Origin of the sequence: Mesorhizobium sp. WSM4989 (genome assembly GCF_029625795.1) — a bacterium.
Classification (GTDB): Bacteria; Pseudomonadota; Alphaproteobacteria; order Rhizobiales; family Rhizobiaceae; genus Mesorhizobium.
The window spans coordinates 1,993,025-2,050,695 of record NZ_JARTVN010000001.1; the positions used below are offsets into that span (position 1 = coordinate 1,993,025).

The following is a 57,671-nucleotide window of genomic DNA, read 5'->3' on the forward strand; positions in this document are numbered from 1 at the left end:
CATCCGCCTTGGCGGCTATGGTGCCTGGTTCGGGCGGATCGACTGAGTTGAGAACAGACAATCACTGGAGAGGAAACCATGGCCGATGTCACGCTGAACCAGGTGAAGAAATCATACGGCAACCTCAACATTCTCCACGGCATCGACCTCGACATCAAATCGGGCGAGTTCATCGTGTTCGTCGGGCCGTCGGGCTGCGGCAAGTCGACCTTGCTGAGGTCGATTGCCGGTCTCGAGGAAATCACCTCCGGCGTGCTCCAGATCGACGGCGAAGTTGTGAACGACGTGCCGCCTTCGAAGCGGGGCATCGCCATGGTGTTCCAGTCCTATGCGCTCTATCCGCATATGACCGTTTACGACAACATGGCCTTCTCGATGAAGATCGGTAAGGAAAGCAAGGCCGAGATCGACAAGCGCGTGCGCCAGGCGGCCGAGATCCTGCAGCTCACCAAGTATCTCGACCGCCTGCCCAAGGCGATGTCGGGCGGCCAGCGCCAGCGCGTCGCCATCGGCCGTGCCATTGTGCGCAATCCGAAGGTGTTCCTCTTCGACGAGCCGCTGTCGAATCTCGATGCGGCACTGCGCGTCGCCACCCGCATCGAGATCGCCAAGCTGAAAGAATCGATGCCGAACACGACGATGATCTACGTCACGCACGACCAGGTCGAGGCGATGACGCTGGCGGACCGCATCGTGGTGCTGAAGGAAGGCGTCGTCGAGCAGGTCGGCACGCCGATGGAGCTCTACAAGCGGCCGGGCAATCTCTTCGTCGCGCAGTTCATCGGATCGCCGGCCATGAACATATTGCCGGCGAAGATCGAGAAGGCCGGCAATCCGACCGTGGTCAGCCATGTCGGCGACCGCAAGGCGACGGTGCCGATCACAACGCCCGCTTCGGCGAACGGCGCGGCGGTGAGCTTCGGCGTGCGGCCCGAGGATCTCGCGATCGCGACCGGGACGGATTACCTGTTCGAAGGCAAGGTCGATTATATCGAGCAGCTCGGCGAGGTTCAGCTCGTCTATGTCGACATCGGCCGCGCCGATCTGCCGCTGGTGGCCAAACTGCCGGGAAATGTCGAGGTCAAGCGCGGCGAGACGCTGCGGCTCAATGCCGGCGCCGGGGATCTGCACATCTTCGACGCGGAGGGGCATTCCTTCACGCTGCATCGCGATGAGGCGAAGGCGGCCTGACGCGCGGTGCTGCCGTTTCGGCCAAGAGGCGCGAGACGGTCCGGCTAAAGAAAGAGCGGCGAGGTTTGCCTTCGCCGCTCTTTTTCGTCAACTGCTTGCGGCTGTTAGCGGCCGAACAGATTGCGGTCGCTGCCCTGCGGGGCCGACTTGTGCACGTCATTCGACGAGTTCAGCAGCTTGTAGACCGGCGAGTCGGTGCCCACCGACGAAGTGCGGGTCGTGTCGACGGCAGGGGCCTGCTGGCTGGCGCCAGCCGAGCCGTAATTGTCGCTGCCTGCGAAAGCTGCGCCGGAGAGGGCCAGAACGGCCGTTGCGGCAAGAACGATCTTCTTCATTTCAATACTCCTGAATTCTTAACCTGATGTCGTTTCCAAAACTGGGGTACACTTTTGGGCGACATGCCTTGGGGACGCGGCGGGTGAACCCACCGCCTGTCTCCTGTCGGCCATGGCCCCTCATGGATCATGGCCAGGTTCGGCAGTTTAGTTGTTGCCGAAGAGGTTGTGGTCCGCGCCCTGGGTGACGGGCTTCTGAGCGGCCGCTTCCGACCTGTGGGTCGAGGCCGTGCGAGAAGTGTCGACCGCTGCGGCCGGCTGATTGGCGGCGTTGGAACCGTAGTTGTCGCTACCAGCGAAGGCGCTGCCGGAAATGGCCAGAAGGGCGGCGGCAGTGAGAACAATCTTTTTCATTTTTGGTACTCCAGTATGTTTTTTCGTCCGTCTAGCGGCGTGTCTTGGGAGTGAAAATCGCGTCGTTCGGACAGCCCCGATGTGGGTGAGCCGGCTGCCGGATTCCAATCACGAAGTTGTTTCGGCTGGCCCATGAATCCCATCTTGAAATTGTACCAATCGCCCGCACGATCGGTTTTTACACTGTTGAATCAGCTGGTTATCGCATTTCACCATTTGGCTCACCAAGTGTATACGCGCGCCGATGTTCACCCCGTCCTGCACGCACCGTCAACAGAAACGAACTGTTCAGTTCGATTTTAGAATCTCCTAATAGTCACTTTTCGATACCGCTTAACCATTTTGAACCTACCGGCTTGATTCGGGAGCGTTGCGCCCACGGGTCAAAGACGTCGGCAACTCTGGGCGCAGCCTCGTCTGAGCGTCCTTCTCTCCGATCTGGAAGGATCGCGCCGGCCGGGCGCCGAGCCTGCTCGCGCGTCAGCGTCAGCACCAGATCGAAGCCGTCGCGACGATCGTCGTCGCGGAAGTCGACCTCGTTTGCGGGCAACCGAAATCTTGTCGGCGGAGCCTGCCGAAGAGGCCGGCAGGCTCCTTGGAAGTTTTCTCAGCCGGCGGCGAAAGGCACGGCGACGAATATCTGCGCGTCGCCGCGATCGACCAGCAGCAGCACCGACTTCCTGCCGGACTTGCCGGCCTCGGCGATCGCCTGGTTCGCTTGCCTTGCGTTTTTCACCGGCGTGCGGTCGACGGCGACGATGACATCGCCGGGTTCGATGCCGGCCGCGGAGGCCGCCTTGTCCGGGTTGACGCGCTCGACCACGGCGCCGCGCTGGTTGTCGGCCAGGTTGAGCTGCTCCCGGATGTCCGGCGTGAGGTCCGTAAGGCCAAGGCCGAGCGAGGGCACGCGCAGGCCCTGTTCGGCAGATGGCTTGCCGCCTTCGTCATTCGAGGCGGTCTTCTGGTCTTCGGCATTGCGGCCGACATCGGCCGAGATCTGCATCGCCTTGCCGTTGCGCCAGACATTCAGCGTTTCCTTGCTGCCGGGCGAGACGTCGGCGACGGCGCGCGACAGATCCTTGGGGTCCTTGATCTCCTGGCCGGCGAAGCCGGTGATGACGTCGCCGGTCTCGATGCCGGCCTTGGCCGCCGGCGAGCCCTCGGTGACCGCCGCGACCAGCGCGCCGCCCGGATGGTCGAGGCCGATGGCGCTAGCGACGTCCTGCGTGACCGGCTGGATCTGCACGCCAAGATAGCCGTATTCGATGTCACCGCCCTTCATAAGCTTGTCGACCACTTTTTGTGCCTGGTCCGAAGGAATGGCGAAGCCGACGCCGACGCTGCCGCCATTGGGCGAATAGATCGCCGTGTTGATGCCGATCACATTGCCCTTCACGTCGACAAGCGGGCCGCCGGAATTGCCGTGGTTGATCGGCGCGTCGATCTGGATGAAATCGTCGAACGGCCCGCTGTGCAGGTCGCGGCCGCGCGCCGAGACGATGCCGGCGGTGACCGTGGTGCCGATGCCGAACGGATTGCCGATCGCCAGCACCTGGTCGCCGGTCATCAGCTTGTCGGAATCGCCCCATTTGACGGTCGGCAGCGGCTTGCTCGCCTTGACCTTGAGCACCGCCAGATCGTTCTTTGCGTCGTGGCCGACGAGCTTGGCGGGAAGCTCGGTGCCGTCGTCGAGCGTCACCTTGATCGAGGTCGCGCCGTCGATGACATGGTTGTTGGTGACGATGGTGCCATCGGACCCGACGATGAAGCCGGAGCCCAAAGCCTCCTGCCGCGGCGCCTGCTGCGGCGGCGTCTTGGGCATCGGGATGCCCTGGTCGCCGAAGAACTGCTGGAAATACTGGTCGAAGGGCGAATTGCCGTCGAAAGGCGAGCCGTCATCCGTCGCGCCGGGCTGGGCTTTCATCACGGTCGTCACGGTCACGACTGCCGGCTTGGTGGTGGCGACAACCGGGGCGAACGAGCCGTTCGGGGCGGTAATGCCGGCGACCGGCGTCTGTGTCGTCGCGACCACGTTGCTCAGGCCGGCATTGCCGGGATTTTGCGCAAAGGAAACAACGACGGGGGAGATGATCAGCGCAGCGCCCAGCAGGGCCGCGACGCGATGTCTGCGAAGAATGCTAAATGGTGACATGGTCGTTTCTGTCCGGGCGAGAGTTGATCCGGCGCCGCGGACGGCTCTCTCCAAGGACGCGCCCGTCGGCGTGTCGACGGCCGGGATTGCCCGTCTCGCCATGCATGGCAGCCGGCCGGATCGACAGCCACGCATTTAGGGCGTGGAATGGTCCGAATTAGGGTTTTGGCGCGACCTTACAAAGATTTAATTCAGACAGCGCTCACGAAGCGCTCTCGGCGGCGTAGGTAGGAAGACGCGATCTCTCCCATCCTCGCGCGGCCGAAACTCGGGCCATGGCCGCCATGGCCGATACGTATCGGCAGTTCGAGCAGCCGCTGCATGGTGCGGCAATAGGCGGCGCGGTCCGAATCCGGCAGGTCGTCGATCAGCATGCCGTCATAGATGGCGTCGCCGGCGAAGAACAGGCCGTCGGCCTCATTGAACAGCGCGATCGAATCCGGCGAATGTCCGGGCAGATGCAGCACGCGGAATTTCCGGTCGCCGAGGTCGACGATGTCGCCCTCGTCGAGCATTCGCGTCAACGGTGCGGAAGGGATGCGATAGTCAGCCGCCTTCCAGCCGGGCGCCGGCAATTTGGATACCGCATCGTCGAGATTGTGGAACATGTTGGCGTAGGTGACGGCATCATCCATGCCATCGAACTCCCCCGCGCTGACCTTCGGCCCCATCCTGAGCGGGAATTCGTGCAGCGAGCCGACATGGTCGAGATGGATGTGGGTGGCGACGACGATCAGCGGCTTGCCGGCCGGGGTGTCGATCTCGGGCGCCAGCGGGCAGATGCCCATGCCGGTGTCGACCAGCAGGTCGGCGTCCCGGCCCTTGAAATGCCAAATATTGGCGCGCACGAAATCGTGCACGAATGGCTCGGTCAGCATCGTCGTTCTGGCATCGACAACGGATTTGCCGAACCAGTCGCCCACCACAAGGTCGCCCATCAGACGAACGGCTTTCCGACCTTGTATTTTTCCGGCACCAGCCGTTTCAGATAGGCCATGCCGGCCTCGGACAACTGGTTGACGTCCGGCTTCATGAAATTGTCCGGCATGTGGCGGGTCTTGCCGGCCACCGCCTCGAGCGGCACCTTCTTCAGCACGGTCTTGGTGCCGTCATATTGCAGCGCCACCGAGCCGCCACCCTCCTCGGCAACGGCGACCGCGAACGCGCCGGCTTCGAAGGCTTCCTTGGCGTCCACGGGGCTGATCGCCCCGACATAGCCGCGCGGCATATAGCCCAGGGCATCGACGCGCGCCCGCTTGCCCGGCAGGCCTACCGCCAAAGCGCGTTCGAGCGCCGCCGGCAGATCGCTGCCCGACAATTTGACGTTGCCGTGCTGGTCGCGCTCGAGCTTTTCCGGCGGCACCAGGCTCTCGACCAACGCCTTGCCGTCGGCGGTGCTGACGCCTTCCGAGACGGCGACGATGCAGCGCTTGTGGCGGTCGAGCTTCTTGCGGACATCATCGATGAAACGCTCGGCGGAGAAGGCGCGCTCCGGTACATAGACCAGATGCGGACCGCTATCCGGATCGAGCTGCCAGGCGGCGGCCGCGGCAGTCAGGAAGCCGGCGTGCCGGCCCATGACGATGCCGACATAAATGCCGGGCAACGCGCGGAAATCCAAATCGACCGACAGGAAAGCGCCGGCGACGAATTCGGCCGCCGAGATGAAGCCCGGCGTATGGTCGTTCTCCTCGAGATCGTTGTCGATGGTTTTCGGCGCATGCACGAAGGCCATCGCGCCGCCGGCGGCGTCGGTCAGGATCTGCTGGGTGCCCGAAGTGTCGTTGCCGCCGATATAGATGAAGGCATCGGCGCCGGCCTTCTTGAGGCCGTTGAGGATGACCTCGCAATAGGCCGCGTCTGGCTTGTCGCGGGTCGAGCCAAGGGCGGCGCTCGGGGTGCCGGCGATCAGCCGCAGCCGATCTTCGGGGATGGCTGAGAGGTCGACATAGTTGCCGTCGCGGATGCCGCGCACGCCATGGATCGAGCCGAGCACCTTGGCGCCGGGATGCCGCTTGCGGATCTCCAGCGTGGCGCCGACGACCGTCTGATTGATGACGGCGGTCGGGCCGCCGCCCTGCGCGATGACAAAGGTTCCGGCCATGATCGTTCTCTCCCGAGGCGAAGCTTTTCAGAGCACCTTCGCCTGTCTTGCGGCATCACGCAACGGGAGAAAGGAGGCGCATGATCCCGAAAAAATAGCGGCCGTGCTGACCGCCGAAAAAATCAGACGACGACGACTGGGTTCTTCTTCGATACCCTGTTGTAGAGGTCGATGATGTCTTGGTTGATCAGCCGCACGCAGCCCGACGACATCGCTTGGCCGATGGTCCACCATTCGGGCGAGCCGTGGATGCGGTAACCGGTGTCCTTGCCGTTCTGGTAGATGTAAAGCGCGCGGGCGCCCAGCGGATTGGTCAGGCCGCCGGGCTGGCCGCCCTGCCATTTCACCAGTTCCGGCTTGCGCTTGACCATCTCCGGCGGCGGCGTCCAGACCGGCCATTCCTTGCCGTACTGGATGTTGGCGCGGCCCGACCAGCGGAAGCCGTCCTTACCGATGCCGACGCCGTAGCGGATGGCGTCGCCGCCGGGCTGGACGAGATAAAGCATGCGCTCCTGCAAATGCACGACGATGGTGCCGGGCGCTTCGCCGGTCTTGTCGACGACGATCTGGCGACGGAACTCCGGCTTGACCTTCTGGTAGGGCACCGCCGGGACCTGGAAGCCGTTGTCGGTCAAGGCAGCATACATCACGTCGGGACCGGTGATGTTCTTGTCGACGCTGATCGCCGGTCGGATCGGCACCGATCCGGTGGTGGTGTCGTCGATCTGCAATTGCGGCAGGTCGAGCGTGTCGGTGGTGCTGCAGCCGGCCATGCCGAGCAGCGCCATGGCGCCCATGCCTGAAAGCATGGCGCGGCGGGAAAGCGGAACTTCGGTTTCGACGGTTTCGCCGCTCGAAGGCGGCGTCAGACTTTGCGGCAATTCGCGCATACACCAAACCCTACGCTGTCGGCGGGAAGCACGGTCCGGCCGAATGGCTGCAATTTTCGTCAGTCATGGTTGAAAAAGGGTGAAAGAACTTTGCCCGCACTTAACCCTGACAGGGCGTTATCCGGGCCAGGCGACAGGGCAGGCCGGCGCCGAAGATTTTCTCCAACGCCTCTTTACAATCTCGCATACCCCAGGATTTATCCTGTTCTTTGCGCTCAAGGAGTAGGGAAAATGTCCTTCGAAAACTGGGCTGCCTTTGCCGCTGCCTCCGCCATCCTCCTCGTCATCCCGGGCCCGACGATCCTCTTGGTCGTCTCCTATGCGCTCGGCCAGGGCTGGCGTACGGCGCTGCCGATGGCAGTCGGCGTCGCGCTCGGCGATTTCACCGCCATGACGCTTTCGATGCTCGGCATCGGCGCGTTGCTTGCGGCTTCGGCCACTGTGTTCACCGTGCTCAAGGTGATCGGCGCCGGCTACCTCATCTATCTCGGCATAAAACTGTTCCGCGCCGGCGGCGCGCTGAAGGCCGAACCGCGCACCGACGCCGTGTCGGCGGCAAGGATGATGGCGCATGCCTGGCTGGTCACGGCGCTCAACCCGAAGAGCATCACGTTCTTCGTCGCCTTCCTGCCGCAGTTTCTCGACCGGCATGCCGATTTCTGGACGCAGATGCTGATCTTCGAAGCGACCTTCCTGGCGCTCGCATTCAGCAATGCCTTCGGCTATGCGCTGATTGCTTCGCGAGCGCGCGCCATCGTGCGCAACCCAAGGGCGATCCGTATCTTCAACCGCACCGGCGGGACATTGCTTGTCGGCGCCGGCATCGCCACGGTGGCGATGCGTTCGGGGAATTGAGGAGAAGTCCGGTTCGACACAGTCGAAGCCCTCGCCGGTTGGCGGGCCGACGGTCGATGTTCTAGGATTGCATCGGTCCGACCGGACGAATAGGCATCAAAGGACGCGGCTATGGCGCTGAAGGACGCATTCGGCCTGACGCACTCGGGCGCGACCGAAGCCGGGCTTTCGTCCTACGCCAGAGCCGTCCGTGAGCTGCAGTGCTTCATCGGCGACCCGGTCGGCTCCGTCGATAGCGCGATCGCCGATGAGCCCAGCTTCGTGATGGCGCATGTGTTCAAGGGCTATCTGTTCGGCCTCGCCACCGAGCGGGAGGCGATGGCGATTGCGCAAACCTGCCATGCGGCGGCGCTGCCGCTCGCCGGCACCGCGCGCGAGCGCGCGCATGTCGCGGCGCTCGGCCATCTTGCCAGCGGCCGCTGGCATGACGCCGCCCGCATCCTCGAGGACGTCGCCATCGACAACCCGCTCGATGCGGTGGCGCTGCAGGTTGGCCACCAGATCGACTTCTTCATCGGCAATGCGCGCATGCTGCGCGACCGCATCGGGCGGGCGTTGTCGGCTTGGGAGAAGGACATGCCGGGCTACCATGCGGTTCTCGGCATGCAGGCTTTCGGGCTGGAGGAAATGGGCGACTATGCGCGCGCCGAAGCCTTCGGCCGGCAGGCCATCGAGATCGAGCCGCGCGACGGCTGGGCGCAGCACGCGGTCGCGCATGTCATGGAAATGCAAAGCCGGCAAAGGGAGGGCATCGCCTGGATGCGCGCCAATCCGGAGGCGTGGACGAAGGACAGCTTCCTCAAGATCCATAATTGGTGGCATCTGGCGCTGTTCCACTACGATCTCGGCGAGACAAACGAGGTGCTCCAGCTCTATGACGGGCCGATCTACGGCGACCGCTCGACGCTGGCGCTCAACATGGTCGACGCCTCGGCGATCCTGTGGCGACTTTATCTCCACGGCGTCGATGTCGGCGACCGCTGGGCGGCGCTTGCGGCGAACTGGGCGCCAAAGGCGGCCGCCGGCAATTACGCCTTCAACGATGCGCATGCGATGATGGCCTTTGTCGGCGCCGGGCTGCACGCGCCGGCCCAGACCCTGCTCGAAGCGCAGCGCGAAGCAATGCGCGGCGATGACGATAACGCCGCATTCACGCGCGACGTCGGCCACCCTCTAACCTTGGCGATCAAAGCATTCGGCGAGGGCAACTACGGAGAGGTGGCGCGCCTGATCCGGCCAATCCGCTGGATCGCGCACCGCTTCGGCGGCAGCCGTGCACAACGCGACGTGATCGACCTGATGCTGATCGAGGCGGCGCTGCGTGCCGGTGACAGCGCGCTGGCGCGGGCGCTGACCGCCGAGCGTCAGCTGGCGCGGCCGGACAGCCCGCTGTCGGCGCTGTTATCGCGCCGCGCGGCCGATTTGTCAGAGAATTGACCGGAGGCGGATCTTGGCTTAAGAACTGGCCAAGCCAGATTTTTTCGAGACCCGAAAAAATTAATGGCATCGGGAGGAAATCATGTATCTCGGCCTCGACCTGGGCACCTCGGGCGTCAAGGCGCTCCTGATCGATGATCGCCAGACGGTCGTCGGGTCCGGCCACGGCTCGCTGGACGTCTCGCGGCCGCATGCCGGCTGGTCCGAACAGAATCCGGCGCACTGGATCGAAGCCTGCCAGACAGCGATTGCCGAGCTCAAGACTTCCCATCCCAAGGAGCTTGTAGCGGTCAAGGGTATCGGCCTCTCCGGCCAGATGCATGGCGCGACCCTGCTCGACGCCTCGGACAAGGTGCTGCGTCCCTGCATCCTTTGGAACGACACCCGCAGCCATGTCGAGGCAGCGGCGCTCGACGCCGACCCGCGTTTCCGCAAGCTCACCGGCAACATCGTCTTCCCGGGCTTCACGGCGCCGAAGCTGGTGTGGGTGAAGGACAACGAGCCCAGTGTTTTTGCCGCTGTCGCCAAGGTGCTCCTGCCCAAGGACTATCTGCGGCTCTGGCTGACCGGCGAGCATATTTCGGAGATGTCGGATTCGGCGGGCACATCCTGGCTCGACGTCGGCAAGCGGCAGTGGTCCTCCGAACTGCTCGCCGCGACAACGCTCGACGAGAAGCATATGCCGTCGCTGGTCGAAGGCACGGCGAAGGCCGGCGGCTTGCGCGGCGAGCTTGCCTCGAAATGGGGTATTGCTTCAGGCATTCCGGTCGCCGGCGGCGCCGGCGACAATGCGGCCTCGGCCTGCGGCATGGGCACCGTGGGCGCCGGCCACGCCTTCGTGTCGCTCGGCACGTCGGGGGTGCTGTTTGCCGCCAACGCCTCCTATCTGCCCAATCCGGAAAGCGCGGTGCACACCTTCTGCCACGCGCTGCCCAACACCTGGCACCAGATGGGGGTCATCCTGTCGGCCACCGATTCGCTCAACTGGCTGTCGGAGATCACCGGCAAAGGCGCCGGCGACCTGACCGGCGAGCTCGGCGACAAGCTCAAGGCGCCGACAGGCATCGCTTTCCTGCCTTATCTCTCCGGCGAGCGCACGCCGCATAATGATGCGGCCATTCGTGGTTCCTTCACCGGCCTCGCGCATCAATCGAGCCGCGCCGTGCTGACCCAGGCCGTGCTCGAAGGCGTGGCGTTTGCCTTCCGCGACAGCCTCGAGGCGCTGAAAACGGCGGGCACGACCCTGACCAGGGTGACGGCGATCGGCGGCGGCTCTCGCTCGCGCTACTGGCTGAAGGCGATCGCCACCGCGTTGCAGCTGCCGGTCGACATCCCGGCCGACGGCGATTTCGGCGCCGCCTTCGGCGCGGCGCGTCTCGGGCTGATCGCCGCGACCGGCGCCGATCCGCTTGCCGTTTGCACCGCGCCGGCGACCGATGCGACGATCGAACCGGATGCCGGGCTTGGTGGGGCGTATGCAGATGCTTATCAACGCTATCGTGCGCTCTATCCGGCGATCAGGGCGGTAACCGCGTGAGTATGCGCGAGGCACCCCCCTCTGCCCTGCCGGGCATCTCCCCCTCAAGGGGGGAGATTGGCAGCTTGGGCGCCTCGCTCCCTTTTGCAGCGTTGGAGATTGGGGAAATCCTAGATGAAAGCCGATCTCCCCGCTTGCGGGGGAGATGGCCGGCAGGCCACAGGGGGGTGCCTCGCGCCTCCCTTACCCAGTTAGCCTCACTGCGCCGGCACCTTGTCGAGGAAGCCGGTGACGCTCTTCAGGCGGCCGTTCTCGATGACGCAAATATCGGTGCCTTCGATGACGGATTCTGCGCCTTCGGGGCCCAGATTCCACGAAAAGCGGATGCGGTCGGCAAAACCGTCCGGCTCACCCTTCAGGGAGAAGCGGAAGCCGGCGAATTGCTGCTGCACGCCGTCGATCAGCGCGGCGAGGCCGTCGTGGCCGTCGCCTTGCATGATCGGGTCGCGATAGCTGACGTCGCTGGTGAAGGCGGCCTCGAGCAGGGCCTTGCGGTGCGCCGCATCGCTCTCGTTCCAGGCGGTGATGTAGTTGCGGGCGATCGTGTTGAGGTCGGTCATGGTCTTCATCCTTCATTGGATCGTTTCGACATGACCCTTTTGGACCCACGGAAGCGCCAAACCAATTACGCCTGAGGTAATCGGCGAAAGCAGTTGGAGAGGAAGGAAACCATGAGCAGCGGATTTTTCGGCAACATCAAGACCATCAAGTATGAAGGGCCGGATTCGACCAATCCACTGGCCTACCGATATTACAACCCGGACGAAGTGGTGGGTGGCAAGCGGCTGGAGGACCATCTGCGCTTCGCCGTCGCCTATTGGCATTCCTTCGCCTGGCAGGGCGGCGACCCGTTCGGCGGCCAAACCTTGGACCGCCCCTGGTTCGCCAGGCCCGGCGGCATCGACACGATGGAACTGGCGAAACTGAAGGCCGACGTCGCCTTCGAGCTGTTCTCGCTGCTCGGCGTCCCCTATTTCTGCTTCCACGACGCCGACGTTCGCCCGGAAGGCAAGGATTTCTCCGAAAGCGCGGCGCGCCTCGACGAGATCGCCGACTATTTTTCGGCCAAGATGAACCAGACCGGCGTCAAGCTGCTCTGGGGCACGGCGAACCTTTTCTCGCATCGCCGCTTCATGGCGGGCGCCGCCACCAATCCCGATCCGGACGTGTTCGCCTATGCGGCGGCGACGGTGAAGAAATGCATCGACGTGACCAAGAAGCTGAAGGGCGAGAACTATGTGCTGTGGGGCGGGCGCGAAGGCTACGAGACGCTGCTCAACACCGACCTTGCGCGAGAGCAGGAGCAGGCCGGCCGCTTCCTCAACCTCGTCGTGGATTACAAGCACAAAATAGGTTTCGAGGGCACGATCCTGATCGAGCCGAAACCGCAGGAGCCGACCAAGCACCAGTACGACTACGATGTCGCCACCGTTCACGGCTTCCTGAAGCGCTTCGGGCTGGAGAAGGAGGTGAAGGTCAACATCGAGCAGGGCCATGCGATCCTTGCCGGCCACTCCTTCGAGCATGAGCTGGCCTTGGCCAACGCGCTCGGCATTTTCGGTTCGATCGACATGAACCGAAACGACTATCAGTCCGGCTGGGACACCGACCAGTTCCCCAACAATGTGCCGGAGATGGCTTTGGCCTATTACCAGATCCTGCAGGGTGGCGGCTTCAAGACCGGCGGCACCAATTTCGACGCCAAGCTGCGCCGCCAGTCGCTCGACCCGGAGGATCTGCTGATCGGCCATATCGGCGGCATGGACGCCTGCGCGCGCGGGCTCAAGGCGGCGGCCAGGATGATCGGAGACAAGGCGCTGTCGGGTCCGCTTAACGAACGCTATGCCGGCTGGAACACGGCCGAAGGCAAGGCGATGCTTTCCGGCAAGCGTACGCTGGAGGAGATCGCCGAACGCGTGGTGACGGAGAAGATCGAGCCGCAGCCGCGCTCCGGCCGGCAGGAGCTCCTTGAAAACATCGTCAACCGCTACGTCTGAGGCTTTCCTGCGGCGCCCGAATCGAGCGCCGCAGAGCTGAAATTGCATTCCATGCGGGGCGAACCTACACGACAAGGTTTTGCCCCGCGCTGCCTCTCAATCGCCGCGCTCTTGCCTTCAAACAGCCGTCACGAATCGCGTATATTGTCGACATGCGGCGGGAAGGAAAGAAGGAGGCGAAACGTATGCAGCACGAACGCGAAATCGACGCCCTGCTCTCTTCCGGCGAGGCTGGTTCGATCATCGATCGGCTGATGGCGCTGCCGCATCCGAAGGATGGCGCCGGCGAAGCAAATGAATGGGATCGCGCGGTCGCCGCGCGGTTGGAAACGGCGCTGGCCAAGAGCATGCGCTCGCGCATTGTGCGCGAAGGCCGCGACGCCGCCTGATTCTTCGGCCCCTGTGTCCGTGGGCCTATTTTCGGCAGTTTGACGAACGGAGACTGTTTCTCCATCCTGCACCGATGATACGCGCGGTGCTGCTCGATCTCGCGGGTGTCGTCTATGATGGCGACACCCCGATCGCAGGCGCTGTGGCTGCGGTCGAGCGTTTGCGCAAGGCCGGACTGCCGCTCCGCTTCGTCAGCAACACGACACGTTCGCAGCGCCATAAAATCATCGCGCAGCTCGCCGCGCTGGGCGTCGAAGTCAGGGATGAAGAATTGCTGACGCCGGCGCGCGCCGCAGTCGAATGGCTGCGAAGGCATGGCCGCCAACCTCACCTGCTCGTCCATCCCAACCTCGAAGCCGAGTTTACCGGCCTGGAAGGCGGCAAGAGCCCCGCTGTCGTCGTCGGCGACGCCGGCGAGGCCTTCGACTATGCCGGCCTAAACCGAGCGTTCCGCGAACTTGTTGCCGGAGCCGATTTTCTGGCTCTCGCCGCCAATCGCAGCTTCAAGGATGCCGACGGTGAGCTCAGCCTCGATGCCGGCGCCTTCGTGGCAGCGCTCGAATTCGCCAGCGGCCGAAGCCCTATCGTGCTCGGCAAGCCGTCGCCGGACTTCTTCCTCGCGGCGCTTGGCGATTTGAACTGCTCGGCAGCCGATGCAGTCATGGTCGGCGACGATGCGGAGAGCGACGTCGCCGGCGCGCTCAGCGCCGGGCTTGGCGCGGGGCTGCTGGTGCGGACCGGCAAGTACCGCCCAGGCGACGAAACGCGCTTCGATCCGCCTCCCACGGCGCTGGTCGACGACCTTGCGGCCGCTACCGACTGGATCCTCAAAGCGCGCCGCACAGAAGCGGATTCAGGCGACGCGCTTTGAATCCCTTGTTTTGATCTATGCCGCTTCCCAAAACCGCTGCGCGCTTTTGGCCGATCTGCATCAGCCGCGCCGCAGCCGGACCGGCGCTTCGCCGAACGCGTGGGAAAACGCCCTGGAAAACGCCGCGGCTGATGAAAAACCCGTACGCCCGGCGATGTCGGCCATGGCGATGCGCGTATCGACCACCAGACGTCGGGCGGCGGCGAGCCGCAGCCGCAGATAATAGGCGCCCGGCGTCTCGCCGATCGACCTGCGGAAGATGCTCTCGAGTGTTCGCGCCGTGACGCCGGCGCGCTTGGCCACGGCATCGATGGTCAGCGGCTCATCGACATGCGCTTCCATCAGCCGGATCGCCTGCGCCAGGCGCGGATCGTAGCCGTCGAGCCGGCCGAGCGAGACCAGCGGCTGGGCGTCGGTCGCCGCGCGCGTCTGATCGTAGATGAAGACGCTCGCCACATCGAGCGCGGCCGCCATGCCGAGCCGGGTGCGGACCAGATGCAGCATCAGGTCGAAGGTGGGCGAGGCACCGCCCGAGGTGAAGACCGGCCCGTCGATGACATAGCGGTCGGGGCGCACATCAACGCCCGGAAAGGCGGCGGAGAAATCCTCCATGTCTTCCCAATGCGTGGTGGCGCTGCGGCCTTCGAGCAGGCCGGCGCGCGCCACCAGCCAGGTGCCGGCCTCGACGCCGCCGCAGGCGCGGGCCGCACGCGCCGCGCGGCGCAACCCGGCAAGCAACGCCGACGTCGCATAGTTCTGCGTGCCGAAGCCGGCGACGACGACCAGCATGTCGGTCGCTTCGGCGGCATCGAAGCGGCCGCTGACGGCGACCGGCAAGCCGCAGGTCGTCACCGGCGCCTCTCCGGTGAGCGAGACCAGCTTGAAGTCGAACAAAGTCTCGCCAGAGATGCGGTTGGCGGCGCGCAGCGGGTCGACCGCCGAGGCCACGCACATGATCGACGAGCCCGAGAACACCAGAAACGTCACTTTGAGCGTTTCCCGCTCGGCGCGAAAGATCGTCGGTTTTTCGCTTTTAGTCATGGCGCCTTCGTAAAACGCAAAACAGTTTCCGGCAAGTCGGTCATGCTTGGCCAGCTTCGGCGCAGGTCGTCATAGCAAAGCCGGTTTCCGGCTTCATCAATGGCTGATCGAATTTGGGAGGAAAGACGATGCCGCTCGCGATGAACCGTGAGGTTTTCATCACCTGTGCCGTGACCGGTTCGGGCGGGACGCAGGACCGCAGCCCGAACGTGCCGCGCTCGCCCAGGCAGATCGCCGATTCGGCGATCGAGGCCGCCAAGGCGGGTGCTGCGATCGTCCATTGCCATGTGCGCGACCCCGAGACCGGCAAGCCCAGGCGCGACGTCCATCTCTACCGCGAGGTCACCGAGCGCATCCGCGAGGCGAACGTGGATGTGGTGCTGAACCTCACCGCCGGCATGGGCGGCGACATGGTGTTCGGCTCGCCGGAAGCGCCGCTGCCGCTCAACGAGAAGGGCACCGACATGGGCGGCGCCACCAACCGCATGGAGCATGTGCGCCAGTGCCTGCCGGAGATCTGCACGCTTGATTGCGGCACGATGAACTTCGCCGAAGCCGACTATGTGATGACCAACACGCCCGGCATGCTGCGCGCCATGGGCGGCATGATGACGGCGCTCGGCGTGAAGCCCGAGATCGAGGCTTTCGATACCGGGCATCTGTGGTTCGCCAAGCAGCTGGTCGAGGAACAGGTGCTGAAGCCGGATGCGCTGGTGCAGCTGTGCATGGGTGTGCCTTGGGGCGCGCCGGACGACCTCAACACCTTCATGGCGATGGTCAACAACGTGCCGTCGACCTGGAACTGGTCGGCCTTCTCGATCGGCCGCAACCAGATGGCCTATGTCGCGGCGGCGGTGCTGGCCGGCGGCAATGTCCGTGTCGGCCTGGAAGACAATCTGTGGCTGGACAAGGGCGTGCTGGCGACCAATGCGCAGCTCGTCGAGCGCGCGGTGAGCATCGTCTCCAATCTCGGTGCGCGCGTGCTCGGACCGGAGGAAGTGCGCAAGAAGCTCAACCTCACCAAGCGGGCGCCGATCGCGGCATGAGCATGATCCCGCAAAGTGGGAACCGGTTTTTGCTTCGCTGACCTGCGGTTCGGAAAAGATCATGCTCAAACAACATTGAAAAGCGGGAGGTCGAGATGGCTACCGTCAAATTCACCGCGATGAAGGACGGCGACAAGGAAGACTATGAATTCCTGACCGCCCACGAGATCGACTATGCCGCCAGGACGGGGGATCGGCTGCTTTCCGCGCTGGTGCAGCTGGACGAAGGTTTGTCCGGCTACAAGATCACCCGGCTCGGCCATTCGCTGCAGGCGGCGACGCGCGCCTGGCGCGACGGCGCCGACACTGACTGGATCGTCTCCGCGCTGCTGCACGACATCGGCGACATATACGCGCCCTACAATCATGACGAATATGCCGCCACCATCCTGAAGCCGTTCGTGCGCGAGCAATGCACCTGGGTTGTCGAAAAGCACGGCGACTTCCAGCGCCTCTATTACGCGCATCATTTGGGCGGCAACCAGTATGCCCGCGACCGCTTCGCCGGCCATCTCTATTTCGACGATTGCGCCCGGTTCTGCGAGCGCTGGGACCAGTCGAGCTTCGATCCCGACTACGAGACGCTGCCGATCGAGTTCTTCCGGCCCCTCGTGCTCGAAGTCTTCGCGCGCAAAGCTTACGACCCGGCCGTGATCCGCGCCGGCGAGCGCGTGCCGCTTTCCGATCCCGAAACAGCCAAGACCAGAACCGGAGCCTGACCATGAGCATCATCAACAAGGCGGCCGCCATCGGCGGCGGCGTCATCGGCGCCGGCTGGGTGGCGCGCCTGCTCTTGAACGGCATCGATGTTTCGATCTTCGATCCCGATCCCGAGGCGTCGCGCAAAGTCGGCGAGGTGATGAAGGGCGCACGCCGCGCCTACAAGCAGATGCTGCCCGGCGGCCTGCCCAAAGAAGGCAAGCTCACCTTCGCCAAGACGATCGGCGACGCAGTGGCGGATGCCGACTTCATCCAGGAGAGCGTGCCGGAGCGGCTCGACCTCAAGCACAAAGTGCTGGCCGAGATCGACGCCCATGCGCCGGCCAACTCCATAATCGGCTCCTCGACCTCCGGCATCAAGCCGACCGATATGCAGGTGGCGATGAAGAAGCACCCGGAGCGGCTGGTCGTCGGGCACCCGTTCAACCCGGTCTATCTTCTGCCTCTGGTCGAGATCGTCGGCGGCCAGCAGACTTTTCCCGAGGCGATCGAGGTCGCCAAGGAGATCTACGCCTCGATCGGCATGAAGCCGGTGGTGGTGCGCAAGGAAATCGAAGCCTTCGTCGGCGATCGCCTCCTGGAGGCCGCGTGGCGCGAGGCGCTGTGGCTGGTCAAGGACGGCATCTGCACCGTCGAGGAACTCGACGACATCATGCGCTATTCCTTCGGCCTGCGCTGGGCTCAAATGGGAATGTTCCAGGTCTACCGCGTCGCCGGCGGCGAAGCCGGCATGCGCCACTTCATGGCGCAGTTCGGACCTTGCCTGAAATGGCCGTGGACCAAGCTGATGGACGTGCCGGAGTTCAACGACGAGCTGGTCGACCTGATCGCCACGCAATCGGACGAGCAGGCAAACGGCCTGTCGATCCGCGAGCTGGAAAAGATCCGCGACGACAATCTGGTCGCCATTATGGAAGCGCTGTCGAAGCAGAACAAAGGCAAGGGCTGGGGCGCCGGCGCGCTTCACAAGGACTATACCAGGCAGCTGGCCAAGCTGGCGGCGAAGCCGGCCGCCAAGGCAGGCGACAAGGCAAAAGCCGCCAAGCCGGCGAAGAAGATGGCGAAGCCCGCAAAGGCCGAGAAGCCCACGAAGGCCGACAAGGCGAAAACAAGCAAGAAGAAGGGCTGAGGCGATGCATTTCGGTCTTTCAGAAGAACAAAAACTGATCGTCGAGACGACGCGTGCCTTCGTCGAGAACGAGCTTTACCCGCATGAGCGCGAGGTGGAACGCACCGGCGAACTGCGCCGCGAGCTGATCGACGAATTGAAGGCAAAGGCGATCGCGGCCGGGCTCTACGCCGCCAACATGCCGGCCGATGTCGGCGGCGCGGGCCTCGATACGGTGAGCTGGCTGCTGTACGAGAAGGAGCTTGGCCGCGCCAATTACGCGCTGCACTGGACCTGCGTGGCGCGTCCCTCGAACATCCTGCTCGCCGGAACGCCGGAGCAGCGTGACAAATATCTCTTCCCTTGCATCCGCGGCGAGAAGTGGGACTGCCTGGCGATGACCGAGCCCGGCGCCGGCTCCGACCTGCGCGGCATGAAGGCGACCGCGGTTCAGGACGGCTCGGACTGGGTGCTCAACGGCACCAAGCACTTCATCAGCCACGCCGACATCGCCGACTTTGCCATCGTATTCATGGCTTCGGGCGAAGAGGATTCGCCGCGCGGCAAGCGCAAGAAGATCACCGCCTTCTTCGTCGACAAGGGCACCAAAGGGTTCACGGTGCGCGACGGCTACCGCAACGTCTCGCATCGCGGCTACACCAACTCGATCCTCGAATTCGACGACTGCCGGCTGCCGGCTTCCCAGGTGCTCGGCGAAGTGCACAAGGGCTTCGAGGTGGCGAATTCATGGCTCGGCGCCACGCGCCTGCAGGTCGGCGCCACCTGCCTCGGCCGCGCAGAGCGCGCGCTTTCGCATGCCATCGAATATGCCGCGCAGCGCCAGCAGTTCGGCCAGCAGATCGGCAAATTCCAGGGTGTGTCGTTCAAGCTCGCCGATATGGCGACGGAATTGAAGGCCGCCGACCTGATGGTGTTCGAAGCCGGCTGGAAGTACGATCGGGGCACCGTCACCGATCAGGACATGGCGATGGCCAAGCTGAAGGCTACCGAGATGCTGGCTTTCGTCGCCGACGAGGCGATCCAGATCCATGGCGGCATGGGGCTGATGGACGACCTGCCGCTGGAGCGCATCTGGCGCGACGCGCGCGTCGAGCGCATCTGGGAAGGCACTTCGGAGATTCAGCGACATATTATTTCGCGGGCGTTGCTGCGCCCGTTCGGGGCTTAGAGCATGATCCGCCAAAACCGGGATCCGGTTTTGGCAACGATCGTGCTCAAATGAAAAGATGACCATGCATAAACTCGAACGTCTCCTGCGCCCGAAATCGATCGCCGTGTTCGGCGGGGCGCAGGCCGCCGCCGTCGTCGCGCAATCGATCAAGATGGGCTTTGCCGGCGAAATCTGGCCGGTGCACCCGACTAAAGACGAGGTCGCAGGCCGCAAGGCCTACCGTTCCGTCGCCGACTTGCCCGGCGCGCCGGACGCCGCCTTTGTCGGGGTCAACCGGCATCTCACCATCGAAGTGGTCAAGGCATTGGCCGAGCGCGGCGCCGGCGGCGCCGTCTGCTTTGCCGCCGGCTTCCTCGAGACCGAGGCCTATGACGAGGACGGCGAGCGGCTGCAGGCCGAGCTGGTCGCCGCCGCGGGTGAGATGCCGATCATCGGCCCGAACTGCTATGGCCTGATCAACTATGCCGACGGCGCGCTTTTGTGGCCCGATCAGCATGGCGGGATCAGACTGGCCGAGGGCGGCAAGGGCGTCGCCATCATCACTCAGTCGTCCAACATCGCCATCAACATGACGATGCAGAAGCGCGGTCTGCCGATCGCGTTCCTGATGACGGCCGGCAACCAGGCGCAGACCGGCCTTTCAGAAATGGCGCTCGGTCTGATCGAGGACGAGCGCGTCACGTCGCTTGGCCTGCATATCGAGGCCTTCGATTCCGTGGCCGGCTTCGAGCGATTGGCGGCGAGAGCCCGCGAGCTGAAGAAGCCGATCATCGCCATGAAGGTCGGCCGCTCGGAACAGGCGCGGCAGGCGACGGTTTCCCATACCGCGTCGCTTGCCGGTTCGGATGCCGCCTCGGGCGCGTTCCTGAAGCGGCTGGGCATCGCGCGCGTCGATTCCATACCGGCCTTCATCGAGGCGTTGAAGCTCTTGCACATCACCGGGCCGCTGCCCGGCTACAGACTGTCGTCGATGAGCTGCTCGGGCGGCGAAGCCTCCGTGATGGCCGACAGCGCGGAAGGACGCTGGGTGCATTTCCCGACGCTAAGCGCCGAGCATCGCGCGCATGTCAAATCGACGCTCGGGCCGCTGGTCGCGGTCGCCAATCCGCTCGACTACCACACCTTCATCTGGAACAACGAGCCGGCGATGACGGCCACCTTCACTGCCATGGTGTCGGGCGGCTTCGACCTCAACATGCTGGTGCTCGACTTCCCGCGCCCCGACCGCTGCTCGGACACCGACTGGTGGGCGACGCTGCGTGCCTTCGAGGCGGCGCTGAAGACCAACAGGGCGCAGGGCGCGATCGTCTCCTCGCTGCCGGAAAACCTGCCGGAGGAATATACCGCCGGGCTGATGGCGCGCGGCATGGTGCCCTTGTTCGGCATTTCGGAAGCGATGGACGCCGCCCAGGCCGCCGCCTTCATCGGCTGGGCCTGGCGCGAGCCGCAGGCGCAGCCGGTCGACACCACGGCGGCGGGCGCTTCCGACGGCGACCACGTCACGCCGGACGAAGCCGAGGCCAAAGCGCGTCTGATCGAGGCCGGGCTGCCGGTGCCGAAGGGCGAGCGCGCCTCGAACGCGGTCGAGGCGGTGATTGCGTCCATGGCGCTCGGTTTCCCGGTGGCGCTGAAGACGCTCGGCGTGACGCACAAGTCGGAGGTCGGCGCGGTGCGGCTGAACCTCAAGGACGCCGAATCCGTCAGCAATGCCGCGCATGACCTGTTGCCGCTCGGCACCGGGCTTTATGCCGAGCGCATGGTGCGCGACGGCGTCGCCGAACTGATCGTCGGCTTCACCCGCGACCCGATGTTCGGCGCGGTGATGACGCTCGGCACCGGCGGCGTGCTGGTCGAGCTGCTGCGCGACAGCGTGACCCTGATGCTGCCGGCGACGCGCGACGACATCGAGGCGGCGCTGCGTGGCTTGAAGCTCTATCCGCTGCTGGAGGGCTATCGCGGCAGGCCCAAGGCAGACGTCCAGGCCGCCATCGACGCCATCGCCGGCATTGCCGACTTCGTGCAGAAGAATGAAGGCGAGATCGAAGAGCTCGACATCAACCCGCTGATCGTCTGCGCCGAAGGCAAGGGCGCCTGGATCGCCGACGCGCTGCTGGTGCTTGGAGAAAAGAAGAATGGCTGACGTCATCACCACTCGCCGCGAAGGCACGATCCTGGAAGTCACGCTCGACCGGCCCAAGGCCAATGCCATCGACCTCAAGACCTCACGGCTGATGGGCGAGACGTTCAAGGCGTTCCGCGACGATCCCGGCTTGCGCGTCGCCATCGTCAAGACGGCCGGAGACAAGTTCTTCTGCGCCGGCTGGGACCTGAAGGCGGCTGCGGCCGGCGACGCGGTCGACGGCGACTACGGCGTCGGCGGCTTTGCCGGGCTGCAGGAACTGCGCGACTTGAACAAGCCGGTGATCGCCTGCGTCAACGGCATGGCGGTGGGCGGCGGCTTCGAGCTGGCGCTGTCCTGCGACCTGATCTACGCCTCTGACCATTCTTCCTTCGCGCTGCCCGAGATCCGCGCCGGCACGCTGGCCGACGCCGCGACGATCAAGCTGCCGAAACGCATTCCCTACCATATCGCCATGGACCTTCTCCTCACCGGCCGTTGGATGGATGTGGCGGAAGCGCATCGCTGGGGCCTGGTCAACGAGGTGCTGCCCAAGGAGAAGCTGGAGGACCGCGTCTGGGAAATCGCGCGGCTTTTGGCCAGCGGCCCGCCGCTGGTCTTCGCCGCGATCAAGGAGACGGCGCGCGTGGCCGAGGCGCTGACCTTCCAGGAGGCCATGAACAAGGTGACGCGCAGGCAACTGCCGACGGTCGATATCCTCTACGGCTCGGAGGACAATATGGAAGGCTTCCGCGCCTTTGCGGAGAAGCGCGATCCGGTGTGGAAGGGTAGATAGGCCGCAGACGATGGCGTTCCGTCACACCCCCCGCTGCCCTGCCGGGCATCTCCCCCGCAAGGGGGGAGATCGGATGTCACGGTCGCTTTCGCCAATTGCCAGCGTCGCAGGTGGATCGCCGGCGCCCAAGCTGCCAATCTCTCCCCCTGCGGGGGAGATGTCCGGCAGGACAGAGGGGGGTGCTCAGGCTCGACCTTCGCGATCGGCCCAAGCGCTATGACCGACTACAAGACCCTCATCGACGCCGAGACCTGGGCTTTCATCGAGAAGACCAATTCCTATTACCCGCCCGACACGATCGACTACACGATCGCAGAGCAGCGGGCGATCTACGACCGGATGTGCCGCGAGTTCTTCGCCGGCTATCCGCAAGGCGTGACGGTCGAAACGACCGCCATCGCCACGCCGACCGCCAGCATCCCGATCCGCATCTATAGCAACGCGGAATCGAACAGCGCCGCAATGGTGCTCTATGTTCATGGCGGCGGATTCATCCTCGGCGGGCTGGACAGCCATGACGATGTCTGCGCCGAGCTGTGCGCCCGCACCGGCTACGAGGTGGTTTCGGTCGATTACCGGCTGGCGCCGGAACATCTGCATCCGGCCGCCTTCGACGACGTGCTAAGCGCCTTTGAATGGGCCGCCAAGACCTATGATTGCCCTGTCCTGCTTTGCGGCGACAGCGCCGGCGGAAACCTCTGCGCCGCCGTTGCCCACGCAACGCGCGGTCACGTCAAGAAGCCGGCCGGCCAGGTGCTGATCTATCCCAGCCTCGGGGGCGACCGCTCGCGCGGCTCCTATGTGGCGCATGCTGACGCGCCGATGCTGACCCTGCGCGATATCGAATTCTACCTGAACATTCGCACCGGCGGCGTGGACCGGACCGGCGACATCACGCTGTCGCCGCTCGCCGACGCCGATTTCGCCTATCTCCCGGCGACGGTGCTGATCACTGCCCAATGCGACCCGCTGTCCTCAGACGGCGAGGCCTATCGCGACCGCGTCGTCGCGGCCGGCGGGTATGCCTACTGGTTCGAAGAACAGGGGCTGGTGCACAGCTATTTGAGAGCCCGGCATACGGTCGGTCGTGCTCGCGCGAGCTTCACCCGCATCGTCGAGGCGGTCTCCGTGCTCGGCAGAGGCGAGTGGATCTGGTGATTTTGCCAAAGCGCGTCGCGTCGAGAATTCAAGCGCCGCGCTTCGGGGCTGATGCCAAAATCGCTGCTCTCTTTTCGGCGACTTGCATGAGACGGGCAAAGACAGCTCTACCAGCCGGACGCCTAGAGCATTTCACCGTTTCACGGAAACGACGAAATGCTCGGGCTTGTTTGTTCTGACGCAATTCCGGACGGAAAACCGCTCACACTTTTTCTCGAATTGCTCTAGCGCATTGAACCTTTCCGCATCAGCCTGCGACTGACGGCCAGGCGCCGCATGGCGCGGGCCGGAAAGCGAGCCCGTATGATCAGAAATCCAGAGCCGCGGTGGTCCGAGGAAGCAACAGGAGCTCGGCGCGATCATCGGCTTCGGGATGGAGACGACGCGCTCGGCTTTCGGCTGATTCCGTTGACCCTGCCAGGCACCCGGCGTATCGTGAACAGGCGGAAAACAGACAATTCTATCAGGGACGAACGAGCCGGAACGCTGCGACTTACCTTGTTTTGCGCGGCGAAATCGGAGGGTTCTTCCGATGACTTCGGGGGGAGCTCAATGTCTCGCGACCGCGGCTCGTTCGTGGCTTTTCGCGGCGGCGGTTTGCGCCGCGCGATCGTGACCACCAGCGGAATGCTTGCCCTGGCACTGGCCGCCGGCTTTTGCCTCGGCGGTGCGGCAAAGGCTCAGGAAGCCCAGATCATCTATCCGGGCTCGATGGCGGTGACCGGCTTCCCCGGCACGATCATCCCGGATTTCGGCTCTCCCGATTCCGAAAAGGGCGGCCTGCCGCCCGGCGTCGACCCGGTCGACGAAACCTTCATCGACACTTCGCAGGCCTCGTTGCGCATTTTCAACGTCTCGCAACTCGGCGGCCCAGCTTCGGGCCAGCTCGTCTACACGCCGCCGCCCTTCGAGGTGACAGCCGGCCAGATCGGCGAGGTCTTCGGCCTCACCTATGACGACGGCGTGCGCGATGGCGTGCCGTCGGGCATTCCGAACCTCTATACGGCGGCGACCTCGCTGCACGGCATCGAGATCGTCACGCCGGACGCCGACGAGGACGGGCGGCCTGAGCGACAGCGCCGCGGCGCCGCCGGCGCTGTCTTCATGAATGGCCAGTTCGGCACCGAAAATGGCGGCGGACCGGGCACCATCTGGAAGATCGACGGTATCTCGGGCGCCGTCTCGAAATTCGCCGACATCGACACCAACAGCGGGCCCGGCATCGGCAACCTCGCCTTCGATCCGACCCATCGTGAGTTCTTCGCCTCGGATCTCGATACCGGGCTCATCCACCGCGTCGATATCGAGGGCAATCTGATCGACAGCATCGACCATGGCGTTGCCGGGCGTCCCGCGCATGGGCTCGCCCCGGTCGCCGACGACGGCGCCGTGATGGACATCCACGACACGGCCTTCGATTCGGAAGACCTCCGAACCTGGGGCTATACGCAGGATGCGCGCCGCGTCTGGGCCGTCGCCTACCATGGCGGGCGGCTCTACTATTCCGTAGGCGAGAAAGCCGAAATCTGGTCGGTCGGCATTGCAAGCGACGGGGGTTTTGGCCGCGATCCGCGCTGGGAACTGACGGTCAAGGCCGACCAAGATTATGCCGTCACCGATATCGCCTTCGACAATCAGGGTTTCATGTATCTTGCCCAGCGCGGCCCGGTCGAGAACCGCTACGATTACAGCCGCTTCGCCGATACCGGCAAAGGCGAGGTGATCCGCTACCAGCGCGAGGATCCGGACGATCCGGCAACGGAATCGGTCTGGGCCGAGGTGCCGCAGGAATATGCGGTCGGCTTCCCGCAGGGCAACCGGCAGTCGGCAGGCGGCGTCGACCTGCAATACCGCTACGACCCCGAAGGCAATCTTGACACCTCGGTCTGCACCCACACGGTCGTGAACACCGGCGACAAATTGCGCGACAATCCGGAGCTTGCCGAGCGCCTCGCCGCCGGCGGGCCGCTTGCCGTGCATGGCGTCCAGCTCACGCCAAGCAAGCTGGTCAAGCCGGTAAACGTGCCGCCCTTCGGCTCCTGGGTCGTCGACTTCGACGGCTATTTCGAAGACCCTGACGTCCAGGGCCATGTCGGCGACGTCAGGGTCTGGCGCCCCTGCGAGGGCCGCGCCGGCTATTATGAGGAAATCCCCGGCGGCTTCCTGCCTCCCGTCTATCCGCCGGACTTCCCTCCGCCCGGCAACCTGCCCCCATGCCTCGATGTCGAGGACGTGCAGTATTTCTGCACACCCCGCGGCCTCCGGGCCGACCTCTATCTCGATGACCACGCCGGCTTTGGCGGCGATTCGATCAAGGCTTTGTCCAAGACACCGGGCGTCGGGGTGACCTCACCCATGTCGCATGCGCCGGGCAAGCCCTACACGATCGGCATCATCGGCCATAATCCGGGCGACACCGTCAATGTCGGGCTCTGCTTCTACCGGAAGTCCGACCGGGACAAAGGCGGCTACTATCCTTGCTGCAAGGTGACGCTGCCGCTGAGGACGCCGGCCGTCGAGTGCGAAGCGCCGAGGAGGGACAGATGAGCGGTCTCGTCCTTTCCCGCCCTGCCCCGCGCAAAGCCGTCATGGGCACGATCATGAAACCCCTGTCATACGCCAGGCGCGGCGCGCGCTGGCTGATGGCGGCCGGTGTCGCGGTCGCCATGCTGCCGGCAGTGCCGGCGCTTGCGCAGGACAAGGCACCGGCCGGCCAGATCGCCAACCCGGAAATCACGGCTGGATCGCGCGGCATCAATCCGGAGCTCGGGCGGATCATACCCTTCTTCACCAAGAAGGGTGGCCTAAGGGGCTGCGATAGCGTCGAATACGTCTTGAGCTTCGGCATCCATGGCGACCCGCAGGACTTCGACCGGCCAAGCGTGGCGGCCCTTCTGAAGGCGACAAGGCTCGACTTCAAGGACCAGTTGCCGCACGGCTTGCAGATCGTGAGCGTCGACCTCGTCGGCGACGGCACGGGCGCTTCCGGCGGACCGCTGCCCGCTGCTTCGATCAGCACATCGGCCGGCCCAAATGATACGGCAAGCGTTTCCAATTTCCGGATCAGCGCTTCGAACCTCGACGGCGTCGGCGCTGCCGACGAACGCGTGATCACTTTCCGGATCACGGCCAAGATAGACCATGCCGCCTTCGCCGCGCCGGCAACGGTCGATAACCAGGGTGAGATGAAGGTGGCCTTCAGGGGCGGCCCGGCAACCACGATCCCCTCGCAGGATCCGGACAAGCCCGACGACGCCGATTTCCTCACCGGCGTGAAAACCTCGATCACGATCGACCTGAGCAAGTGCAACCCGCCGCCTCCGCCTCCCAGCAAGGAATGCTTCAAGGTCGAACGCGGCACGGTCGACTGCGTGCCCGGCGGCGGCGCCTTCATCTATCACATGCCGGTCGGTCCGGAGATGGCCGGCAAATGGGTGCAGCTGTCGACGACGACACCCGGCATCACCATCGCCACCGACACCCAGCAGGTACCTGCCGGCGGCGGCGTGTTGAACTGGAAGATCATCGGCGCCTCGCCGGGCGAGGCCATCCATCTCGTCGTCACCGGCATCGACACCTATGCCGGGCCGAAGGAAGGCTGGGGACTTTGCTGCACGCAGGAGATCGACATCGACATTCCGCGTGATCTCAGGTGCCCGCCCCAAAAGCAGCCCGACCCCAAGGTGGAGAAGTGGGCAGAAGTGCCGCGCTGCACGATGTCCGGCGGCTGCGACTTCACCATCACGGTCACCAATGTCGGCGATGCGCCCTATAACGGCAAGATCGTGCTCGACGAGGTGACATTGCCGGCCGGGTCGGCGCTGTCGTCGGGACCGAACCCACCCTGGGTCTGCGCGCCCGGGACGACGCCGATGACCTGCACCCATCCGGCAACCACGCTCAACCCGGGCGCCTCCGCCGTCCTCAAGCTCGGCTTCAAGCCGGCCGGCGGCTGGCAGGGCAGCGTGCTGCGCAATTGCGCCGCCTATGACTACCAGGCGAGCGGCAAGCCGCTGTTCGGCAGCCAGCAGAACGATCGCGGCTGCGCCTCGATCCCGGTCTGCCGCCGTGGCGATCGCGATCCGCAATGCCAGCCTGCGGTCGAGAAGAAGGTCGACCTGCTGCTGAAGAAGCGCGCCCGCATGCCGGTCTGCACGCCGGACGGCATCTGCAGCTTCGTGATCGATATCATCAACAACGGCACCAGCACCTATCACGGGCCGCTGACCGTGATCGACACCTATCCGGGCGACGCGCCGACCTCCTCGGCCTTCGGGCCCAGCCCGCCATGGACCTGCTTGCCGAACGGCCCCGGCCAGTTCCGCTGCGACAATGCCGGCATCTCGCTGCCGCCGGGCGCCTCGACGCCCATCGTGGTCAAGGCGGTCATGCCGGCAAACTACCGGCCGGACACGGTCGAGAATTGCGCCGAGGTGAAGGCCATTGCCGGCGAGGTTGACCTCGCGAACAACAAGGCGTGCGCGACCGAGCGCATCCGCCGTCCGAATGGCGCCAAGCCCGGCCTGCGCATCACCAAGGCATGCGAGAGCTCGCTGGCCGGTGCGTCTTCGGTATCCTGCCGCATCACCGTGACCAATGCCGGCACTGCTGCCCCCACCGGTCCGGTGCGGGTCAACGATGCCGCCACGCTGGTGTCGGGCGGCGCGCCGGTCGCTGTCCGGACCGTGACCCCGGACGGCGCCGACTGGAACTGCGGGCCAGTGCCCGCCAACATGCTGTCTTGCCAGATTGCCGGCGCCGTCATGACGCCCGGAACCAGCCGGCACTTCGACGTGACGGTCGGCGGCAATGACGCGTTCGAGAACTGCGCGCGCGGCTCTTTTGGGCCGGCGCCCCGCGACGACATCGTCTATCCGATCGGCCAGGCTTGCGCGAAGGGCGGTGGGGCCTCCACGATCCGCGTCGAGAAGACCGGCGACAGCGAATGCCAGCCAGGCGCGCCCTGCTCGTTCGAGATCACTATCACGAATGAGGGGCCGAATGCCTTCTCCGGTCCGGTCCGCATCGGCGATGCGGTCGGCATCGACGGTCTCGGCAGGCTGGAGGGTGTCAAGATCACCGCGATCGACCCGCCTTTCGGCTGCTCGCCGGAGCCGGCGACGCTGCCGGCGTCCTGCATCGCCAATCTGACGCTGGGCGCCGGCGAAAGCCATACGCATCATGTCACAGTGGTCCTTCCCGACGACGCGCGCCTTGCCACTCTGCGGGGTACGGTCAGCGGACAGAACTGCGTCGGGGTGCTCTCGCCAAACACGCCGGTGCAGGGCGGCGGCGATCTACTGTCGCGCGCCCCAGCCAACGCGCAAGGCGACCGCGGCAGGGCCTATGCATGCCACCCCTTCACAATCAAGCGTGAGGTCAAGAACCAGTGTTCGGGCGGCATGGTGCTCAACTCGGCCGGCCGCTGCGCCTGCCCGGACGGCACCACATTCCGCAACGGTCAGTGCTCGTCCGGCGGCACTAAGCTTCTGCCGCTGCCAGTGCCGCAGCGCTGCGTCCTACTCAAGGGCCAGATCCGGACCGAGGACGGACGCTGCGTCTGCCCGCGCGGCACCGAGCTGGAAAACGGCAGATGCGTTCAGAGCGAGCAGCCGCAGGAGCCGCAGTGCACGCTGCGTCCCGGCCAGTACCGCGACCAGGACGGCAATTGCGTATGCCGGCGCGGCGAGCTGGTGAACGGCGTCTGCCGGGTCGCTCCGCCGAAATGCACTATCCGCGGCGCCGTGCCGACACCGGATGGCTGCGCCTGTCCCAAGGACACGCATGTCGACCGCGCCGCCAAGGCTTGCGTGCCCGACAGGCAGCAGCCGCCCAGCCAGTGCCGCATTCGTGGCCAGGTGCGCAATGCCGATGGCGATTGCGTCTGCCCGAGGGGGACGGCGTTGAAGGGCAAAGCCTGCGTGCCGGTCAGGAAGCCGCAAGCATGCTCCATCCGCGGCCAGTTCCTCAACAAACGCGGCGTCTGCGTGTGTCCACGCGGCACCGAAGTGATCGAAGGTAGATGCGGCAGGTTCGAAGACGCTGTATGCGCGCCGGGCTCGGAGATGATCGATGGCATGTGCCAGCCGATCATCAGGCGGCGCTGCCCAGTCGGAACGGCCGGCCGGTATCCGGATTGCTTCCCGATCCGCAGGCGGCCAGGCTTGGAGATCGATCCGGACCTGCTGCTCAATCCGAATATCCTGCAGCAGTTGGTGCCAAGAAGCCAACCAAGGCTGCAGCGGAACCCGGCGACCGACAACCTTCAGTAGGGCAGCCCATCACTACCGCGCCCGCGAACCCGCCGGAAAAATCCAGCGGGTTCTCTCCTTCCCGCATCGCAGCTCGCGTTTTGCGTGCCCGTCGAGCGAAGCGGAAAACACGCTTCCCCTTGGCCGGACGATGGTCTAGGCAGACCCGCGTGCCAGCGCGCAGCACAGAGCGCCGATGAGGATGCCGGGAGAAGCCTTTCATGAGCAAGAAGACCCTGATTGCACCATCGGTGCTGGCGTCGGACTTTTCGAAGCTCGGCGATGAGGTCGAAGCGGTCGCGGCGGCCGGAGCCGATTGGATCCATCTCGACGTGATGGACGGCCATTTCGTGCCCAACATCACTTTCGGCCCACCGGTGATCAAGGCGATCCGCAACCGGACAAAAACCTTCTTCGACTGCCATCTGATGATCGCGCCTGCCGACCCCTACCTGGCGGCCTTTGCCGAGGCCGGCTGCGACGGCATAACGGTGCATGCCGAGGCCGGCCCGCATCTCGACCGTTCGGTGCAAACCATCAAAGGTCTCGGCAAGAAGGCCGGTGTCTCGCTCAACCCGGCGACGCCGGAAACGGCGATCGAATATGTGCTCGACCGGCTCGACCTCATCCTGATCATGACCGTCAATCCCGGCTTCGGCGGCCAGGCTTTCATCCCGGCGATCGTCGACAAGGTGCGAAAGGTCAAGGCGCTGATCGGCGAGCGCCCGATCCGCATCGAGGTCGACGGCGGCATCTCGCCAGAAACGGCGCCGCTGGTGACGGCCGCCGGCGCCGGCGTGCTGGTGGCCGGCGCGGCCATTTTCAAAGGCGGCACAGTGGAAACCTATCGGGCAAATATCGAAGCGATCCGCTCAGCCGCCGACAAGGCCGTTAAAGACGTCGACAGTGCGTTCCTAGCAAAGCCGCCTCGCTAACTAAGGGCTGTTCAGTATACCGAGTTATGTCAAGTCTCCCACTGACGTCAGCCTTTTTTCAAGTGGATTTTACTTTATTCGATAATTGACCCCGCCTTGTCTTAAAATACGGATATCGCCATCATACGTTTTTAGGCGGCAGTGCTCGGCTGTAAGATACATCGTATGAAATTGCTTGGCCGAGGGACCCTGCAAAACAGGGGCCGGCAACAGGAGTCAAATTGCCATACGGGAACGCCGATACGGGCGAAGGCAAGGGTGCCAAGAGCACGCTGGCCAGTTCGGTCTACCATCAGCTCCGCGAGGACTTGCTGCGGGGAGCTTTGGAAGCCGAGGGCAAGCTGCGCGTCGAATGGGTCGTTTCCCGGTATGGCGCCGGCGCCTCGCCGGTGCGCGAGGCGCTGAACCGTCTGGCCGCCGAGGGATTGCTCGGCCGCCACGACCAGCGCGGCTTCTTCGTGATGCCGGTCAACGCGGCCGAGCTGGAGGAGCTCACCCGCACGCGGTGCTGGCTGGAAGAACGCGCATTACGCGAATCCATTGCGCACCGAACGGCGGAATGGGAAGAACAGCTGGTGCTCGCCCTGCACCGCCTGGCGCGCGCCGAACGCCGCCGGCCCGATGACCCGGCAACCAACAATCCGGAATGGGAGAAGCTGCACCGCGCCTTTCATCGCGCGCTGATCTGCGCCTGCCGCTCGCATTGGCTGATCGGCTTTTGCGACCAGCTTTCCGACCAGGCCTCCCGCTACCGGCTGATCTCGCAGCGCGGCCCCGGCTCCGAACGCGACGACTTCGGCGAGCACCGGACGATTGCCGAGCGGACCATGGACGGCGACGCCGACGGCGCGGTCGATGCCTTGCTCAGTCACTACCGCCTGACGGCGGAGATGTGCATGGCGCAGCTCAGCCCAGGCGACGGTCCGCGGGCTCGCGCAGGCAAGGCCGCGCGCGGTCGCAAATAGCTGCCCATCGCTGACAAATCTGATATTCGCTCTGGCCGAGCTTTCGACGCCAGGGGACGACATGACCAATCACCTGTTCGACGCGTTTCGCGCCAGCATGCCGGCGCCTGGCCAAGTGCTGATGGAGACGGGTGACGGGCGTTCGATTTCCTATGCCGACATGCTGGCGTGGTCCGCGCGGTTTGCGCACGCGCTGGTCGCCGCTGGTGTGCTGCCCGGCGATCGCGTCGCGGTGCAGGTGGAGAAGACCCCTGAAGCTTTGCTCCTCTATCTCGCCTGTCTGCGCGCCGGCGCCGTCTTCCTGCCGCTCAACACCGCCTATACGCTGCCGGAGCTCGACTATTTCTTCCGCGACGCGGAGCCGCGGCTGGTCGTGTGCGATCCGGAAAAGGTGAAGGATGTGCAACCGCTTGCCGCATCGGCGGGGGCGGCGACGCTGACGCTAGGCCGCGACGGACAGGGCACGCTTGCGGACCGTGCGGCGCTGCAGCCGGCGGATTTTGCGGATCTGGAGCGCGGCCCCGACGATCTTGCCGCCATCCTTTACACGTCTGGCACGACGGGCCGCTCCAAGGGCGCCATGCTCAGCCACGAGAACCTCGCCTCCAACGCGCGCGTGCTGGTGGATTACTGGCGCTTCAGCGGCGATGATGTGCTCATCCACGCGCTGCCGATCTTCCACACGCACGGCCTGATCGTCGCGACCAACGTCATCCTGATGGCCGGCGCAAAAATGCTGTTCGAGCGGAAGTTCGACCCGGCCCGTGTGATTTCGCTTCTGCCGCGCGCGACCGCGCTGATGGGCGTGCCGACCTTCTATGTGCGGCTCCTGCAGCAGCAGGGCCTGACGAAGGATGCGGCCAGCCGCATGCGGCTGTTCATCTCCGGTTCGGCGCCGTTGCTTAGCGAGACGCATAATGCCTGGCGCGAGCGCACCGGCCACGCCATCCTCGAACGCTACGGCATGACCGAAACCAACATGAACACATCCAACCCCTATGACGGCGAACGGCGCGCGGGCACGGTCGGCTTTCCGCTGCCGGGTGTCACGCTGCGCGTCGCCGACCCCGAAAGCGGCAAGCCGCTAGCCCAGGGCGAGATCGGCATGATCGAGGTGAAGGGCCCGAACGTCTTTGCCGGCTATTGGCGGATGCCAGAGAGAACCAAGGCCGAATTCCGCGACGACGGCTTCTTCATCACCGGCGACCTCGGCCTGATCGATACCGGCGGCTATGTCCACATCGTCGGCCGCAGCAAGGACCTGATCATCTCGGGCGGCTACAACGTCTATCCCAAGGAGATCGAGAGCGAGATCGACGCGCTTACCGGCGTTGCCGAAAGCGCGGTGATTGGGGTTGCGCATCCCGACTTCGGCGAAGGCGTCACGGCGGTCGTGGTGCGCAAGCCGGGCTCGGCAATCAGCGCAGCCGATATCGCCGACGCCATTGCCGGGCGGCTGGCCAAATACAAGCACCCGAAGCAGGTGATCTTCGTCGACGAATTGCCGCGCAACACGATGGGCAAGGTACAGAAGAACGTTTTGCGAGAGGCGTACAAGGATATCTACCAATCCAGATCGCAGAGCTAGACTAGTGCAAACGCCCGGCAGCTTCGTCATTTTAGGGCGGAGCACGGAGCGAAGCGACGCGCGCAGACCCTAGCATCCATGCCTTAACGCCAAAGCGTTGCAACGATTACGGAATTCTGCACCGTTGCGCCCCATCGCAGAGGTCACGGCATGGATCCTCGGGTCAAGCCCGAGGATGACGAAGGAAGAGGCCTACGCCGCAAACACCTTCTCGCCGCCGATCCAGACGTTCTTGACGTCCAGGTCTTCCGACAGCCCGACAATGTCCGCTGCGGTGCCGTTGGCGAAGCGGCCGAGGCGATGCGCCTGGCCGATCGCTTCGGCGGGATAGAGCGAGGCCATGCGGAGCGCCTCGTCGAGATCGAGCCCGACCACGCGATGGACAAAGCGCACGGCGGAAATCATGTCTAGATCGGCGCCGGCCAGCGTGCCGTCGGCAAGCCTGAGACTCCCGTCCTTGCGGTAGATGGTACGGCCGTTGAGGGTGAAGGATGTCATGTCGGTGCCGATCGTCGCCATGGCGTCGGTGACCAAAAGGATCCTGCCCGGGCCTTTCTTGGCATTGAGTGCAAGCGTCATGGTGCCGGGATGGACATGGATTCCGTCCGCGATGATGCCAGCGTAGAAGCTGCCGGTGTCGATCGCCGCTCCGGCCAGTCCCGGCTCGCGATTGCCGATCTGGCTCATGGCGTTGAAGAGATGGGTGACGACCGTGGCGCCGGCCTCGGCGAAGGCCGTTGCCGTGGCATAGCCGGTGTCGGAGTGGCCGAGGCTGACAACAATGCCGGCCGCGGCCAGCGCCGTGACCCGGGCCGGCTGGACCGATTCCGGTGCGACCGTGGTGAGCAGCACCGACAAGCCCTGACGCGCCGCGACCAGCGCAGCCTGGTCAGCGTCCGTCATTGGCCGGATAAGAGCCGGATCATGCGCGCCCTTGCGCGCGACGGACAGATGCGGGCCTTCGAGATGCAGCCCAAGAAAAGCCGGCACCTTCTTCCGGGCGGCCTCGGCGCCGGCGGCGACCGCCGCGGCGGTGATCGCCGGCGTGTCGGTGATCAGCGTCGGCAGGAGCGCCGTGGTGCCGAAGGGCGCGTGCGCCCGGCAGATGGTCTCGATCGAGGCGACATCGGGATGGTCGTTGAGCATAACGCCTCCACCGCCATTGACCTGGATGTCGACGAAGCCGGGAACCAAGAGGCCGCCACCGGTCTCGACACGGGAGACGCCTGACGGCACGGCGCCGGTGGGCAGAATGGCCTCGACCATGCCGTCCTTGACGACGAGGGCCGTATCGTCGTGCCAGTCGGCGCCGTCGAAGATGCGAGCGCCGGTGAGGGCGAAACGGTCGCTCATACGGTTTCCGTCACCTTGCGCAAATTGCGTGGCGCATCCGGATCGAGGCCCCGATGGCGAGCGAAGGCCTCTACGAAGCCATAGAAGGACACGATCAGCGGCAGCGGATCGGTTAACGGATGGCCGGTTGCGACATACGGCAGCAGCCTGGCTGCCTTCGCCTTGTCGGAGGTGACGAAAGCGGCCGCGCCTTTGGCCGTCAAGCTATCGGCGGCCTCGGCCACCGAAGGCTCCGACGCGTCGCGGGCAGCAAGCGCCAGGACCGGGAAGCCCGGCCCGACCAGCGCCAGCGGCCCATGCATGACCTCGGCGGCGCTGTAAGCCTCTGCATGCATGGCGCAAGTTTCCTTGAATTTCAGCGCCGCCTCGCTGGCGATCGCGAAGGATGGGCCGCGGCCGAGGATGAACAGCGAGCGCGGGGACTCGAGCGCCGCGGCGAGCGCCATCCAGTCGTAGGCGATCGCCTTCTCGAAATGCTCCGGCAGGCGGGCGAGCGCAGCAAGCAGCGCCTCATCGCCAGTGCTGTGCGCCATCAGCGCCAGGGCGGCGACGGCCGAGTTGACGAAGGTCTTGGTGGCCGCGACGCTGCGCTCCGGGCCGGCGAGAATGTCGATGGCGTAATCCGAGGCGCGCGCCAGTGGCGAGTCGGCGGTGTTGGTGATGGCGACGGTGAGCGCGCCGCCGGCTCTCGCGGTTTCGGCCATAGCGACGATGTCGGGACTCTTGCCCGACTGCGAGATCGCCAGGCAAGCCGAGCCGCGCAGCCTCAGCTTCGCGCCATAGATGGAAGCGATCGACGGGCCGACGGAAGCGACGGCGAGGCCGGCCGTCAGCTCCACGGCATATTTCATGAAGGTGGCGGCATGGTCGGACGAGCCGCGCGCCACGGTGACGACGAAATGCGGATCGCGCTCGCGAAGGCCGCGGCCGGCCTCGGCCAGCACGTTGGCCGAGCCGTCCAGCAGGCGGGCGGTGGCCTGCGGGATCTCCTCGATCTCGCGCCGCATGTGGGTGGCGGTTGCGCTCATGGCCGGCTCTCCTCTCCCGGCCCGGTCAGCCGGAGTTCCGCGACGAAGTCATAGGCGTCGCCCCTGTAGATCGAGCGCGTGAACTCGATCACCTTGCCGCTCGCCAGATAGGAAATACGCTCGATGTGCAGGCCGGCAACCCCCGGCGGCACTTCGAGAAGGCGCGCGTCGCCGTCGCCGAGATTGGCGGCCGAAATGCGCTGCACGGCCCGCACCGGGCGGTTGCCGGTCAGTTCCAGCGCCGCGTAGAGCGAGGAGCCGATCGCTTCGGGGTCGGGAAGCACGCTCGCCGAAATCGCGGCGCGCTCGATCGCCAGCGGCGTGTCATTGGCGATGCGCAGGCGCGCCACGCGCGCCACCAGCTCGCTCGACGACAGGCCGAGCACCATCATCTCGTCCGGCGAGGGCGCATAGAGCCCGCGATCGAGCCAGGCCGAGCGCACGACCATGCCGCGGCGCGCCATATCCTCGGTGAAGGAGGTGAGCCGCGACAGCGACTGCTCGACACGTTCCATGCGCGGGGCGACAAAGGTGCCGGAGCCATGACGCTGGACGAGGATGCCGCCTTTGACCAGATCCTGCACGGCCTTGCGCACAGTGACGCGCGAAATGTCGGCCTTGCTGGCTATATCGCGCTCCGACGGCAGCGCGTCACCCGGCCCGATCAGGCCGCGATTGACCGCTTCCTCGATGCTTTTTCTCAGCTGCAGGTAAAGCGGCGCGCCGCTCTGCGAGGATTCTTTCAGCATAGCGAAGATCTGGTCGGCGGCGCTCATCGCGGCGCCTCCGGCAGCATAGCGAAGATCTGGTCGGCGGCGCTCATCGCGGGGTCCCCGGCAGCATGGCGAAAATCCGGTCGGCGGCGCTCATCGGGCGCCTCCGGATTTGCCCGCGAAGATGCGCGCGGCCATCTGCACCGCGCCGCCGAGCGCATCGTCAAGCGGGGCCTTCAGCAGCGCCTGATAGCGCGCCGACAGCCGCGGCGCGTAGAGCGGCGCCAGGCCGCCGAGCAGGCATAGCGGCGCATCGTCGGCGAGTTCGAGGGCGCCGAGCGAAGCCTCGACATCGGCAACCGCCTTATCGAGGATCCAATTGGCGACGAGATCGCCCTTGTCGGCATGCTCGAAGACCTTTGGCGCGAAACCGCCGAAGTCGCCGGGCCTGGCGTTGGTGGTGAACTCGACCACGTCCTCGGGATTGTTGCGGAAGACGGCAAGCATGGCATCCGTCAGCGGCGAGCCGGGGCGGATGCCGTCATAGGCAAGGAGCGTCTGCTCGAGCAGGTCGCGGCCGATACGGGCGCCGCTGCCCTGGTCGCCGACCTGGAAACCCCAGCCGCCGATGGCGCGCGACTTGCCCGCTTTGCGCGCCATATAGGCGGTACCGGTGCCGAGGATCGCCATGGCGCCGTCGCCGGAGCCGACGGCGCCTTCGAGCGCGATCTCGGCATCGGTCTCGACGCGGCTTTTGCTGAACGGCAGGATCGCTTCCAGCTGCTGCCTGTAGGTGCCGACATTGGCTCCGGCGAGGCCGAGAATGGCAGGCGTCTCAGGGATCAGCTGCGGATCTTCACCGGCGGCCACGAAAGCTTGCCTTGCTGCCTCGACGATGTTTGCGCGCGCCCCGGTAAGGTCGGTGCGGATATTGGCCGCGCCGCTCTTGGCGCGGCCAACGACAGCGCCGTCGGCGGTCGCAAGGGCCGCCCTGCAGCTTGTGCCGCCGCCATCGATGCCAAGCACGAATTTCACGCGATTTTCTCCTCGTCGCGGATAATACCAATAAAATACCAATAGCCAAGGGTTAATTTCGGTTTAAAAAAGATTAAGGCGTATTTGATTGAAAAGACATGGAAATTTGTTCCCAACGCGCTCCGGAGCATGAAAACGCAATGAGAGATGTGGACAAGTGGTATTTTTTTGGTATTGTTCGATCAGTTGGAGGAAAGCGGATGGCCGAGACGCGCACGGAAGCGCTTCATCAGAACGCCGCGGGGCTGGATGTCCAGGCCCCGGATGCCATCCTTTCGTTCCTCGCCAATGCGCAAATCGAGGCCGCCAGGGCCGTGCACGGCGCCATTCCGGCCATTGCCGAGGCCGCCGAGCTTGTCGCCAGACAATTGAAGGGTGGAGGCAGGCTCGCCTACGCTGCAGCCGGCAGTTCCGGCCTGATGGCTGTCGCCGATGCGCTGGAACTTCCCGGCACATTCGGTATCGCGCGGGACCGCATCGCCATCCTGATCGCCGGCGGCGACGAGGCGTTCCGCACGCTTGCCGGCGGACCGGAAGACGATATCGAGGAAGCCGCGGCAGCCGTGGCGAATGCCAATATCGGCAAGGGCGACTGCCTGATCGCCATCTCGGCCAGCGGCTCGACGCCCTATGCCGTCCAGGCGATCGGCGACGCGCGGCGCCGGGGCGCGGCGACGATCGCGATCGCCAACAACAAGGGCGCGACGCTGTTCGGCGAGGCCGACGTCGCCATCCTGCTCGAGACGCCACCGGAGCTGATTGCCGGCTCGACGCGCATGGGCGCGGGAACAGCACAGAAGATCGCGCTCAACATGCTGTCGACGCTCGCTGCCGTCCATCTCGGCCATGTGCATGACGGCTACATGGTCAACCTTGCCGCCGACAACATCAAGCTGCGCGACCGCGCGGTGCGCATGGTGGCCGCCATCAGCGGACGCAGCCGCGAAGATGCGGCGCGCCTGCTCGAAGAGAGCGGTGGCGGCGTCAAGACTGCCATTCTGCTCGCCGCGGGTGCTGCCAATGCCGATGCGGCCGAGAAGATACTGGAAAAAACCGGCCAGAAGCTCAGGCCGGCGCTTTCCGCGATCGAGGGGAGCAAGGCGCGCTAGCCGCTGTTCTCATCAAAACCGAACCTGAAAAAGGTCAACAGGGAGACTGGACATGACGACCAAACTACTGACGGCACTTCTCATCGGCACGAGCATTCTCGGCACCACCGTGATGGCCCTCGCCGAAGACGTCACGCTCAACATCGAGAGCTGGCGCGGCGACGACCTGACCATCTGGAAGGACAAGCTGATCCCGGCCTTCGAAGCCAAGAACCCGGGCATCAAGGTGGTGTTCGCGCCCTCGGCGCCGACCGAGTATGACGCGGCACTCGGCGCCAAGCTCTCTGCCGGCTCGGCGGGCGACCTGATCACTTGCCGCCCCTTCGACAAGTCGCTTGAGCTGTTCAAGAAGGGCAACCTCGCCGACCTCTCGTCGCTGCCCGGCATGGACAACTTCTCTCCGGTCGCCAAGGCCGCCTGGCAGACCGACGACGGAAAGTCGAGCTTCTGCGTGCCGATGGCTTCGGTCATCCACGGCTTCATCTACAACAAGGACGCCTTCGACAAGCTCGGCCTCAAGGTGCCGACGACGAATGAAGAGTTCTACGCCGTGCTCGACAAGATCAAGGCGGACGGCACCTATATCCCGATGGCGATGGGCACGAAGGACCTCTGGGAAGCCGCGACCATGGGCTACCAGAACATCGGCCCGAACTACTGGAAGGGCGAGGAAGGCCGTCAGGCGCTGATCAAAGGCGAGCAGAAGCTGACCGATCCGCAGTGGGTCGAACCCTACAAGGAACTGGCCAAGTGGAAGCCCTATCTCGGCGACGGCTTTGAGGCGCAGACCTATCCGGACAGCCAGAACCTGTTCACGCTCGGCCGCGCCGCCATCTACCCGGCTGGCTCCTGGGAGATCGGCCTGTTCAACACCCAGGCGCAGTTTAAGATGGGCGCCTTCCCGCCGCCCGTGCAGAAGGCCGGCGACACCTGCTACATCTCCGACCATACCGATATCGGCATGGGCCTGAACGCTGCCTCGAAGCACCCGGAAGAAGCCAAGAAGTTCCTGTCCTGGGTCGCTTCGCCGGACTTCGCCAACATCTACGCCAATGCGTTGCCGGGCTTCTTCAGCCTGAACAACACGCCGGTGAAGATGGAGGACCCGCTGGCGCAGGAATTCGTCTCCTGGCGCGGCAAGTGTAAGTCGACGATCCGCTCGACCTACCAGATCCTGTCGCGCGGCACGCCAAACCTCGAGAACGAGACCTGGGTCGAATCGGCCAATGTGATCAACGGCACCGACACGCCGGAAGCCGCGGCCAAGAAGCTGCAGGACGGCCTCGACAGCTGGTACAAGCCGGCGAAGTAAGGCTTTAGCCATTCGAACCGGCCGGGCGCCGCCCGGCCGGCCTTCGGACAGATCTAGATAGCGATTGTCGGCGCCGCCTCTCGGTCTTACCCTCACCCTTGCGGGAAGACGAAGCCGCACTGTCGCTGGCCTTGTCCCTCGCATCATGGGGACAGTCAGGCCGCCGTGCATCGAGGCATCAGCCAAGCACCATCGACCTGGAACCGAGAGACGGCGGGGACCGAACTCATGGCCGCACAAACACGACCCAAGAAACCGATCCGCTGGCATATCGGCGTCTTCCTGGCGCCGGCGGTGCTGGTCTACACGGCAGTCATGATCCTGCCGCTGTTCGGGACCCTGCAGCTTTCTCTGTTCCGCAACATCAACCAGGCGCAAGTGTTCGTCGGGTTCGACAATTTCCACACGCTGTTCGGCGATCCCAACTGGTCGGTGAATTTCTGGAACGCGCTGCGGAACAATGTCTGGTTCTTCATCATCCACATGCTGGTGCAGAATCCGATCGGCATCCTCTTGGCGGCGCTTCTCTCCAGCCCGAGACTGCGGTTTGCCGCCTTCTATCGCACCGCGATCTTCGTGCCGACGATCCTGTCCTTCGTCATCGTCGGCTTCGCCTGGAAGCTGATCCTGTCGCCGATCTGGGGCGTGGCGCCGCACCTGCTCGACTTCGTTGGGCTGAAGAGCCTGTTCACGCCGTGGCTCGGCAAAGAGCAATATGCGCTCACCGCGCTCAGCCTCGTCTCGGTCTGGCAGTTCGTCGGCATCCCGATGATGCTGATCTATGCAGCGCTTCTGTCGATCCCGGACGAGGTGATCGAGGCCGCCGAATGCGACGGCGTCACCGGTATGGCGCAGTTCTGGAAGATCAAGCTGCCGCTGATCCTGCCTTCGATCGGCATCATCTCGATCCTGACCTTCGTGGGCAATTTCAACGCTTTCGACCTGATCTACACCGCGCAAGGGGCGCTCGCCGGTCCGAATTATTCGACCGACATTCTCGGCACCTTCCTCTACCGCGCCTTCTTCGGTTTTCAGCTGCAGGTCGGCGATCCCAACATGGGTGCCGCGATCGCCACGATCATGTTCCTGATCATCCTCGCCGGCGTCTGCGTCTACCTGTTCCTCGTCCAGACGCGCCTGCGTCGCTATCAGTTCTGAGGCGCGCCATGAGCACCGCAACACATTCGCTTCCCCGGACCATCGGCGCCCATGCCGTCCTTTTGACCTACACGGTGATCGCGCTGTTCCCGGTGATCCTGGTCATCATGAACTCGTTCAAGTCGCGCGCCGGTATTTTTGGCGCGCCGCTGACGCCGCCGACGCCCAAAACTTTCGACCTGATCGGCTACACCACCGTGTTCGGCCAGGGCGACTTTCTGCATTATTTCCAGAACAGCCTCGTCGTAACGGTCGCCTCGCTGTTCTTCGTGCTTCTGTTCGGCGCCATGGCCGCTTTCGCACTGTCGGAATACCGCTTCCGCGGCAACACGATGATGGGGCTCTATCTCGCGCTCGGCATCATGATCCCGATCCGCCTCGGCACCGTCGCCATCCTGCAGCTGATGGTGGCGAGCGGGCTGGTCAACACGCTGACGGCGCTGATCCTGGTCTACACGGCGCAAGGCCTGCCGCTCGCCATCTTCATTCTGTCGGAGTTCATGAAGCAGGTGTCCGACGACCTGAAGAACGCCGGCAGGATCGACGGGCTGTCGGAGTACACGATCTTCTTCCGGCTGGTGCTGCCGCTGGTGCGCCCGTCCATGGCAACGGTCGCCGTCTTCACCATGATCCCGATCTGGAACGACCTGTGGTTCCCGCTGATCCTGGCGCCGTCGGAAGAGACCAAGACGGTGACGCTCGGCGCGCAGCTCTTCCTCGGCCAGTTCGTCACCAACTGGAACGCGATCCTGGCGGCGCTCTCGCTGGCGATCCTGCCGGTGCTGATCCTCTACGTCATCTTCTCGCGGCAGCTGATCCGCGGCATCACGTCAGGAGCCGTCAAGTGAGTGCAGAACAGCCTCTTCGCGTCGTCGTCGCCGGCCTTGGCAATATGGGCCGCAGCCATGCGCTGGCCTATCACACCAATCCGGGCTTCGAGATCGCCGCGCTCGTCAACCGTTCCGAGGTGCCGCTGCCGGATGGGCTCCCGGGCTATCGCATCAGGCGCTCCTTCGAGGACGTGTTGCGCGACGAGAAACCGGACGTCGCCGCCATCGCTACTTATTCCGACAGCCACGCCGACTATGCGGTGCGGGCGTTCGAGGCCGGCTGCCATGTCTTCGTCGAGAAGCCGCTGGCGACCACGGTGGCGGACGCCAGGCGCGTCGTCGATGCCGCCAAAGCCAACGGCAGGAAGCTGGTGATCGGCTATATCCTGCGCCACCATCCGTCCTGGATGCGGCTGATCGCCGAGGCGCGCAAGCTCGGCGGGCCATACGTATTCCGCATGAACCTCAACCAGCAGTCCTCCGGCCACAGCTGGGAAACGCACAAGCAGTTGATGCAGACCACCTCGCCGATCGTCGATTGCGGCGTGCATTATCTCGACGTGATGCTGCAGATCACCGACGCCAGACCGGTCGAGGTGCGCGGCATGGGCGTGCGGCTCAGCGATGAAGTGGCGCCCTCGATGTATAATTACGGCCAACTGCAGGTGCTGTTCGAAGACGGCTCGGTCGGCTGGTACGAGGCCGGCTGGGGACCGATGGTTTCGGAGACCGCCTTCTTCGTGAAGGACGTGATGTCGCCCAAAGGCTCTGTGTCGATCGTCATGAAGGAGGGCGTGAAGTCCGACGACATCGACACGCACACCAAGACCTCGACCATCCGCCTGCACAGCGCCGCGACCGGGCCGGACGGAAAGTTCATCAAAGAGGACGAACTGCTGTCGATGGAAGGCGAGCCGGGGCACCAGGAACTCTGCGACCTCGAACAGGCCTTCCTGCTCAAGGCCATCCGCGAGGACATCGACCTGACCCGCCACATGGAGGACGCGGTGAAGTCGCTCGCCGTCTGCCTCGCCGCCGACCAGAGCGTGCGCACCGGCGCGCCAATCAAACTCTAGAACAAGGACGAAGCCGTGGGCTCGCTGAACATCGAGAACGTGAAGAAGGCATTCGGGCCGGTCGAGGTACTGAAGGGCATCGACCTCGAGGTCAATGACGGCGAATTCGTCGTCTTCGTCGGCCCGTCCGGCTGCGGAAAGTCGACGCTGCTGCGCGTGATCGCAGGGCTAGAGGATTCGACCTCCGGGCGCGTGGTGATCGACGGCGACGACGTCTCCGTCACGCCGCCCGCAAAACGCGGCATCGCCATGGTGTTCCAGACCTACGCGCTCTATCCGCATCTGACGGTGAAGAACAATATGGGGCTCGGCCTGAAACAGGCCGGCACGCCTTCGGCCGAGATCGAGCGCCGCATCAAGATCGCTTCCGCGATGCTGTCGCTCGAGCCCTATCTCGAGCGGCGGCCGGCGGAGCTGTCGGGCGGGCAGCGCCAGCGCGTCGCGATCGGCCGCGCCGTGGTGCGCGAGCCGAAGCTGTTCCTGTTCGACGAGCCGCTGTCCAATCTCGACGCGGCGCTGCGCGTCAACACCAGGCTGGAGATCGCGCAGCTGCACCGGCGGCTAAAGGCAACGATGATCTACGTCACGCACGACCAGGTCGAAGCGATGACGCTGGCCGACAAGATCGTCGTGCTCAATGCCGGCCGCATCGAGCAGATCGGCAGCCCGATGGAGCTCTACAATGCGCCGGCCAATGAATTCGTCGCCGGCTTCATCGGCTCGCCGAAGATGAATTTCATCGACGGCGCCAAGCTTGGCGAGACGGCGAAGACCGTCGGCGTGCGCCCGGAACATCTGACCGTCGATGCAAAATCCGGCGCCTGGAAAGGCACGGTGGTGCATGCCGAGCATCTCGGCGCCGACACCAATCTCTATCTCGACTGCGAGAAGGCCGGGCTGCTCACCGTGCGGATCTTCGGCGTCTACAATGCCGAACCGGGCGCGACGCTCTATGCAACGCCGGATCCGGCGAAGACGTATCGGTTCGGGGCAGATGGAAGGGTGTTGAAGTAGCGCCGGCCTCCCCTTCTCCCCTTGCGGGAGAAGGTGGATCGGGGCGCAGCGCCGAGACGGATGAGGGGTGCTCCAGCGGAGTGCGACGCTTACTTCTGCAACGCAGAGATCGTTCCAACACCCCTCATCCGGCCGCTTCGCGGCCACCTTCTCCCACAAGGGGAGAAGGCGAGGTCTGCGCTTACTCGTCCGCCTTGAAGGTCTGCTTCTGCTGGCCCATGCCCTCGATGCCGAGCTCGACGACGTCGCCGGCCTTCAGGAACACCGGCGGCTTCATGCCCAGCCCGACGCCGGGCGGCGTTCCGGTGGAGATGATGTCGCCGGGATGCAGCGACATGAACTGGCTGAGATAGGAAACCAGATACTTCACGCCGTAGACCATCGTCTTGGTCGAGCCGTTCTGCATGGTCTTGCCGTTGACCGTCAGCCACATTTTGAGGTTCTGCGGGTCGGCGATCTCGTCCGTGGTCACCAGCCAGGGGCCGATCGGGCCAAAAGTGTCGCAGGACTTGCCCTTGGTCCACTGGCCTTGGCGCTCGGCCTGGAAGGCTCGCTCGGAAACGTCGTGCGCGACGCAATAGCCGGCAACATAATCCAGCGCGTCGTCCTCGCTGACATACTTCGCCGTCTTGCCGATGACGACGCCGAGCTCGACCTCCCAGTCGGTCTTGACCGAGCCGCGCGGGATGAGCACGTCGTCATCCGGCCCGACGATAGCCGAACTCGCCTTCATGAAGATGATCGGCTCCGGCGGCACGGTGGCGCCGGTCTCGGCAGCGTGGTCGGAATAGTTGAGGCCGATGCAGATGAATTTCCCCGTGCCGGCCACGCAGGCTCCGATGCGTGGGCTACCGGAAACAGCCGGCAGCGATTTCGGATCGAGCTTCGACAGCATCTCCAGCGAAGCCGGATGCAGCGCCGTGCCGGCGATGTCGGCGACATAGGCCGAAAGGTCGCGGATCGTGCCATCCTGATCGAGCAGGCCGGGACGCTCGCTTCCCATCTCGCCATAGCGCAGCAACTTCATCTTTTCTCTCCACCTTGCGGCCAAAGACCGATTTGCAAAACTTTCCGCCACGACCTCATGCGAAAATCGGGCGGACCCTAGCCATCAGCCTGGTACCCCGCAAGCGCGGACTCCACGCAGTAGGTCGGCAGGCTGGATTTTTCAGACTTTTCGATGCTTCCGACGAACGCGTAGCCCCGATCCGATCTTCCTGTTCGCCCACTAGCACTGCGAACCGCCCCCAATTTTCGAAACGGGCGTCAGATCGACCAGCCGCCATCAATATTGTAGGCCTGCCCCGAAGTGTAGGTGGCGCCCGCCAGATAGACGGCGAGATCGGCGATTTCTTCCGGCGTGCCCAGCCTTCCCATCGGCTGGCGGGCGATGAAGGCGGCGCGCGCCGCCTCATAATCGCCCTGCGCATGCATGCGGTCCTGCAGCGACGGGCTCTCGACCGTGCCCGGACAGATGGCGTTGCAGCGGATGCCCTTAGCCACATAGTCGGCGGCGACCGCCTTGGTCAGGCCGACGACCGCGGCCTTGGTCAGACCGTAGACGAAACGGTTCGGCACGCCCTTCTGCGAACTCGCCAGCGATGCCATGTTGATGATCGAGCCGTCGCCGCGCTCCAGCATGCCGGGCAGCACGGCGCGGATGGTGCGGATCATAGAGCGGACATTGAGATTCAGGGCGAAGTCGAGATCGGCATCCGTCATTTCGAGGATCGAGCCCGAATGGACGAAGCCGGCGCAATTGAACAGAACATCGACCGGGCCGATCTCGGCGAAGGCCGATGTCACGGCTGCGTCATCGAGCACGTCGAGTTTGCGGGTTTTTATGCCGGAAGTCTTGCCGAGTTGGGCCAAAAGCTGCTCGTTGATGTCGGTGGCATGAACGGTGGCGCCGGCCTTGGTGAAAGCCAGCGCGCTCGCCCGCCCAATGCCTTGCGCCGCCGCGGTGATGACGACCACTTTGCCTGCCAGATCCGCCATGCTTCCCTCCGGTGTCGCAAGCTTTCTTAGTGGCGGCCAGACGGGATGCAATGTGCCAGGCGAGCCTGACCGCTATTCCGCAGGCCAATTGTTTTTTCTGGTTAAAGAACACATGCCGATGCGTCAAGCCTGGAAGCCTGCGGCAAACGCGCCGAATTTGCGGCGCGAGTGTCGTCAAACCAGACCCGGTCTGGAACGCGCTTAGTCGCCGTAAGGCACCCAGACGTTCTTGACCTCGATGGCGCGGCGCAGGACGGCCTCGCCAGCCGCCTCGCTCGATGTCCAGTCGAGGCTGCGGCCATTGCCGGTCCAGACGCGCTTGAGGTTGCCGATGGAATCGGCCTCCGCCTTGGCGCAGGTGTCGGCATCGGCAAACACCCAGAGCCCATCGACGTCGTCGTGCTTGGCCAGAACGCCGCAGAGCTCGGCGCTGCGGCCGGTGACGATATTGATGGCGCCGGCCGGAATGTCGGAATATTCGATGACCTGGTAGAGATCCGTGGCTAAAAGCGGGTGACGCTCGGACGGCACGGCCACCACGGTGTTGCCCATGGCGAGCGCCGGCGCCACCAGCGAGACGAAGTTGAGGAGCGGCTGATTGTCCGGCGCAACGATGCCGACGACGCCCACGGGCTCGTGCAGCGCAAGCGTCACGGCGCGGGCCGGCGGCTGGTGGACGCGGCCCTCGAACTTGTCGGTGAGGCCGGCATAGAGGAACAGCCGCTCGATGGACTGCTCTACCTCCTCGCGCGCTGCCTTCGCCGTCACGCCGGTGAGTTGGACAAGGCGTGCAGCGAACTCATCGGCACGGCCCGAAAGGTTTTCCGCGAAGTAGTAGAGCACCTGGCTGCGGTTGAAGGCCGTCGCGTCCGGCCAGGCCTTGCAGGCGCGCGCGGCGGCGACCGCGTCGCGGATATCCTTGCGGTTGCCAAGGCCGACTTCGCCGGCAAGCTTGCCCTTGGCGGTGGCGACGGCCAGCGAGTAGTTGCCGTCCGGACGCACCTGCTTGCCACCGATGAACAGCTTTGCCGTGCGGTCGATGGCCATACCGTCAGCCTGCTCGACGACCTGCGCCGAGCCGACTGCGGCCGGCTTGATGGCGGGGCCGACCGGCAGCTTGGCGGCAAGATATTCGAACATCCCTTCCCGTCCGCCTTCGCGACCGAAGCCGCTTTCGCGATAGCCGCCGAAGCCGCAGGCCGCATCGAACATGTTGGTGCCGTTGACCCAGACGACGCCCGCCTTCAATTGCGGCGCGACATGCAAAGCGAGATTGACGTTCTCGCTCCACACCGAAGCGGCAAGACCGTAACGCGTGTTGTTGGCCAGCTCGACCGCCTCCTCGGTGTTGCGGAAGCTCATTGTCGCCAGCACTGGCCCGAACACCTCCTCCTGCGCCAGGATATTAGCCGGCGAAACAGAGGTGGCGAGCGTCGGCAAGTGATAGTAGCCCGTCGTCGGCAAGGCAGCGTCCGGCTGCCAGCAAGTGGCGCCCTGCCTGGCGCCCTCGGCGATCAGGCCCTTGACGCGGTCGAGCTGCGTGCGGTCGACCAGCGGTCCGATGTCGGTGTTCTTGTCGAGCGGGCTGCCGACGCGCAGGCGGCTCATCCTGACCTTGACCTTGGCGATGAAGGCCTCCGCGATGCCTTCCTGCACCAGGAGCCGCGAGCCGGCGCAGCAGACCTGGCCCTGGTTGAACCAAATGCCGTCGACCAGTCCCTCGACGGCGCTGTCGAGGTCGGCATCCTCGAAAACGACGAAGGCCGATTTGCCGCCGAGCTCCAGCGACGGCCTCTTGCCCGATCCGGCGGTTGCCTTGCGGATGATCTTGCCGACCTCGGAGGAACCGGTGAAGGCGATCTTCTGCACGCCCGGATGGTTGACGATGGCGGCACCCGCCTCCGGTCCGCCCTGAACGATGTTGACCACGCCTTTCGGCACGCCGGCGCGCTCGCAGATCTCGGCGAACAGTATGGCGGTGAGCGGAGTGAATTCGGCCGGCTTCAGCACCACGGTACAGCCGGCCGCAAGCGCGGGCGCGATCTTCCAGGCCAGCATCAGCAGCGGGAAGTTCCACGGAATGACCTGGCCGACGACGCCGACCGGCTTGTGGTCGGGAAAATCCTTCTCGAGCGTCTGCGCCCAGCCGGCATGATGGATGAAGTGTCGGATGGCCAACGGCACGTCGATGTCGCGGCTCTCGCGGATCGGCTTGCCGTTGTCGATCGATTCCAACACCGCGAACAGGCGCTGATGACGCTGCATGGCGCGGCCGATGGCATAGAGCACTTTGGCTCTGGCGTAGCCCGAGGATGCCGACCATTTCGGCAGCGCCTTTGCGGCCGCCGCGACCGCGGCGTCGATGTCGCCGGCGCCGGCATCCGAGATCTTCGCCAGCAGCTTGCCGGAGGACGGCTCGCTGGTATCGAAAGTCTTGCCGCTTGCCGCCGCCTTCCAGGCGCCGTCGATGAACAGCGCCCTGGAAAAATCGCGGCCGGCGAGCCAGGCGTCGGCCTCGTTGCGGGCTTCCGGCGCCGGGCCGTACTCCATGGCGCGATAACGTTCTAGGATGTTCATGGGGTCGCTCCTTTACCCTTCCCTGTGTGGGGAGGGTCGATCGGCGAAGCCGATCGGGGTGGGGGTAAATGGCTAATGGTTTGGTGCATGGATCAGGCAGATTTGTTTTTCGACCCCCACCCCGCCGCTTCGCGGCGACCCTCCCCGCAAGGGGGAGGGGGGTGGCTCACGCCATCGCGTGGCGATGGTTGGCCGAATAGTGGCCGGTCAAATGATGTTCGAGCTGGCGCTCGATGTCGGTGAGCAGGCTGGAGGCGCCGAAGCGGAACAGCTGCGGCTCGAGCCAGGGCCGGCCAAGCTCTTCCTTCATCAGCACCAGCCAGTCGAGCGAGACCTTCGCGGTGGAAATGCCGCCCGCCGGCTTGAAGCCGATCAGATAGCCGGTCTCCTCGAAATAGGCGCGGATGGCGCGCACCATGGCGAGGCCGACGGGAAGCGTGGCGTTGACGCTTTCCTTGCCGGTCGAGGTTTTTATGAAATCGGCGCCCGCCATCATCGCCACCATCGAGGCCAGCATGACGTTGCGCAACGTGGCGAGATCGCCCGTGCCTAGGATGACCTTGAGATGGGCGTCGCCGCAGGCGCCGCGCATGGCGACGATCTCGTTGAACAGTTCGCGCCATTTGGCGCCGTAAACCAGCCCGCGCGGGATGACGACGTCGATCTCGTCGGCCCCGTCCTTCACCGAGGCCTCGATCTCCTGCAGGCGGGTCGAGAGCGGCGCAAGGCCGTGCGGGAACGCTGTGGAGACGGCCGCGACATGGATGCCTGTGCCACGCACCGCATCCACGGCCGTGGCCACGAAGGGATGGTAAACACAAACCGCCGCGGGGCGGATCGTTTCGTCGGCGATGCCGAGGCCCTCGACGATATCCCGGCGCAGCGGATTGATCGCTTTGGCGCAGAGCCGGCGCACACGCTCGTCGGTGTCGTTGGAATTCAGCGTGGTCAGGTCCATGCAGGCAATCGCGCGCAGCAGCCAGGCGGCCTGGTTGTCGGCCTTGATCGAGCGCCGCTTGGTGAGGGTGGCGACGCGGCGCTCCAGCGCCGAGCGGTTGACGCTGCGCACGGATTCGAGGAAGCCGAGGTCCAGCTTCATGCCAGGATTGCGGGCAATGCCGTGCTCCAGCGGCATCGGCGTGTTGGCGGCGGCACGCGCCGGCAGCGGCATAATCTTGGACGCGCCTGCGCCGGCCTCGCGGATGGTGCTGCTCATCTCCTGCCCTTTCATTCAGCGACGTGCACTGAAGATAGCCCGCGAAGTTGTCCTTCACGAGTCCTTCAGTGGCTCATAGCGGAAAAAGGCGGCAAAAGCAGTAGGTTTTTGACCGCATGGTCAAAACACTGGGAGGTGCCTCAGCCGACGAAGGCGCGCTCGACGACGAGGCTGGCGGGATGGCTGAGCGAGCCCTCCTGGAAGCCGAGGCTTTCGGCGAGCTCCTTGACGTCCTTCAGCATGTGCATCGAGCCGCAGATCATGATGCGGTCGGTCTCCGGATTGAGCTTGTCGATGCCGAGGTCGGAGTAAAACTTGCCCGAGCCGATCAGAGCCGTGATCCGGCCCATGCGCGCCGACTCCTCGCGGGTCGTCGAATTGTAGAGCGTGACACGCCCGCCGGTCAGCTCGCCGATCAGCGGATCGGTCTCGAGCGCAGCCACCAGTTCCTGGCCGTAGGTGAGCTCGGCGTTGTCGCGGCAGGTGTGGGTGAGGATCACCTGATCGAACTTCTCATAGGTGTCGGGGTCGCGCAGCAGGCTGGCGAAAGGCGCGATGCCGGTGCCGGTCGAGATCATGAACACGCGCTTTGCAGGCGTCAGCGCGTCGAGCACCAGCGTGCCGGTCGACTTCTGGCGCATGATGACGGTATCGCCGACCTCAATCTTCTGCAGCTCGGAGGTCAGAGGACCGTCCGGGACCTTGATCGAGAAGAATTCGAGCTCGTCGTCCCAGGCGGGGCTGGCAACGGAATAGGCGCGGAAGATCGGCTTCTCGGCATTGGGCAGACCGATCATGACGAACTCGCCGGAGCGGAAGCGCAGCGACTGCGGGCGGGTGATGCGGAACGAGAACAGGCGGTCGGTGTAATGCTTCACCGATACCACGGTCTCGGCATAGACATTGGCCGGGATCGGGAACTGCAGCGGCTTTGCGCCGGCGAGGTTCAACGCGGATGTCGTGTTCATCAACCCAACTTTCCGGCGCGGACGCGAGGCGCTGGCGCCAAACTTTCTCGTGCGCGCCCGAACGGTCAGGTTCCGACGTGCTCTCTGCACACTGCCAAGCGGTAAGCTCTTGTGTCCGGAATTTATTAGTATACAAATGATCTTCAGGTCAAGATGGCAGCGTAAAACGGCTTTCCAAACCGAGGCATATCCGTAGTCCTGGCATTTCGGGTTTCGGCAATGAATGAGAAATTTTCGGCGTCGGCGGGAAGCGTGGTTGCCGGCATCGATGTTGGAGGAACCTTCACCGATCTGCTTCTGATCGACGGCAAGGCCGGCGGCAAGGTGCAGATCGCCAAGACCCCGACGACGGTGGAAAATCAGGCCTTCGGCGTGGTCGCCGCACTTGGCGCGACCGGCTTTCCGGTCGAGGGCATCGACCTCATCGTGCACGGCACGACGACCACCACAAATGCCGTGCTGGAGCGCCGGCTGGCCAGGACCGGCATGATCACGACGCGCGGCTTCCGCGACGTGATCGAGCTTGGACGGCGCACGCGGCCGCAAGCCTATGGCATGACGGGCACCTTCGTGCCAGTCATTCCGCGCGATCTGCGGCTCGAAGTTTCGGAGCGCGTCGAGGCGTCCGGCGCGGTTCGCCTGCCGCTCGACGCGGCCGAAATGCGCGATGCCGTGAAAAAGCTGCTCGACGCCGGCTGCGAGTCGCTCGTCATCCATTTCCTGCATTCCTACGCCAACCCCTCGCACGAGCGGCGCGCGGCCGAAATCGCGGCGGAGCTCTGGCCGAACGGCCACATCACGACCGGCCATGCGCTGCTTTCGGAGGCGCGCGAATTCGAACGCGGCGTGACGGCGGCGGTCAACGCCTCGGTGCAGCCGATCCTGGAGCGCTATGTCGAGCGGCTGCGCAAGGAGCTCGCGGCGAAAGGCTATGCGCGCGACTTCCTGATCATGAACGGCAATGGCGGCATGATCTCGGCCCGCTTCGTCACGCAGGAATCGGCAAAGACCGTCATGTCCGGTCCGGCTTCCGGCGTCATCGCCGCCGCTTACACGGGAAAGCGCGCCGGCTTCGCCAACCTGGTGACCTACGATATGGGCGGCACCTCGACCGACGTGGCGCTGATCCGCAACGCCGAGCCCGCGGTCTCGAACGAGATCGAGATCGAATATGCGATGCCGATCCATGTGCCGATGGTGGCGGTGCACACCGTCGGCGCCGGCGGCGGCTCGATCGCGCGCGTCGACGCCGCCGGCCTGATCCAGATCGGTCCGGAAAGCGCCGGTGCCAATCCCGGCCCGATCTGCTACGGGCGCGGCGGCACGGAACCCACCATCACGGATGCCAATCTGGTGCTCGGGCGGCTGGCGCCGAAGAAGCTGCTTGCGGTCGACAATCCGGTCACTGTCGAGCGCGTCACCGCAATCTTCGAAGACAGAATCGGCAGGCACACGGGCCTTTCCGGCGTCGAGGCGGCCGGTGCCATCTTGAGGCTCGGCAACATGAAGATGGCGGGCGCCATCCGCATGGTTTCGGTGTCGCGCGGCCACGACCCTCGCGATTTCGCGCTGTTCGCCTTCGGCGGCGCCGGGCCGCTGCACGCGACGGCGCTGGCCCGCGAACTCGGCCTGCCGAAAGTAGTGGTGCCGGCACGCCCGGGTATCACCAACGCGCTCGGCTGCGTCGTCGCCGACCTCAGGCACGACTTCGTCAATACGGTCAACCAGCCGGTAGCGAGCCTCGACGAAGCAAAGCTTCGCGAGTTGTTGGAACGGCACCGAAACGAAGGCGAGGCGCTGATCGGCAAGGAAGCGGTGAAGCCCGATGCAATCCGCGTCACCCACTCCGCCGACATGCAATTCGTCGGCCAGACGCACATCATCAACGTGCCGCTGCCCTCATCCTCGGTTTCACGGGCGACGCTGCAGCAGCTGTTCGAAAAAGCCTATTTCGCGCGTTTCAAGGTTGAACTGCCGGAGATCCGCGCCAATCTCGTCAACCTCAACACCTCGGTGACGGGCGTGCGGCCGCAGATCGACCTGTCTAAGCTGATCGACCCGGCAGGACGCGCGGCGACGCTGGAGGAGGCGCGGCGCGAGATCCGGCCGGTCTGGTACAGCGGGCGCTGGCACGACACGCCGGTCTATGCGCGCGAAAGGCTGCCGCTCGACGCAACAATCGAAGGGCCGGCGATCCTCGAGCAGATGGACGCCACCACTGTGCTTGAGCCCGGCGATCATGCGCGTTCGGACGCCGACGGCAACATCATCATCGACATCGGCGAGGCCTGACAATGGCAGTCGAAGGGGCAAAGCTCGACACGATCACGCTTTCGGTGCTGCAGGCCGCCTTGCAGCAAGTTTGCGACGAGATGGATTTGACGTTTTCCCGCGCCGCTTTCTCGCCGGTGATCGCCGAGGCCAATGACCGCTCCGACGGCATCTATTCCGCCGCCGACGGCTCGCTCATCGCGCAAGGCAGCCAGGGCCTGCCGGTATTCGTCGGCGTCATGCAGTATTCGACCAAGACGGTGATCGAGATGATCGCCGACGGGCGCTGCCTGGCCCCCGAGCCCGGCGACATCTACATCGTCAACGACCCCTATCTCGGCGGCACGCATCTGATGGACGTGCGCTTCGTCATGCCGGTCTACCGCGACGGCAAAATCTTCTGCTGGCTGTCCAACACCGGCCATTGGCCGGATATCGGCGGCGCGGTGCCTGGCGGCTTCTCGGCCTCGGCCACCGCCGTCGAACAGGAAGGTCTGCGGCTGCCGCCGGTGAAGCTGTTCAAGAAGGGCCTGCTCGATCCCGAGATCTACGCCATCATCTGCTCCAACATCCGCGTCGCCGACCAGCGCATCGGCGACATCCGTGCGCAGGCTGCGGCACTGCTGATCGGCCAGGACAGGCTCAATGAAATCCTCGATCGTTACGGCGACGAAACCGTCGTCGAGGCGATCGCCGAACTGCGCCGCCGCGCCGCCGACCAGATGCGCGCCTCGATCGCCGTTATCCCGGACGGCGTCTACCGCTCGCAGGCTTTTGTCGATTCCGACGGCGTGGTGAACGAGCCGCTGACCATCAATCTCGCCGTCGAGAAGAAGGGCGACAGCCTGACCTTCGATTTCGCCGGCTCGTCAAAGCCCTGCGCAGGCCCGATGAACAGCGTGCTGGCGACGACGCTATCGTCGGTCTATCTCGCCATGCGCCACATCTTCCCCGAAGTGCCGATCAGCGCCGGCGCGTTCGAGCCGCTCAATGTCAAGCGGCCGGAAGATACCTTCCTCGACGCCAAATATCCGCGGCCGGTCTCGGGCTGCGCGGCGGAGGTTTCGCAACGTATTGCGGAGGCCGTGTTCGCGGCGATGGTGCAGGCATTGCCGGAGAAAGTCACGGCGGCGCCCGCCGGTTCCAGCGGCAATTTCGCGCTCGGCGGCAACGACCCGGCACGCGGCCGCGACTATGTCATGTACCAGATTTCGGGCGGCGGCTATGGCGGCAATGCGGGCCATGACGGCTTGAGCAATGGCTGCTCGACGATCGGCATTTCGAAGTCGCCGCCGGTCGAGATCATGGAGCAGGCGTTCCCGGTGCTCTACCGCCATTACGCGCTGCGCGAAGGCTCCGGCGGCGCCGGCAAACATCGCGGCGGCTTCGGGCTCGCCTATGAAGTCGAGATCCTGCGCGGCGAGGCGCGCGCGTCCTTCGTCATGGACCATGGCCGTTTCGGGCCGCAAGGCGCGCTTGGCGGCAGGGACGGCGCGCCGAACAGCGTGACCGTGTTTCGGGGCGGCGAAGCGCATGTGCCGCCGCATCTGTCGAAGGAGCAGGATATCCCGCTCAAGGCCGGCGACCGCGTGCGCGTCGGCACGCCCGGCGGCGGCGGCTATGGCGATCCGCGCGAGCGCGATCCGAAGCAGGTCGCCGAAGATGTCCGGCTCGGCTACTACACGGCCGAGCAGGCGCGGGAGATGTTCGGGGCCGATCCGGAGGTTTGATCAGGCCAACTTCGCCAGCAGCCGCAAGAAGGTCGCAGCCTCCTTGGCCGTGAGCGGCGCCAGCGTTTCCTCGGTGATGGTGCGGGCAAGCGGGATCAGCCGCTCGATCGCCTCGCGGCCTTCAGCCGTCAGATTGACCAGCAGCCGCCTCTTGTCCACCTCGTGCTTGGAAAGCTCGACCAGCCCGCGCGCCTTCAGCCGGTCGATGACGCCCTTTACGGTCGCGGCATCCATGGCGATCAGCGTGCCGAGCTGGTTCTGCGAGGTCTCGCCGATGTCGTAGAGCTTGGCGAGAGCGGCGAATTGCGGCGGCGTCAGATCGCCGATGTGGGAGGCGAAGATCGCCACATGGCGCTGATGCGCCCTGCGCAGGATGAAGCCGACCTGGTCCTGCAGATGGTAGTTGTTCTCGTCCAGCTCTTCGGCCTCGACCAGCCGCAGCAGATTGTCCTCGCCGCTCATCTCAAGCCGTCCCAAGCCTTGATGTCTCCGGCCGCAAGGCCGCCCATGCGGTTGTGGACGCGCGGGCCGCAGGTCATGGCGAGGCAGAACAAGATCTCGTCGGGACGCGGGCCGTCGCTGATGCCGACTTCCATCGCGTCGAAATGGCTGCGCACATAGGCAGCGTTGATGTGGCCGAGCGGGACATCGAGCCGTGCGCCGAAGGCGCCGACCTTCTTCGCCGACGGCACGATCGCCTTGGCGTCGCCGAGCCGCTCGCGCATGGCGTAGCCGCCGGGCACGTGCCAGAGCGCGCCGTGCTCCAGTTCGCCGGCACTGCCGACGATGGCGCCCTTGCCGTAACCGTCGATCTTTTTCACATCGCCGCCAAGCGCGGCGATCAGCCTGTCGGAAAGCAACAGCCCGAGCGGCTTCAGGTCCTCCATCGCGCCCTGCAGGTCCTCGACATAGCGACCGGCAAACGGGTTCTTGACCACGGCGAGAGCCGCGGCGCGCAGGCGCGGCTCCTTCGCCGCTGGGCCGCCGTCGTGGAAGATCTCTTCGGTCAGCACCGCGACCTTGCGGATCGGGAATTCAGGCATGGGCAGTTTCCTTCGCTTTATGCTTGTTGGGCGCGGCGAGCGCCACGGAGCCACTGATGCGGGTTTGGCCGGCAAGGAACAGCGCCGACGCGGCGATCAGGCCGCGCCGGCGAAAATTTTCGGCGACGGCAAGGCCGTTATCCAGCGCCCGGGCCACCTCGCCGGGCGCTAGCCCGCCGACGCCCTGCGTCACCAGCCGTTCGCCGAGATCGCTGTCGGGCGAAAGATCCCGCGCCGGCACGCGATGAACCGCCGGATGCCCAGGCAGGTCGACCGCGTTGGCAATCAGCGTCGCCGCGGCATCCGCCTCGGCGCCGGTCCGCGCCAGCACGGTGACCGCGTCGGCGATGCCCAGCGAAAAGGAGCGGCCGCGCCAGCCACTGGTGGCGACGCCGCGCACGCCGTCTTCGGCGCGGATCGTGATGCGGTCGGCCATGCCGTGCCCGGTGCCGGCGATCGCCAGCGTTATCGTGCCGCCCTTGCCGAGATGAATGGCGCTGTCGCCGCCATTGTTGACGTAGGCGCGCTCGAGCAGGCGTCCGGCGAGAAGCGCGGCCAGAACTTCGTCGGCTACCGAACCCGCAACGGCGGCCATCGGCGTGATGAAGCTTTCCGCGAGCGGTGCGACCGCGGCCTCCATGCGCCGCGCGGTCGGACCTGCAAAAACGCTCGGCGTCAAAGACGCCGGACGGCGCAATTCGGGAAGCTCCTCGACCAGTTCGGTCAGGATCGTCTGGAAGCGCGCGACGGCCTGCGCGCAGGCGGCGCGGCGTTCAGCTGCATCGCCAAAGGCCTCGACGATGAGGTCGATCGGCCCGTGATTGAGATGAAGCCGCCTGCCGTCGGCGAGCCAATGCGCCTGCGGACCGTTCATCAGTCGGCCCCATTGGCCGGGGTGCGGCGCAATTGCGCCAACGGCGGCCAGGGATTGCCGGCCGGCGCGCCGGCATTGCTGCGCGGATTAAGGTACTCGCCGCCTTTGGCGAGGATATCCTCGACGCTGCGGATTTCGTCCTCGTAACCGCCGAGCCGGACGTAGTCGTCGCGGCGCATGGTGAATTCGATCGGCGCGACCAGCGCCGGCGTCGGCACATAGCCGAATGCGCCTTCCGGCACGCGGGTGACATCGACCATCAGGGTGATGCCGCCGCCCGGCCAGACATAGACCGGCGCGCCGCCGACCGTGACATAGGTCTTCAGGCCCTGAACCGAGCGGGTGAGATTGACCGGGTTTTCGGTGACGCCGGCGCGCAGCGAGCCGCCGGCGCCGCCGATGAAGAGCACGGTGCACAGGGCCGGCTCGCAATTGTCCTCGATCAGGCCGACGGATTTCTGCAGCCGCTCCGGGAACGGTTTCTCGACCGGTTTCAACTGATCGTCCAGCTCGTAGTAAGCGAACTGTTCGCCCGTGGTCGAGACCATCAGCAGCGACAGGCCGGGTCGAGCACCCTTCTTGGCGTTCCAATCGCCCAGGATCGACAGCGGATCGGAGATCGTCGTGCCGCCCCAGCCGAGACCGGGCTCCGAAACCTTGAAGTAGCGGCCGGGCGTCGAGCGGCGGCCGATGATCTTTATCCCGGTATCCTCCCAGCCCAATACCTTGCCGGCCTGATGTTCCGACACGACGCCGGTGATATGGTCGTCAACCACCACAACCTCGTCGACCAGCCCGCGCCATTGCGTGGCGAACATGCCGATGGTGGCCGAGCCGCAGCCGACGCGCATGCGATGCTCGATCTTGCCGTCGATGACCGGCGCCTTGCCAGCCTCGACAATGACCGTCGCACCGCCGTCGATGGTGAGCTCGACCGGCTTCCTGTTGCAGAGGTTGAGAAGCGCGTCGCAAGTCGCGCGGCCTTCAGCCTTGGAGCCGCCGGTCAAGTGATGCACGCCGCCAAGCGACAGCATCTGCGAGCCATACTCGCCAGTGGTGACGTGGCCGATCGCCTCGCCTTCCGAGCGCACGGTCGCCGTCTCGTCGCCGATGTGGCGGTCCGTATCGATCTTCACCTTGACGCCGCAATAGGAGAAGATGCCCTCGGTGACGACGGTGACGAGATCGACGCCCTCGACCTCCTGGCTGACGATTAAAGGTGCGGGCTTGTAATCCGGGTAGGTGGTGCCGGCCCCGATCGCGGTGACGAAGCGGCGGCCGGTGTTGACCAGCTCGCCACCCCACTCCTCGCCCTCGGCGACGAATGGCACGAC

Annotated in this window: 50 protein-coding genes (2 of these 50 running past the window's edge); 28 read left to right on the top strand and 22 right to left on the bottom strand. The window is 65.0% G+C overall.

Annotated features, from left to right (window positions below; genetic code table 11):
- Both P9217_RS09565 and ugpC read left to right on the top strand, forming a co-directional pair.
- On the top strand, positions 1-46 hold the 3' portion of the coding sequence (locus tag P9217_RS09565) for an alpha-glucosidase (RefSeq protein WP_278086131.1). It extends 1,619 nt beyond the left edge of the window; the window shows 46 of its 1,665 coding nt (coding positions 1,620-1,665); its start codon lies beyond the left edge, outside the window; the stop codon is at positions 44-46.
- A gap of 32 nt (positions 47-78) precedes the next feature.
- Positions 79-1,191: a sn-glycerol-3-phosphate ABC transporter ATP-binding protein UgpC gene (ugpC, locus tag P9217_RS09570; RefSeq protein ID WP_066996021.1), complete on the top strand. Its 1,113-nt coding sequence runs from the start codon at positions 79-81 to the stop codon at positions 1,189-1,191.
- A 104-nt stretch (positions 1,192-1,295) separates the two neighbouring features.
- On the opposite strand, the gene P9217_RS09575 is transcribed toward ugpC, so the two are convergent.
- The 7 genes from P9217_RS09575 to P9217_RS09605 all read right to left on the bottom strand — a co-directional run bounded on the left by P9217_RS09575 (position 1,296) and on the right by P9217_RS09605 (position 7,026).
- Complete coding sequence (locus P9217_RS09575; protein WP_066996024.1) at positions 1,296-1,526, bottom strand: DUF680 domain-containing protein; 231 nt, start codon at positions 1,524-1,526, stop codon at positions 1,296-1,298.
- Positions 1,527-1,673: 147 nt separating this feature from the next.
- Entirely contained in the window at positions 1,674-1,880 is a 207-nt protein-coding gene (locus tag P9217_RS09580) for a DUF680 domain-containing protein (protein ID WP_066996029.1), read from the bottom strand.
- A gap of 316 nt (positions 1,881-2,196) precedes the next feature.
- Complete coding sequence (locus P9217_RS09585) at positions 2,197-2,430, bottom strand: hypothetical protein (protein ID WP_278086130.1); 234 nt, start codon at positions 2,428-2,430, stop codon at positions 2,197-2,199.
- A 57-nt stretch (positions 2,431-2,487) separates the two neighbouring features.
- On the bottom strand, positions 2,488-4,032 hold the full coding sequence (locus P9217_RS09590; protein WP_278086129.1) for a DegQ family serine endoprotease: 1,545 nt from the start codon (positions 4,030-4,032) through the stop codon (positions 2,488-2,490).
- Between the two features lie 191 nt (positions 4,033-4,223).
- Positions 4,224-4,970: an MBL fold metallo-hydrolase gene (locus tag P9217_RS09595; RefSeq protein ID WP_067324083.1), complete on the bottom strand. Its 747-nt coding sequence runs from the start codon at positions 4,968-4,970 to the stop codon at positions 4,224-4,226.
- Positions 4,970-6,136 (bottom strand): diphosphate--fructose-6-phosphate 1-phosphotransferase, encoded by a 1,167-nt coding sequence (locus P9217_RS09600; protein ID WP_278086128.1) that lies wholly within the window; start codon positions 6,134-6,136, stop codon positions 4,970-4,972. The genes P9217_RS09595 and P9217_RS09600 overlap by 1 nt, the downstream gene beginning before the upstream one ends.
- A gap of 122 nt (positions 6,137-6,258) precedes the next feature.
- On the bottom strand, positions 6,259-7,026 hold the full coding sequence (locus P9217_RS09605; protein WP_095776964.1) for a L,D-transpeptidase: 768 nt from the start codon (positions 7,024-7,026) through the stop codon (positions 6,259-6,261).
- A 231-nt stretch (positions 7,027-7,257) separates the two neighbouring features.
- Here P9217_RS09605 and P9217_RS09610 point away from each other — a divergent pair, with 231 nt between their 5' ends.
- The 3 genes from P9217_RS09610 (at position 7,258) to xylB (ending at position 10,855) form a co-directional block, all read left to right on the top strand.
- The gene (locus P9217_RS09610) at positions 7,258-7,881 is read left to right on the top strand and encodes a LysE family translocator (RefSeq protein WP_066996047.1); all 624 of its coding nucleotides are present in this window, start codon (positions 7,258-7,260) and stop codon (positions 7,879-7,881) included.
- 111 nt (positions 7,882-7,992) lie between these two features.
- Entirely contained in the window at positions 7,993-9,318 is a 1,326-nt protein-coding gene (locus P9217_RS09615; protein ID WP_278086127.1) for a tetratricopeptide repeat protein, read from the top strand.
- Between the two features lie 82 nt (positions 9,319-9,400).
- Positions 9,401-10,855 (top strand): xylulokinase, encoded by a 1,455-nt coding sequence (gene xylB, locus P9217_RS09620; protein ID WP_278086126.1) that lies wholly within the window; start codon positions 9,401-9,403, stop codon positions 10,853-10,855.
- 197 nt (positions 10,856-11,052) lie between these two features.
- Here the strand turns inward: xylB and P9217_RS09625 are convergent, their stop codons facing one another.
- Complete coding sequence (locus P9217_RS09625; RefSeq protein WP_278086125.1) at positions 11,053-11,415, bottom strand: nuclear transport factor 2 family protein; 363 nt, start codon at positions 11,413-11,415, stop codon at positions 11,053-11,055.
- Positions 11,416-11,526: 111 nt separating this feature from the next.
- Here P9217_RS09625 and xylA point away from each other — a divergent pair, with 111 nt between their 5' ends.
- The 3 genes from xylA to P9217_RS09640 all read left to right on the top strand — a co-directional run bounded on the left by xylA (position 11,527) and on the right by P9217_RS09640 (position 14,113).
- The gene (gene xylA, locus P9217_RS09630) at positions 11,527-12,852 is read left to right on the top strand and encodes a xylose isomerase (RefSeq protein ID WP_278086124.1); all 1,326 of its coding nucleotides are present in this window, start codon (positions 11,527-11,529) and stop codon (positions 12,850-12,852) included.
- 185 nt (positions 12,853-13,037) lie between these two features.
- Positions 13,038-13,241 (top strand): hypothetical protein, encoded by a 204-nt coding sequence (locus P9217_RS09635; RefSeq protein WP_066996194.1) that lies wholly within the window; start codon positions 13,038-13,040, stop codon positions 13,239-13,241.
- Between the two features lie 74 nt (positions 13,242-13,315).
- On the top strand, positions 13,316-14,113 hold the full coding sequence (locus P9217_RS09640) for a TIGR01458 family HAD-type hydrolase (protein ID WP_278086123.1): 798 nt from the start codon (positions 13,316-13,318) through the stop codon (positions 14,111-14,113).
- A 60-nt stretch (positions 14,114-14,173) separates the two neighbouring features.
- Here P9217_RS09640 and P9217_RS09645 read toward each other — a convergent pair whose 3' ends face one another.
- Positions 14,174-15,154, bottom strand: coding sequence for a GlxA family transcriptional regulator (locus P9217_RS09645; RefSeq protein ID WP_278086122.1), 981 nt, complete (start codon positions 15,152-15,154; stop codon positions 14,174-14,176).
- 128 nt (positions 15,155-15,282) lie between these two features.
- Between P9217_RS09645 and P9217_RS09650 the strand changes: the two genes are divergently transcribed.
- From P9217_RS09650 to P9217_RS09705, 12 genes are all read left to right on the top strand, one after another.
- Complete coding sequence (locus P9217_RS09650) at positions 15,283-16,200, top strand: 3-keto-5-aminohexanoate cleavage protein (RefSeq protein WP_278086121.1); 918 nt, start codon at positions 15,283-15,285, stop codon at positions 16,198-16,200.
- Positions 16,201-16,295: 95 nt separating this feature from the next.
- Positions 16,296-16,919 carry an HD domain-containing protein gene (locus P9217_RS09655; protein ID WP_127242081.1) on the top strand — a complete coding sequence of 208 codons (624 nt, stop codon included), beginning with the start codon at positions 16,296-16,298 and terminating at the stop codon, positions 16,917-16,919.
- A 2-nt stretch (positions 16,920-16,921) separates the two neighbouring features.
- Positions 16,922-18,049, top strand: a complete 1,128-nt coding sequence (locus P9217_RS09660) for a carnitine 3-dehydrogenase (RefSeq protein WP_127242082.1) — start codon at positions 16,922-16,924, stop codon at positions 18,047-18,049.
- Between the two features lie 4 nt (positions 18,050-18,053).
- Positions 18,054-19,217 carry an acyl-CoA dehydrogenase gene (locus P9217_RS09665; protein ID WP_127243544.1) on the top strand — a complete coding sequence of 388 codons (1,164 nt, stop codon included), beginning with the start codon at positions 18,054-18,056 and terminating at the stop codon, positions 19,215-19,217.
- A 64-nt stretch (positions 19,218-19,281) separates the two neighbouring features.
- Positions 19,282-21,360, top strand: a complete 2,079-nt coding sequence (locus P9217_RS09670) for an acetate--CoA ligase family protein (RefSeq protein ID WP_066996197.1) — start codon at positions 19,282-19,284, stop codon at positions 21,358-21,360.
- A complete protein-coding gene (locus P9217_RS09675) occupies positions 21,353-22,135 on the top strand; it encodes a carnitinyl-CoA dehydratase (RefSeq protein WP_066996079.1) in 783 nt (260 codons plus the stop codon). Before P9217_RS09670 ends, P9217_RS09675 begins: the two co-directional genes overlap by 8 nt.
- Before the next feature lie 216 nt (positions 22,136-22,351).
- Positions 22,352-23,293: an alpha/beta hydrolase gene (locus P9217_RS09680; RefSeq protein ID WP_067324058.1), complete on the top strand. Its 942-nt coding sequence runs from the start codon at positions 22,352-22,354 to the stop codon at positions 23,291-23,293.
- A gap of 552 nt (positions 23,294-23,845) precedes the next feature.
- Positions 23,846-25,840 (top strand): hypothetical protein, encoded by a 1,995-nt coding sequence (locus P9217_RS09685; RefSeq protein ID WP_278086120.1) that lies wholly within the window; start codon positions 23,846-23,848, stop codon positions 25,838-25,840.
- The gene (locus P9217_RS09690; protein WP_278086119.1) at positions 25,837-29,565 is read left to right on the top strand and encodes a hypothetical protein; all 3,729 of its coding nucleotides are present in this window, start codon (positions 25,837-25,839) and stop codon (positions 29,563-29,565) included. Before P9217_RS09685 ends, P9217_RS09690 begins: the two co-directional genes overlap by 4 nt.
- A 200-nt stretch (positions 29,566-29,765) precedes the next feature.
- Positions 29,766-30,479, top strand: coding sequence for a ribulose-phosphate 3-epimerase (gene rpe / locus P9217_RS09695; RefSeq protein WP_278086118.1), 714 nt, complete (start codon positions 29,766-29,768; stop codon positions 30,477-30,479).
- Between the two features lie 221 nt (positions 30,480-30,700).
- Positions 30,701-31,444: a GntR family transcriptional regulator gene (locus P9217_RS09700; RefSeq protein ID WP_278086117.1), complete on the top strand. Its 744-nt coding sequence runs from the start codon at positions 30,701-30,703 to the stop codon at positions 31,442-31,444.
- A gap of 61 nt (positions 31,445-31,505) precedes the next feature.
- Complete coding sequence (locus P9217_RS09705; RefSeq protein WP_278086116.1) at positions 31,506-33,032, top strand: malonyl-CoA synthase; 1,527 nt, start codon at positions 31,506-31,508, stop codon at positions 33,030-33,032.
- Positions 33,033-33,224: 192 nt separating this feature from the next.
- On the opposite strand, the gene nagA is transcribed toward P9217_RS09705, so the two are convergent.
- From nagA to P9217_RS09725, 4 genes are all read right to left on the bottom strand, one after another.
- Positions 33,225-34,385 (bottom strand): N-acetylglucosamine-6-phosphate deacetylase, encoded by a 1,161-nt coding sequence (gene nagA / locus P9217_RS09710; protein WP_278086115.1) that lies wholly within the window; start codon positions 34,383-34,385, stop codon positions 33,225-33,227.
- Positions 34,382-35,413: an SIS domain-containing protein gene (locus P9217_RS09715; protein WP_278086114.1), complete on the bottom strand. Its 1,032-nt coding sequence runs from the start codon at positions 35,411-35,413 to the stop codon at positions 34,382-34,384. The genes nagA and P9217_RS09715 overlap by 4 nt, the downstream gene beginning before the upstream one ends.
- Positions 35,410-36,189, bottom strand: a complete 780-nt coding sequence (locus tag P9217_RS09720) for a GntR family transcriptional regulator (RefSeq protein ID WP_067324046.1) — start codon at positions 36,187-36,189, stop codon at positions 35,410-35,412. Before P9217_RS09720 ends, P9217_RS09715 begins: the two co-directional genes overlap by 4 nt.
- A gap of 90 nt (positions 36,190-36,279) precedes the next feature.
- Positions 36,280-37,161 (bottom strand): N-acetylglucosamine kinase, encoded by an 882-nt coding sequence (locus P9217_RS09725; protein ID WP_278086113.1) that lies wholly within the window; start codon positions 37,159-37,161, stop codon positions 36,280-36,282.
- 200 nt (positions 37,162-37,361) lie between these two features.
- On the opposite strand from P9217_RS09725, the gene P9217_RS09730 reads away from it, so the two are divergent.
- From P9217_RS09730 to P9217_RS09755, 6 genes are all read left to right on the top strand, one after another.
- Entirely contained in the window at positions 37,362-38,270 is a 909-nt protein-coding gene (locus P9217_RS09730) for an N-acetylmuramic acid 6-phosphate etherase (RefSeq protein ID WP_278086112.1), read from the top strand.
- A gap of 52 nt (positions 38,271-38,322) precedes the next feature.
- Positions 38,323-39,582, top strand: coding sequence for an ABC transporter substrate-binding protein (locus P9217_RS09735; RefSeq protein WP_278086111.1), 1,260 nt, complete (start codon positions 38,323-38,325; stop codon positions 39,580-39,582).
- A 228-nt stretch (positions 39,583-39,810) separates the two neighbouring features.
- A complete protein-coding gene (locus P9217_RS09740; RefSeq protein WP_066996121.1) occupies positions 39,811-40,740 on the top strand; it encodes a sugar ABC transporter permease in 930 nt (309 codons plus the stop codon).
- Between the two features lie 8 nt (positions 40,741-40,748).
- Positions 40,749-41,588: a carbohydrate ABC transporter permease gene (locus tag P9217_RS09745; protein ID WP_066996124.1), complete on the top strand. Its 840-nt coding sequence runs from the start codon at positions 40,749-40,751 to the stop codon at positions 41,586-41,588.
- Entirely contained in the window at positions 41,585-42,646 is a 1,062-nt protein-coding gene (locus P9217_RS09750; protein WP_278086110.1) for a Gfo/Idh/MocA family oxidoreductase, read from the top strand. Before P9217_RS09745 ends, P9217_RS09750 begins: the two co-directional genes overlap by 4 nt.
- 15 nt (positions 42,647-42,661) lie before the next feature.
- A complete protein-coding gene (locus P9217_RS09755) occupies positions 42,662-43,660 on the top strand; it encodes an ABC transporter ATP-binding protein (protein ID WP_066996130.1) in 999 nt (332 codons plus the stop codon).
- Between the two features lie 181 nt (positions 43,661-43,841).
- Here P9217_RS09755 and P9217_RS09760 read toward each other — a convergent pair whose 3' ends face one another.
- The 5 genes from P9217_RS09760 to P9217_RS09780 all read right to left on the bottom strand — a co-directional run bounded on the left by P9217_RS09760 (position 43,842) and on the right by P9217_RS09780 (position 50,419).
- Positions 43,842-44,687 (bottom strand): fumarylacetoacetate hydrolase family protein, encoded by an 846-nt coding sequence (locus P9217_RS09760; RefSeq protein WP_095799123.1) that lies wholly within the window; start codon positions 44,685-44,687, stop codon positions 43,842-43,844.
- 239 nt (positions 44,688-44,926) lie between these two features.
- Entirely contained in the window at positions 44,927-45,658 is a 732-nt protein-coding gene (locus P9217_RS09765; RefSeq protein ID WP_095799122.1) for an SDR family oxidoreductase, read from the bottom strand.
- Positions 45,659-45,859: 201 nt separating this feature from the next.
- Positions 45,860-48,235 carry an aldehyde dehydrogenase family protein gene (locus P9217_RS09770; protein ID WP_278086109.1) on the bottom strand — a complete coding sequence of 792 codons (2,376 nt, stop codon included), beginning with the start codon at positions 48,233-48,235 and terminating at the stop codon, positions 45,860-45,862.
- A gap of 166 nt (positions 48,236-48,401) precedes the next feature.
- A complete protein-coding gene (gene deoC / locus P9217_RS09775) occupies positions 48,402-49,451 on the bottom strand; it encodes a deoxyribose-phosphate aldolase (protein WP_127239947.1) in 1,050 nt (349 codons plus the stop codon).
- A 140-nt stretch (positions 49,452-49,591) separates the two neighbouring features.
- Entirely contained in the window at positions 49,592-50,419 is an 828-nt protein-coding gene (locus P9217_RS09780; protein ID WP_278086108.1) for a ferredoxin--NADP reductase, read from the bottom strand.
- Positions 50,420-50,638: 219 nt separating this feature from the next.
- Between P9217_RS09780 and P9217_RS09785 the strand changes: the two genes are divergently transcribed.
- Entirely contained in the window at positions 50,639-52,711 is a 2,073-nt protein-coding gene (locus P9217_RS09785) for a hydantoinase/oxoprolinase family protein (RefSeq protein ID WP_278086107.1), read from the top strand.
- A 2-nt stretch (positions 52,712-52,713) separates the two neighbouring features.
- Positions 52,714-54,420 (top strand): hydantoinase B/oxoprolinase family protein, encoded by a 1,707-nt coding sequence (locus P9217_RS09790; RefSeq protein WP_278086106.1) that lies wholly within the window; start codon positions 52,714-52,716, stop codon positions 54,418-54,420.
- Here P9217_RS09790 and P9217_RS09795 read toward each other — a convergent pair whose 3' ends face one another.
- The 4 genes in view from P9217_RS09795 to P9217_RS09810 are tightly spaced (each overlapping or abutting the next) and all read right to left on the bottom strand, a layout consistent with a single transcriptional unit that may run on beyond the window.
- Positions 54,421-54,882: a MarR family transcriptional regulator gene (locus P9217_RS09795; protein ID WP_095799117.1), complete on the bottom strand. Its 462-nt coding sequence runs from the start codon at positions 54,880-54,882 to the stop codon at positions 54,421-54,423.
- The gene (locus P9217_RS09800; protein ID WP_095799116.1) at positions 54,879-55,463 is read right to left on the bottom strand and encodes an amino acid synthesis family protein; all 585 of its coding nucleotides are present in this window, start codon (positions 55,461-55,463) and stop codon (positions 54,879-54,881) included. Before P9217_RS09800 ends, P9217_RS09795 begins: the two co-directional genes overlap by 4 nt.
- Complete coding sequence (locus P9217_RS09805) at positions 55,456-56,337, bottom strand: UPF0280 family protein (RefSeq protein WP_278086104.1); 882 nt, start codon at positions 56,335-56,337, stop codon at positions 55,456-55,458. The genes P9217_RS09800 and P9217_RS09805 overlap by 8 nt, the downstream gene beginning before the upstream one ends.
- On the bottom strand, positions 56,337-57,671 hold the 3' portion of the coding sequence (locus P9217_RS09810; RefSeq protein WP_278086103.1) for a 6-hydroxynicotinate reductase. It continues 207 nt past the right edge of the window; 1,335 of the gene's 1,542 nt are visible here — the last part of the coding sequence; its start codon lies off the right edge, out of view — the gene reads right to left on this strand; it ends in the stop codon at positions 56,337-56,339. The genes P9217_RS09805 and P9217_RS09810 overlap by 1 nt, the downstream gene beginning before the upstream one ends.

Coding starts and splice junctions, on each gene's coding strand:
- ugpC (WP_066996021.1), top strand. CDS start 79: ATGGCCGATGTCACGCTGAACCAGGTGAAGAAATCATACGGCAACCTC.
- P9217_RS09575 (WP_066996024.1), bottom strand. CDS start 1,526: ATGAAGAAGATCGTTCTTGCCGCAACGGCCGTTCTGGCCCTCTCCGGC.
- P9217_RS09580 (WP_066996029.1), bottom strand. CDS start 1,880: ATGAAAAAGATTGTTCTCACTGCCGCCGCCCTTCTGGCCATTTCCGGC.
- P9217_RS09590 (WP_278086129.1), bottom strand. CDS start 4,032: ATGTCACCATTTAGCATTCTTCGCAGACATCGCGTCGCGGCCCTGCTG.
- P9217_RS09595 (WP_067324083.1), bottom strand. CDS start 4,970: ATGGGCGACCTTGTGGTGGGCGACTGGTTCGGCAAATCCGTTGTCGAT.
- P9217_RS09600 (WP_278086128.1), bottom strand. CDS start 6,136: ATGGCCGGAACCTTTGTCATCGCGCAGGGCGGCGGCCCGACCGCCGTC.
- P9217_RS09605 (WP_095776964.1), bottom strand. CDS start 7,026: ATGCGCGAATTGCCGCAAAGTCTGACGCCGCCTTCGAGCGGCGAAACC.
- P9217_RS09610 (WP_066996047.1), top strand. CDS start 7,258: ATGTCCTTCGAAAACTGGGCTGCCTTTGCCGCTGCCTCCGCCATCCTC.
- P9217_RS09615 (WP_278086127.1), top strand. CDS start 7,993: ATGGCGCTGAAGGACGCATTCGGCCTGACGCACTCGGGCGCGACCGAA.
- xylB (WP_278086126.1), top strand. CDS start 9,401: ATGTATCTCGGCCTCGACCTGGGCACCTCGGGCGTCAAGGCGCTCCTG.
- P9217_RS09625 (WP_278086125.1), bottom strand. CDS start 11,415: ATGACCGACCTCAACACGATCGCCCGCAACTACATCACCGCCTGGAAC.
- xylA (WP_278086124.1), top strand. CDS start 11,527: ATGAGCAGCGGATTTTTCGGCAACATCAAGACCATCAAGTATGAAGGG.
- P9217_RS09635 (WP_066996194.1), top strand. CDS start 13,038: ATGCAGCACGAACGCGAAATCGACGCCCTGCTCTCTTCCGGCGAGGCT.
- P9217_RS09640 (WP_278086123.1), top strand. CDS start 13,316: ATGATACGCGCGGTGCTGCTCGATCTCGCGGGTGTCGTCTATGATGGC.
- P9217_RS09645 (WP_278086122.1), bottom strand. CDS start 15,154: ATGACTAAAAGCGAAAAACCGACGATCTTTCGCGCCGAGCGGGAAACG.
- P9217_RS09650 (WP_278086121.1), top strand. CDS start 15,283: ATGCCGCTCGCGATGAACCGTGAGGTTTTCATCACCTGTGCCGTGACC.
- P9217_RS09655 (WP_127242081.1), top strand. CDS start 16,296: ATGGCTACCGTCAAATTCACCGCGATGAAGGACGGCGACAAGGAAGAC.
- P9217_RS09660 (WP_127242082.1), top strand. CDS start 16,922: ATGAGCATCATCAACAAGGCGGCCGCCATCGGCGGCGGCGTCATCGGC.
- P9217_RS09665 (WP_127243544.1), top strand. CDS start 18,054: ATGCATTTCGGTCTTTCAGAAGAACAAAAACTGATCGTCGAGACGACG.
- P9217_RS09670 (WP_066996197.1), top strand. CDS start 19,282: ATGCATAAACTCGAACGTCTCCTGCGCCCGAAATCGATCGCCGTGTTC.
- P9217_RS09675 (WP_066996079.1), top strand. CDS start 21,353: ATGGCTGACGTCATCACCACTCGCCGCGAAGGCACGATCCTGGAAGTC.
- P9217_RS09680 (WP_067324058.1), top strand. CDS start 22,352: ATGACCGACTACAAGACCCTCATCGACGCCGAGACCTGGGCTTTCATC.
- P9217_RS09685 (WP_278086120.1), top strand. CDS start 23,846: ATGTCTCGCGACCGCGGCTCGTTCGTGGCTTTTCGCGGCGGCGGTTTG.
- P9217_RS09690 (WP_278086119.1), top strand. CDS start 25,837: ATGAGCGGTCTCGTCCTTTCCCGCCCTGCCCCGCGCAAAGCCGTCATG.
- rpe (WP_278086118.1), top strand. CDS start 29,766: ATGAGCAAGAAGACCCTGATTGCACCATCGGTGCTGGCGTCGGACTTT.
- P9217_RS09705 (WP_278086116.1), top strand. CDS start 31,506: ATGACCAATCACCTGTTCGACGCGTTTCGCGCCAGCATGCCGGCGCCT.
- nagA (WP_278086115.1), bottom strand. CDS start 34,385: ATGAGCGACCGTTTCGCCCTCACCGGCGCTCGCATCTTCGACGGCGCC.
- P9217_RS09715 (WP_278086114.1), bottom strand. CDS start 35,413: ATGAGCGCAACCGCCACCCACATGCGGCGCGAGATCGAGGAGATCCCG.
- P9217_RS09720 (WP_067324046.1), bottom strand. CDS start 36,189: ATGAGCGCCGCCGACCAGATCTTCGCTATGCTGAAAGAATCCTCGCAG.
- P9217_RS09730 (WP_278086112.1), top strand. CDS start 37,362: ATGGCCGAGACGCGCACGGAAGCGCTTCATCAGAACGCCGCGGGGCTG.
- P9217_RS09735 (WP_278086111.1), top strand. CDS start 38,323: ATGACGACCAAACTACTGACGGCACTTCTCATCGGCACGAGCATTCTC.
- P9217_RS09740 (WP_066996121.1), top strand. CDS start 39,811: ATGGCCGCACAAACACGACCCAAGAAACCGATCCGCTGGCATATCGGC.
- P9217_RS09745 (WP_066996124.1), top strand. CDS start 40,749: ATGAGCACCGCAACACATTCGCTTCCCCGGACCATCGGCGCCCATGCC.
- P9217_RS09760 (WP_095799123.1), bottom strand. CDS start 44,687: ATGAAGTTGCTGCGCTATGGCGAGATGGGAAGCGAGCGTCCCGGCCTG.
- P9217_RS09765 (WP_095799122.1), bottom strand. CDS start 45,658: ATGGCGGATCTGGCAGGCAAAGTGGTCGTCATCACCGCGGCGGCGCAA.
- P9217_RS09770 (WP_278086109.1), bottom strand. CDS start 48,235: ATGAACATCCTAGAACGTTATCGCGCCATGGAGTACGGCCCGGCGCCG.
- deoC (WP_127239947.1), bottom strand. CDS start 49,451: ATGAGCAGCACCATCCGCGAGGCCGGCGCAGGCGCGTCCAAGATTATG.
- P9217_RS09780 (WP_278086108.1), bottom strand. CDS start 50,419: ATGAACACGACATCCGCGTTGAACCTCGCCGGCGCAAAGCCGCTGCAG.
- P9217_RS09785 (WP_278086107.1), top strand. CDS start 50,639: ATGAATGAGAAATTTTCGGCGTCGGCGGGAAGCGTGGTTGCCGGCATC.
- P9217_RS09790 (WP_278086106.1), top strand. CDS start 52,714: ATGGCAGTCGAAGGGGCAAAGCTCGACACGATCACGCTTTCGGTGCTG.
- P9217_RS09795 (WP_095799117.1), bottom strand. CDS start 54,882: ATGAGCGGCGAGGACAATCTGCTGCGGCTGGTCGAGGCCGAAGAGCTG.
- P9217_RS09800 (WP_095799116.1), bottom strand. CDS start 55,463: ATGCCTGAATTCCCGATCCGCAAGGTCGCGGTGCTGACCGAAGAGATC.
- P9217_RS09805 (WP_278086104.1), bottom strand. CDS start 56,337: ATGAACGGTCCGCAGGCGCATTGGCTCGCCGACGGCAGGCGGCTTCAT.